General features: G+C 62.1%; 48 protein-coding genes and 1 tRNA gene. 13 read left to right on the top strand and 36 right to left on the bottom strand.

Annotated features, from left to right (window positions below):
* Positions 1-354: 354 nt before the first annotated feature.
* Positions 355-807, bottom strand: a complete 453-nt coding sequence (locus JJB74_RS29815) for a DUF411 domain-containing protein (RefSeq protein ID WP_200598197.1) — start codon at positions 805-807, stop codon at positions 355-357.
* Here JJB74_RS29815 and JJB74_RS29810 point away from each other — a divergent pair.
* The gene (locus JJB74_RS29810; protein WP_200598196.1) at positions 806-1234 is read left to right on the top strand and encodes a hypothetical protein; all 429 of its coding nucleotides are present in this window, start codon (positions 806-808) and stop codon (positions 1232-1234) included. The two genes, JJB74_RS29815 and JJB74_RS29810, sit on opposite strands and share 2 nt — an antisense overlap.
* A gap of 314 nt (positions 1235-1548) precedes the next feature.
* Here JJB74_RS29810 and JJB74_RS29805 read toward each other — a convergent pair whose 3' ends face one another.
* The 21 genes from JJB74_RS29805 to urtA form a co-directional block, all read right to left on the bottom strand.
* Complete coding sequence (locus JJB74_RS29805) at positions 1549-3939, bottom strand: heavy metal translocating P-type ATPase (RefSeq protein ID WP_200598195.1); 2391 nt, start codon at positions 3937-3939, stop codon at positions 1549-1551.
* 36 nt (positions 3940-3975) lie between these two features.
* Positions 3976-4710 carry a DUF4396 domain-containing protein gene (locus tag JJB74_RS29800; RefSeq protein ID WP_200598194.1) on the bottom strand — a complete coding sequence of 245 codons (735 nt, stop codon included), beginning with the start codon at positions 4708-4710 and terminating at the stop codon, positions 3976-3978.
* Between the two features lie 103 nt (positions 4711-4813).
* Entirely contained in the window at positions 4814-5143 is a 330-nt protein-coding gene (locus tag JJB74_RS29795; protein ID WP_200598193.1) for a four-helix bundle copper-binding protein, read from the bottom strand.
* 343 nt (positions 5144-5486) lie between these two features.
* On the bottom strand, positions 5487-5834 hold the full coding sequence (locus JJB74_RS29790) for a copper-binding protein (RefSeq protein WP_234484973.1): 348 nt from the start codon (positions 5832-5834) through the stop codon (positions 5487-5489).
* A 71-nt stretch (positions 5835-5905) separates the two neighbouring features.
* The gene (locus tag JJB74_RS29785) at positions 5906-7273 is read right to left on the bottom strand and encodes a multicopper oxidase family protein (protein ID WP_200598192.1); all 1368 of its coding nucleotides are present in this window, start codon (positions 7271-7273) and stop codon (positions 5906-5908) included.
* Between the two features lie 12 nt (positions 7274-7285).
* On the bottom strand, positions 7286-8701 hold the full coding sequence (locus JJB74_RS29780; RefSeq protein WP_234484972.1) for a TolC family protein: 1416 nt from the start codon (positions 8699-8701) through the stop codon (positions 7286-7288).
* Positions 8702-8709: 8 nt separating this feature from the next.
* The gene (locus tag JJB74_RS29775; RefSeq protein WP_200598191.1) at positions 8710-9039 is read right to left on the bottom strand and encodes a hypothetical protein; all 330 of its coding nucleotides are present in this window, start codon (positions 9037-9039) and stop codon (positions 8710-8712) included.
* Positions 9040-9146: 107 nt separating this feature from the next.
* The gene (locus JJB74_RS29770) at positions 9147-9563 is read right to left on the bottom strand and encodes a hypothetical protein (protein ID WP_200598190.1); all 417 of its coding nucleotides are present in this window, start codon (positions 9561-9563) and stop codon (positions 9147-9149) included.
* Between the two features lie 88 nt (positions 9564-9651).
* A complete protein-coding gene (locus JJB74_RS29765) occupies positions 9652-10281 on the bottom strand; it encodes a hypothetical protein (RefSeq protein ID WP_200598189.1) in 630 nt (209 codons plus the stop codon).
* A gap of 205 nt (positions 10282-10486) precedes the next feature.
* Positions 10487-10777, bottom strand: a complete 291-nt coding sequence (locus tag JJB74_RS29760) for a hypothetical protein (RefSeq protein ID WP_200598188.1) — start codon at positions 10775-10777, stop codon at positions 10487-10489.
* A 257-nt stretch (positions 10778-11034) separates the two neighbouring features.
* The gene (locus JJB74_RS29755) at positions 11035-11253 is read right to left on the bottom strand and encodes a hypothetical protein (RefSeq protein WP_200598187.1); all 219 of its coding nucleotides are present in this window, start codon (positions 11251-11253) and stop codon (positions 11035-11037) included.
* 296 nt (positions 11254-11549) lie between these two features.
* The gene (locus JJB74_RS29750; protein WP_200598186.1) at positions 11550-12191 is read right to left on the bottom strand and encodes an ANTAR domain-containing response regulator; all 642 of its coding nucleotides are present in this window, start codon (positions 12189-12191) and stop codon (positions 11550-11552) included.
* Positions 12188-13345 (bottom strand): transporter substrate-binding domain-containing protein, encoded by a 1158-nt coding sequence (locus JJB74_RS29745; protein WP_200598185.1) that lies wholly within the window; start codon positions 13343-13345, stop codon positions 12188-12190. The genes JJB74_RS29750 and JJB74_RS29745 overlap by 4 nt, the downstream gene beginning before the upstream one ends.
* 91 nt (positions 13346-13436) lie before the next feature.
* Positions 13437-15461, bottom strand: coding sequence for a nitric oxide reductase activation protein NorD (locus JJB74_RS29740; RefSeq protein WP_200598184.1), 2025 nt, complete (start codon positions 15459-15461; stop codon positions 13437-13439).
* A gap of 9 nt (positions 15462-15470) precedes the next feature.
* The gene (locus JJB74_RS29735; RefSeq protein ID WP_200598183.1) at positions 15471-16280 is read right to left on the bottom strand and encodes a CbbQ/NirQ/NorQ/GpvN family protein; all 810 of its coding nucleotides are present in this window, start codon (positions 16278-16280) and stop codon (positions 15471-15473) included.
* A 49-nt stretch (positions 16281-16329) separates the two neighbouring features.
* A complete protein-coding gene (locus JJB74_RS29730) occupies positions 16330-17367 on the bottom strand; it encodes an aliphatic amidase (RefSeq protein WP_200598182.1) in 1038 nt (345 codons plus the stop codon).
* Between the two features lie 32 nt (positions 17368-17399).
* Positions 17400-18089: an urea ABC transporter ATP-binding subunit UrtE gene (gene urtE, locus JJB74_RS29725; protein WP_200598181.1), complete on the bottom strand. Its 690-nt coding sequence runs from the start codon at positions 18087-18089 to the stop codon at positions 17400-17402.
* Between the two features lie 11 nt (positions 18090-18100).
* Positions 18101-18904, bottom strand: coding sequence for an urea ABC transporter ATP-binding protein UrtD (urtD, locus tag JJB74_RS29720; RefSeq protein WP_234484971.1), 804 nt, complete (start codon positions 18902-18904; stop codon positions 18101-18103).
* An 8-nt stretch (positions 18905-18912) separates the two neighbouring features.
* A complete protein-coding gene (gene urtC, locus JJB74_RS29715; protein ID WP_200598180.1) occupies positions 18913-19947 on the bottom strand; it encodes an urea ABC transporter permease subunit UrtC in 1035 nt (344 codons plus the stop codon).
* Between the two features lies 1 nt (position 19948).
* On the bottom strand, positions 19949-20851 hold the full coding sequence (urtB, locus tag JJB74_RS29710; protein WP_200598179.1) for an urea ABC transporter permease subunit UrtB: 903 nt from the start codon (positions 20849-20851) through the stop codon (positions 19949-19951).
* 71 nt (positions 20852-20922) lie between these two features.
* Positions 20923-22116, bottom strand: coding sequence for an urea ABC transporter substrate-binding protein (urtA, locus tag JJB74_RS29705; RefSeq protein ID WP_200598178.1), 1194 nt, complete (start codon positions 22114-22116; stop codon positions 20923-20925).
* Positions 22117-22905: 789 nt separating this feature from the next.
* On the opposite strand from urtA, the gene JJB74_RS29700 reads away from it, so the two are divergent.
* The 3 genes from JJB74_RS29700 to JJB74_RS29690 all read left to right on the top strand — a co-directional run bounded on the left by JJB74_RS29700 (position 22906) and on the right by JJB74_RS29690 (position 24592).
* A complete protein-coding gene (locus JJB74_RS29700; RefSeq protein WP_200598177.1) occupies positions 22906-23217 on the top strand; it encodes a hypothetical protein in 312 nt (103 codons plus the stop codon).
* A 459-nt stretch (positions 23218-23676) separates the two neighbouring features.
* A complete protein-coding gene (locus JJB74_RS29695; protein WP_200598176.1) occupies positions 23677-24144 on the top strand; it encodes an Lrp/AsnC family transcriptional regulator in 468 nt (155 codons plus the stop codon).
* A gap of 49 nt (positions 24145-24193) precedes the next feature.
* The gene (locus JJB74_RS29690) at positions 24194-24592 is read left to right on the top strand and encodes a RidA family protein (protein WP_200598175.1); all 399 of its coding nucleotides are present in this window, start codon (positions 24194-24196) and stop codon (positions 24590-24592) included.
* 48 nt (positions 24593-24640) lie between these two features.
* Here the strand turns inward: JJB74_RS29690 and JJB74_RS29685 are convergent, their stop codons facing one another.
* From JJB74_RS29685 to JJB74_RS29670, 4 genes are all read right to left on the bottom strand, one after another.
* The gene (locus JJB74_RS29685) at positions 24641-25459 is read right to left on the bottom strand and encodes an alpha/beta hydrolase (protein ID WP_200598174.1); all 819 of its coding nucleotides are present in this window, start codon (positions 25457-25459) and stop codon (positions 24641-24643) included.
* A gap of 187 nt (positions 25460-25646) precedes the next feature.
* Positions 25647-26744, bottom strand: coding sequence for a Vgb family protein (locus JJB74_RS29680; RefSeq protein ID WP_200598173.1), 1098 nt, complete (start codon positions 26742-26744; stop codon positions 25647-25649).
* Positions 26745-27068: 324 nt separating this feature from the next.
* Positions 27069-27674 (bottom strand): ASCH domain-containing protein, encoded by a 606-nt coding sequence (locus JJB74_RS29675; protein ID WP_200598172.1) that lies wholly within the window; start codon positions 27672-27674, stop codon positions 27069-27071.
* 363 nt (positions 27675-28037) lie between these two features.
* Positions 28038-28421 (bottom strand): hypothetical protein, encoded by a 384-nt coding sequence (locus tag JJB74_RS29670; RefSeq protein WP_200598171.1) that lies wholly within the window; start codon positions 28419-28421, stop codon positions 28038-28040.
* 539 nt (positions 28422-28960) lie between these two features.
* On the opposite strand from JJB74_RS29670, the gene JJB74_RS29665 reads away from it, so the two are divergent.
* Together JJB74_RS29665 and JJB74_RS29660 are read left to right on the top strand one after the other, a co-directional pair.
* Positions 28961-29602 (top strand): acetyltransferase, encoded by a 642-nt coding sequence (locus JJB74_RS29665; RefSeq protein ID WP_200598170.1) that lies wholly within the window; start codon positions 28961-28963, stop codon positions 29600-29602.
* Positions 29603-29728: 126 nt separating this feature from the next.
* Positions 29729-29807 (top strand) — tRNA-Val (locus JJB74_RS29660).
* 84 nt (positions 29808-29891) lie between these two features.
* On the opposite strand, the gene JJB74_RS29655 is transcribed toward JJB74_RS29660, so the two are convergent.
* The 4 genes from JJB74_RS29655 to JJB74_RS29640 form a co-directional block, all read right to left on the bottom strand.
* The gene (locus tag JJB74_RS29655; RefSeq protein WP_200598169.1) at positions 29892-32033 is read right to left on the bottom strand and encodes an alpha/beta hydrolase domain-containing protein; all 2142 of its coding nucleotides are present in this window, start codon (positions 32031-32033) and stop codon (positions 29892-29894) included.
* Between the two features lie 115 nt (positions 32034-32148).
* Entirely contained in the window at positions 32149-32463 is a 315-nt protein-coding gene (locus JJB74_RS29650) for an AtuA-related protein (protein WP_200598168.1), read from the bottom strand.
* Positions 32450-33808, bottom strand: a complete 1359-nt coding sequence (locus tag JJB74_RS29645) for an acyclic terpene utilization AtuA family protein (RefSeq protein WP_200598167.1) — start codon at positions 33806-33808, stop codon at positions 32450-32452. The genes JJB74_RS29650 and JJB74_RS29645 overlap by 14 nt, the downstream gene beginning before the upstream one ends.
* Positions 33809-33839: 31 nt before the next feature.
* The gene (locus JJB74_RS29640; RefSeq protein ID WP_200598166.1) at positions 33840-35141 is read right to left on the bottom strand and encodes a CitMHS family transporter; all 1302 of its coding nucleotides are present in this window, start codon (positions 35139-35141) and stop codon (positions 33840-33842) included.
* 135 nt (positions 35142-35276) lie between these two features.
* On the opposite strand from JJB74_RS29640, the gene JJB74_RS29635 reads away from it, so the two are divergent.
* From JJB74_RS29635 to JJB74_RS29620, 4 genes are all read left to right on the top strand, one after another.
* Positions 35277-36206 (top strand): LysR family transcriptional regulator, encoded by a 930-nt coding sequence (locus JJB74_RS29635; RefSeq protein ID WP_200598198.1) that lies wholly within the window; start codon positions 35277-35279, stop codon positions 36204-36206.
* Positions 36207-36478: 272 nt separating this feature from the next.
* Positions 36479-37414, top strand: coding sequence for a formyltransferase family protein (locus JJB74_RS29630; RefSeq protein WP_200598165.1), 936 nt, complete (start codon positions 36479-36481; stop codon positions 37412-37414).
* Between the two features lie 597 nt (positions 37415-38011).
* On the top strand, positions 38012-38314 hold the full coding sequence (locus tag JJB74_RS29625; RefSeq protein WP_200598164.1) for a DUF4148 domain-containing protein: 303 nt from the start codon (positions 38012-38014) through the stop codon (positions 38312-38314).
* Between the two features lie 102 nt (positions 38315-38416).
* Positions 38417-38665, top strand: a complete 249-nt coding sequence (locus tag JJB74_RS29620) for a hypothetical protein (RefSeq protein ID WP_200598163.1) — start codon at positions 38417-38419, stop codon at positions 38663-38665.
* Between the two features lie 68 nt (positions 38666-38733).
* Here the strand turns inward: JJB74_RS29620 and JJB74_RS29615 are convergent, their stop codons facing one another.
* Together JJB74_RS29615 and JJB74_RS29610 are read right to left on the bottom strand one after the other, a co-directional pair.
* Positions 38734-39678: a bile acid:sodium symporter family protein gene (locus tag JJB74_RS29615; RefSeq protein ID WP_200598162.1), complete on the bottom strand. Its 945-nt coding sequence runs from the start codon at positions 39676-39678 to the stop codon at positions 38734-38736.
* A gap of 206 nt (positions 39679-39884) precedes the next feature.
* A complete protein-coding gene (locus JJB74_RS29610; protein ID WP_325170198.1) occupies positions 39885-40853 on the bottom strand; it encodes a cation diffusion facilitator family transporter in 969 nt (322 codons plus the stop codon).
* 452 nt (positions 40854-41305) lie between these two features.
* On the opposite strand from JJB74_RS29610, the gene JJB74_RS29605 reads away from it, so the two are divergent.
* A complete protein-coding gene (locus JJB74_RS29605; protein ID WP_200598160.1) occupies positions 41306-41824 on the top strand; it encodes a hypothetical protein in 519 nt (172 codons plus the stop codon).
* Positions 41821-42321, top strand: coding sequence for a hypothetical protein (locus JJB74_RS29600; RefSeq protein ID WP_234484970.1), 501 nt, complete (start codon positions 41821-41823; stop codon positions 42319-42321). The genes JJB74_RS29605 and JJB74_RS29600 overlap by 4 nt, the downstream gene beginning before the upstream one ends.
* A gap of 55 nt (positions 42322-42376) precedes the next feature.
* Here JJB74_RS29600 and JJB74_RS29595 read toward each other — a convergent pair whose 3' ends face one another.
* On the bottom strand, positions 42377-42631 hold the full coding sequence (locus tag JJB74_RS29595; RefSeq protein WP_200598158.1) for a DUF6582 domain-containing protein: 255 nt from the start codon (positions 42629-42631) through the stop codon (positions 42377-42379).
* Between the two features lie 544 nt (positions 42632-43175).
* Here JJB74_RS29595 and JJB74_RS29590 point away from each other — a divergent pair.
* Positions 43176-45761, top strand: a complete 2586-nt coding sequence (locus JJB74_RS29590) for a bifunctional aconitate hydratase 2/2-methylisocitrate dehydratase (protein ID WP_200598157.1) — start codon at positions 43176-43178, stop codon at positions 45759-45761.
* Positions 45762-46144: 383 nt separating this feature from the next.
* Here JJB74_RS29590 and JJB74_RS29585 read toward each other — a convergent pair whose 3' ends face one another.
* The 3 genes from JJB74_RS29585 to JJB74_RS29575 form a co-directional block, all read right to left on the bottom strand.
* On the bottom strand, positions 46145-46633 hold the full coding sequence (locus JJB74_RS29585) for a hypothetical protein (protein WP_200598156.1): 489 nt from the start codon (positions 46631-46633) through the stop codon (positions 46145-46147).
* A 283-nt stretch (positions 46634-46916) separates the two neighbouring features.
* Entirely contained in the window at positions 46917-47702 is a 786-nt protein-coding gene (locus tag JJB74_RS29580; protein ID WP_200598155.1) for a 2-keto-4-pentenoate hydratase, read from the bottom strand.
* A gap of 269 nt (positions 47703-47971) precedes the next feature.
* Positions 47972-49042, bottom strand: a 1071-nt coding sequence (locus JJB74_RS29575; protein ID WP_234484969.1) for a hybrid sensor histidine kinase/response regulator, incomplete at its 5' end; no start/stop codon positions are given.

The following is a 49042-nucleotide window of genomic DNA, read 5'->3' as shown; positions in this document are numbered from 1 at the left end:
AAGCGGGGCGCGGCTAAACTCGCTACGCTGCGCTTCGCTCAGACAGACGCCGCACCTTATCCGCTTCAGGGCCCGGCGCCACGGCGCGATCAACGGGATTAAAAGCAACGGCAACGACAAAAGCCAACGGCAACGGCAACGGCAACGGCAACGGCAACGGCAACGGCAACGGCAACTGTAAAGGCAGACCTGAACGTCCCGTACCTTGGCCGCAGCCTCGCACCCCTGCAGCATAGTGCTATTGCAACCAATGCAGCAGTTACCGCGCGGCGACCTTGAAAAGGCTGGCGTGGCAGCCTAACCCACGAAAGCTTGGACCAAGGGCACACGTCCAAGGCCGAGCGCGGCGCCAGCTCAGCTCTGCGGATAGTGCCGGTACACCGATGTACTGCCATCGGCCTTAACCAAAAACACGTCGTACGGATCCTTGCGCGGTCCTTCCATACCGGGACTTCCCATCGGCATGGACGGCACCGCCAGTCCCCTGGCCTTGGGCTTTTCCGCCAGCAGGCGCTTGATGTCTGCCGCCGGCACATGGCCTTCGAGCGCATAACCCTGCACGAGTGCGGTATGACAGGAACCCAGCGCCTCCGGAATGCCGAACTTCTTGCGATAGGCGCCGGTATCGCCAACATCCTGCGCCTTGACCGTGAAGCCGCTGGTTTGCAGATGTTCGATCCATCCTTCACAGCAGCCGCAGCCGGCGCTCTTGTAGACATCGACCTGCGGCGCGGTGGCAGCGCGGGTCAGGGCAGGGACCGGCAAGGCGGTCAGCAGAAGGGCTTGCAGCAATGTGCGACGTTGCATGAGTGTTTTCGACATGGCGGTTGAGGAAGAGCGATTCTCTCTCAGATGTGACAAGCGTGGGAAAACCGTGCCAACTTTCATCATCGGAACGGTCTGCAGCTTGCGCCGCGACGCTCACGGTCGTGCAGCGCCATCTGCATTGCCGCTCCATCATCTCCAGATGTCGCTGCCGCATTTCCGGTGTCATGTTTCCCATGGCGCGATCCATCATTGCACTGCGCTCCTGCGGCGTTCCGGCATTGCGCATTCTCTGGTACAGCTCGCACATGGACTTCATGTCCATCATGCCTCCCTGGCCCATCATGTCTTGCCCGCCACCCATCATGCCCTGGCTGCCGCCCATCATGCCTCCCTGACCCATCATGCCCTGGCCACCACCCATCATCCCGCCTCGCACATCCGGCGCCGCCTGTGCCGCTGTGCCTGAAGGCGGTGCGGCATCTTGCGGGTGATGCGCCTGGTGTTCCTGCTGCGTGATGCCGCCTTGCGAGGCCGGCTCCCTGCCTTGTTGCTGTGTCGCTGCGCATCCAGCCAGGGACGCGGCCGCGACAAGGCCGACGAGCAGCGAACCGAGATTGCTGTGTAGAGGTTTCATTTGTGACTCCTTGCGAAGAAAGCGAATCCGGGACGAAGCACCTTGCAGGTGCGGACATGCATGCCAATTCATCGTATTGACCGGCTTGCCGAATTCGATTGACCTGCATCAAAAGCAACCGTGTCCACGAATGCTGCGACAAGCGGTCATGCGGCCTGTTCCTTGCTATTTCTAAGCCTCAGCGCATTGGTAATCACCGAAACCGAGCTCAGGCTCATGGCCAGCGCGGCAATCATCGGCGACAGCAAATGGCCCGTGATCGGGTAGAGCAGACCTGCGGCCAATGGAATGCCGAGCGCGTTGTACACGAAGGCAAAGCCGAGGTTCTGATACATATTGCGCACCGTTTCCTCGGACAAGCTGCGCGCGCGCGCAATCGCGCGCAGGTCGCCCTTCACCAGGGTCACATGGGCCGAATTGATCGCCACATCGGTGCCTGTTCCCATGGCCAGGCCGATGTCGGCCGCGGCCAGCGCCGGCGAATCGTTGATGCCGTCGCCAGCCATGGCCACCACCTTGCCCTGCCGCTGCAGTCCTCTCACCAGCTCCAGCTTGGTCTCCGGCCGGACCTCGCCATGCACTTCCTCGATGCCCAGCCGTTTGCCTACCGCCTTCGCGGTGGCAAGTCCATCCCCGGTTGCCATTACCACTTTCAGGCCCGCGCTACGCAATGCGCGCAGGGCTTCAGGAGTGCTGTCCTTCACCGGGTCGGATACGGCGATGAGGCCGACCAGGCGCATGCCCGATGCCAGGTACATGACACTGGCGCCTTCGCTGCGCAGTCCTTCCGCCTGCTGCGCCAGCGGATGCCAATCGATGTTCTCGGCATCCATGAGCGCGGTGTTGCCCAGGGCGATGGGCTGTCCCGCCAGCATGCCGCGCACGCCGATGCCGCTCGAAGATTCGAAGCTTTCCGGCTTGTCGAGCGATAGCCCGCGCCGGCGCGCCTCGGCAACGATCGCATGGGCAAGCGGATGCTCGCTGCCCTGGTCGATGCTGGCGGCAATGCGCAGTACATCCGCCTCGCTGAACCCTTCGGCGGCGACGACCCGGTCAAAGGCCGGCTTGCCTGCAGTGAGCGTGCCGGTCTTGTCGACGATCAGCGTATCGACCTTGCGCATGCTTTCGATCGCCGCGGCATCGCGGAACAGGATGCCCTGCGTGGCGGCGCGTCCGGTTGCGGCCATGATGGACATCGGCGTTGCCAGACCGAGCGCGCAGGGACAGGCGATGATCAGCACCGCAACGGCGTTGACGAAACCGTAGACCCAGCTCGGCTCCGGTCCGAACATGCCCCAGCCAAGCAGTGTCAGCGCGGCGATGCCGACGACCACGACCACGAAATAGCCGGCCACGACATCGGCCAGGCGCTGCATCGGCGCCCGCGAACGCTGGGCATTGGCCACCATCTGCACGATCTGCGAAAGCATGGTCTGCGAGCCGACCTTCTCCGCGCGCATGACCAGGCTGCCGCTGGTGTTCAGCGTCGCGCCGGCGAGCTTGTCGCCGGGACGTTTCGTCACCGGCACCGGCTCGCCGGTCAGCATGGATTCATCGACTGCGCTTTCGCCTTCCAGCACTGCGCCGTCGACCGGCACCTTTTCCCCGGGACGCACGCGCAGCGCATCGCCGACATGCACATGGGTCAGCGGCACATCTTCCTCGGCGCCGTCGGCCCGGATGCGCCGCGCCGTCTTCGGCGCCATGGCCAGCAGCGACTTGATTGCCGCCGATGTCTGCGAGCGTGCGCGCAGCTCGAGCATCTGGCCGAGCAGCGTCAGCGAAATGATCGCGGCCGCCGCTTCGAAATACACGCTTACCCGCCCATGCGCGGCAAAGCCGGCAGGGAAGATGCCGGGCGCCACGGTGGCGACGATGCTGTAGCAATATGCCGCGCCCACGCCGGTGCCGATCAGGGTCCACATGTTGGGACGGCGTTTGACGATGGATTGCCACCAGCGCGTAAAGAAGGGCCATCCCGCCCAGAGAACCACCGGTGTGCTGAGCGCGAATTCGATCCAGCTCTGGCCGCGCAAACCCTGCGGAAACAGCAGGTGTCCGAACATGGCCAGCGCGAATACCGCAAGCGACAGCGGCAAAGTCCACCAGAAGCGGCGCCGGAAGTCGACGAGCTCGGGATTCTCGCTGTCTTCCAGCGATGGCATTTCGGGCTCGAGCGCCATGCCGCAAATCGGGCAGGCGCCGGGCGTGCTCTGTCGCACTTCCGGATGCATGGGGCAGGTGTACATCGTGCCCGCCGGCGCCGCGCCGGCTTGCGCGTCGCCGGGACGGGTGTCGACATAGGCCTGCGGATCGGATTGGAACCGGTCCATGCAGCGCCTGCTGCAGAAGTGATAGGTCTGGCCTTTGAAAGCGATTTCCCTGTCGGGGTCCGGGCCGACCTTCATGCCGCACACGGGGTCGGTGTAAGGCGCGTCCGTGGCCGCCGTGCCGCTTTCACCGCGTTCGTCATACCCGTGGGCGCCTTCGATCACGGGCGCGCCATGTTCATGATGGTGATGCGATTCGTTCTTCACGCCCGGCCTCCATGTTTGCCTGCTGCATTCGGCACACTACATCTTTTCCTTGATGCCGCTCTTCAACAGCCACCAGTTCACCGGATAGCTGGTGATGAAGCCGCAGATCATCGCGATCTGCATCATGAACCAGAACTCCGGGCTGTTGACCTCAAGCCTTACGCCCAGCACCTTGCGAAACAACCAGAAATTGGCGACGGCCATGAAGCAGTACATGCCGACCTGCCATGCCGTCAGCGAAAGGGTATCGGCCTTGAGCGCCTGCCAGATGCCCTCGAGCTTGCCGAGGTGGCGCATCGGCACGATGGTGAAGTACTGGAACGCGACGCCGAGCACGAAGGCGAAGATGAAGTCCAGCACCCAGACCGCATACATCTTCTCGCTGAAGATGCTGTGCCAGCCGAACCAGACCGCAACACCCGGCGCCGCGAAGGCCAGCCATTCCGCGCAGATGTCGCCGATGCAGCAGCCGCTGCCGCAATGCGACGCGCCCTTGGCCACCATGGCGGGGAAAGGCGTGTCGGTCTTGTTGGGCGGCTCCTTGCCCGCCTTCTTTGCCCGCATCATGGCTTCGCTGCTTGCGAGGCGGCCATAGCGGAAGTATCCCCAGACGGTAATGAGCGTGCCGAACAAGGCAGTCACCGGCCATACGATGTTCATGATGCCCATGTGCTGCGGGTGACGAATGACATCGACGAGTACTATCGCCGCGCACAGCAAGCCCAGCGCAAGGATGAGTATCGACAGGATGTGCAGCCAGGACGGCACCATTGCGAACCTCAAAGTATGGCGGCAGGGAATATGCCGCGTTCAGAATTGCCCGGGATGCGCATGCCGCGCTATCGCATACCGGGCGCCATTTCTCCAACGGGTATCAGGCAGCCATGCGGCGGCATTCCTCTGCGCAGCGTTTGCAAGCCGCCGCGCATTCCTGGCAATGACTCATCTGATGCTTGCCACACTCATCGGCGCATGTCTGGCAGATATCCGCGCATAGCCGGCAGATCGCTTTCGCATGTTCGCTGCCGCGTGCCATATAACCGGCCGCAAGCCGGCAGATCTGCGCGCAATCCATGTCCAGCGCGATGCAGCGCGCCATCATCTTCACGTCCTGCTCCTGCAAGCAGGATGCCGCGCAGAAGTCGCAGGCGCTTGCGCAGGCGTTGCAGGCCTCGATACAGGATGCGTACTGTTGGTTTGCCATAAGGTCCTCCGTTTGACGTCGAGACAAGGTGCTTCACTTCAAAACAGCATTCCGGGGACTTCCTTTCCCGTCTGCCCCAAGCCTGTGTCCCCGGGAATCGTATGAGCACGATTTCCATTTGCAGGAACACACCATCTGCGTTTGAGAGAACGCGGGGATGACTTGGTTCAGCAATCCGTCTGCAAATTCTTTGTCGCTTGAGGGGCATCAACACGGATTGAATCGGGATGCGATAGTCAAAGACGAGCGCCGGCCTGGAAACGATTTCCATGCGGTTTGCTGCTCCAACATCGCGGCGTGAAACCGGACGGTCTCACGCCGTTCCTGCTTCTCGGTTCACATCTCAGTTCTGCTTCTCGATGCGCGTCACGGTCAGTTGTCCATTCGGCTGCTCCGCGACGAAGCGGATGCGGTCGCCGACCTGCACCGCATCGAGCATGGCCGGATCCTGCACGCGGAAAGCCATGGTCATGCCGCCCATGCCGAGATTGCGCAGCGGGCCGTGCTTGATGGTTAGCTTGCCGGCACTGCGATCGATCTTGCGAACTTCGCCGGAGGACATGGCCTCATCAGCGCTCGCGCTGGTCTGCGTGGCTTGCGCATGGCTGCTTGCAGCGAATGAGACGGCGAGCCAGGCGGCGAGCAGGGTCCTTGCCAGGAAGGTCATGGTGGTCGTCTTTCCGAGTTTCATGGTGCGTCAGTGATATCGAAGCGGGTTGTCTGTGGTTCGAAGGCGTTGCAGATGCATCGCCATCGAAACGCTTAATGCCGGTGTCCCTGCGGCTTGCGCACATGCAGTTCAGCGCCCGAAGGGGAAGCGTCCGCCTGCGGCGCGCTGCTTGCCGCAGGCATGTCTCCGGCCCATTCGTAAGCGACCGTGCCTTTCGGATGCCGGTACCAGCCGGGGTCCGAGTAATCGCCGGGCTTCTGGTCGCGTCGCACCTTCACCGTGGTGAACATGCCGCCCATCTCGATGTTGCCGAAGGGGCCTGCGCCGGTCATCATCGGCAGCGTGTTGTCCGGCAGTGGCATTTCCATGCCGTCCATCGCGCCGCCGCGCTCGCCCATGGCCATGTAGTCCGGCACCAGGCGGTTGATGCGCTGTGCAATGTCGCGCTGATCGACGCCTATCATCGTCGGCACCTGGTGTCCCATTGCATTCATCGTGTGATGCGACTTGTGGCAATGGAAGGGCCAGTCGCCGGGCGCGTCGGCGATGAATTCGAGCGCGCGCATCTGGCCTACGCCGATATCCATGGTCACTTCGGGAAAGCGCGCTTCCGGCCGTATCCAGCCGCCGTCGGTGCCGGTGATGAAGAACTCGTGGCCATGCAGATGGAACGGATGATTCGTCATCGTCAGGTTGCCCATGCGGATGCGCACGCGGTCGCCCTGGCGCACGTTCATCGAGTCGATTCCTGGGAACACACGGCTGTTGATGGTCCAGAGATTGAAGTCGAGCATGGTGTTGACCTTGGGCGTGTAGCTGCCCGGCTCGATGTCGTAATTCCCGAGCAGGAACACGAAGTCGCGGTCCACGCGCATGAAGTCCAGGTTCTTCGGGTGCGTGACCCAGAAGCCCATCAGGCCCATCGCCATCTGCACCATCTCGTCCGAATGCGGGTGATACATGAAGGTGCCCGGACGCGCCGCAACGAATTCATACACAAAGGTCTTGCCCGGCGGGATGCCGGGCTGCGTCAGGCCCATCACGCCATCCATGCCGTTGGGCAGGCGCTGCCCATGCCAGTGGATGCTGTGCGCCTCGGGCAGTTTGTTGGTGACGAAGATGCGCACCCGGTCGCCTTCGACCACCTCGATCGTCGGGCCGGGCGACTGGCCGTTGTAACCCCACAGATTGGCTTTCATGCCCGGCGCGATCTCGCGCACCACAGGCTCGGCCACCAGATGGAATTCCTTGACGCCATTGTTCATCCGCCACGGCAGCGACCAGCCGTTCAGGGTGACGACGGGGTGGTACGGCCGTCCATTGGATGGAGAGAGCGGAGCCTGCGTCGCTGCGTTGTCCATCATGACCGCGTCGGGCAGGGACGCCGCGCCGACCCGGCTGACTACGCCAGCGCCCACCATGGTCGCTGCGCCGGTCAGGAAATTTCTGCGTGTAAGCATTGCCTATCCCTTTCAGTCTTGTGCTTGTCCTGGTGCCGGGCTGCCCATCAGGGTCGAGCCGCCGGCGCCGCTGCCATTGATTGCCGCTTCCAGCCTGGTCTGTGCTATCCAGAAGTCGCGCTGTGCCCCGATGGCGGCATTGACGCCGCCGACCTGGGCGCGCGCGTCGGCGAGCAGCTCGAAGACGCTCGCCAGCATGCCGTTGTAGCGCAGCAGAACTTCATCGGAAATCCGCTTGCGCAGCGGGACAACCTCGTCGCGATAGTGCCGGGCGATGTCGTAGCTGGTCCGGTACGCGGAATAGGCTTCCCGGACTTCCGAGCGGGCGCGGATGGCGGTATCCGCCGTTCTCTGGACCGCCTGCATGTAGGTCGCCTCGGCGCGGGCAGTCCGGGCGCTGCCCCAGTCGAAAATCGGCAGTTCCAGTGAAACCTCGTAACCGTTCTCGCGCGGCGCGCCGGTCTGGCTCTTGTTGATGTAGCCGGCGTCGAAGACATTGATGAAGCGCGTTGCCCGGGTCAGCCCGAGCGCATTCGCAGTGGCTTCGGTGCTGCGCTTGACCGCCTGCACATCAAGGCGCTGTTGCATCGCAAGCGTCTCGATATCGGCCGCTTCCTGCGGCGCCTTGGGCAAATCCGGCAAGCGCTCGGGGATCCTGTACTCGGCGGCAGCCGTGCCCCATAAGCCAAGCAGGCGGGTGAGCGCCTCGCGCTCGGCTGTGGCGTTGTGGCGTGCGCGGGCCAGCTGCGTCGTCGCATCCGCGTAAAAGGATTGTTCGCGCGCGCCGTCGAGCTTGCTCCAGTTGCCCACGCGGCGCATGCGCTCGGCGAGTTCGGCGCTGGCCCGGGCCGCATCGAGAACCTGCTCGGCATACCGTACCGACTGTTGCGCCGCTACTGCATTGAAATAGGCGCGCCGGGTGTCGGCGGCAAGCTGCACGGCCTGGGCTGCGGCAAAAAGCTTTGCCTGCTCGAAGCGCCGGCTCTCGATGCCGATGCGCGCCGGCAGGGTCAGGAGGCCAATGAAGTCGAACATGACGCTGCGGTCGATTTCGACATCGTCACCACCGCGCAGGCGGGAAAATGTGAACCCCGGATTTCTGAGCCGGCCCGCCTGGACCAGATTCGCTTCAGCAATGCCCAGCTCGGCAAGTGAGGCCTGCAGCCCCTTGTTATTGATCAGGGCGACTCGGACTGCGGAGTCCGGCGTGAGCGGCTCCTGCAGAAGCTGGTTCACCGCTTGACGGACTTCGGCAGCGTCGTCGGCTGCGCTTGCGCGCTGTACGGCTTGTCCGGTGCGCGTCTTCGTCATGGCGGAGACCGTATCCAGTCCGCCATCCTCGGAAAACGTTGCGCAGCCCGTCAGGATCAAGGCTGACAATGCCATGGCCAGCGGCTTTGCCGCGACCGCCTTTGGTGTGATGTGCATGCTGTTTCCTAATGATGGTGGCTGCCATGATCGGCATGCGGGGCGGGACGGTTATTGCCCGAAGCGGCCGCAGGAGCATGCGACTCCGGGCCGGGCATGGTCATGGCTCCATGTCCGGCGTGCTCGGTCTGCTGGACGAGTTGCTCATTGGCCTGGCGCCAGACGGCATCCGGAGCCGCGCTGCTATCGGCAGCGGCCCGGTAATCGCTGAAGGCGGAAACATACGCGGGTGCCGCTGTCGCGGCGTTCGGGTCGGTCGGGTCCGGCAACGCCTGCTGCGCGATGGCGGCCGCTGGCAGCAGCGCAGCCGCCGCGAGTAAATGGGTAAGCGACATCATGTCCTCGAAATCGATAGTTCAGGCGCGCGGGCGCACGCCAACCATGCCGCGAGACGGGAACGCGGGATGCGCCTAAGCATCCTCCGGGTTCCGGCCGCGGTACGCGATCAGGCGGCAAGACGTTTGGGCGGACGTTCCAGAGCGGAAGGAATGAAGCTGGTGAGGAGCGGGGAAGGATATGCCGGCAGTGCGAAAGCCGCGGCGCGCTGTGGCATGGAGATGGGCGCCAGGCTCAACGCAAGGGCGCCGGGACAGCAATTGGCGCAGGTGCCGCAGACGCTGGCCCCGTGCTTGACGTGATGCGCCTTGTGCATGGCTGGGTCCGACACGGTGTGATCATGAGGCATGCCCTGATTCGACATCGCCATGGACGCTTCATGCTGATGATGCTCAACGGACAGCGCCGTTTCCGCGCCTCCGTGCCCGGTGGAACCGCAAGCCGCCATGGCCGCGGCTGCCATGCCCTGGACGGGCAGGGCGGCGAGCAACAGCCAGAGCAGCAATGTCTTGAGGAAGCGGTTCATGCGTTAGAGGCAGCGATTGACGGCGCGTGGCGAGAGTGCTTATCCAAAGGCAACGCCCGGGATTCTAAAGCCTCCCACCACGGCAAGGTCAAGCGGATTCGCTTGGTTCCTGGCTCTGAATCTTCGCGCCGCGCCGACGCAGCAGGGCGAGCGCGCCGCTCAGCAACAGTGCCGCACTGCCCGGCTCGGGCAAGGGCTGTAACGGGGATGGGGATACGGCCGCCGGTGTCACATCGACGATGCTGATGTCATCGAGATCGAAAGCCGTCGGCGCGTTGTAACCCGTGAAGCTCAGCAGCGATTGCGGCGAAGCCGCGACCACGGTCTGCGAAAACTGGCGGTAGTCAAAGCCCGCATCGTTGGACAGCGTCAGCAGCGTAGCGCCGGCAAATTGCGCGGAAAAGGCATTGTCCGGCGCGCTTGCGGCCTCGCTCTGCAGGAAGAAACTGACCAGGTAGCTGTTGCCTGGCACGGTGGCGATGGTCTGCGTGATCGTATCGGGCGCATTGGGATCGACGCCGGCAAAGAAGGCGCCGTAGGTCCCGGTGTGCGGGCTTTCGGCATCGACACCGACGAAACCGCCGCCGGCCGCGGAAATCGCAAACCCGGACAAATTGCCGGTCTCAAAGTCGCCATTGGCAACGAGCGCCGCATGGGCGGAACCGAACGTCGCCAGGCACAGGCATCCGCATGCCGCCACAGCCCGAATGAATCGCATCTGACGCACCTCCACGAAAGAAAAAATGGGCAAAGGCCGCTGCCGGAGTGAGCGGTATCCGGCGCGGCGCGCCGCGGTTCGACTTTCACTGGCGGTGCAGGTTCCGGCTTGCCCGATTAAAACGCGTGCCGCAGGCAATGGAACCGCGGCACGCGTCGCCCGCCAGGGCGGCGGATTGAGTAAGGGGCAAGCTATCGTGGACGACTTAACTGGCGCTCTCGGACACGCATTTCTTCATGAACGACGCCTTGGCCGCGCCAGCGAGCGGCTTGCCGTTCTTGTCGACCGCCTTGGGCTGGCAGCTCGCTTCGGCTGCCTTCGCGCCATCCGCTTCACACTTCTTCATGAACGAGGACTTGGCGGCGCCCGCCAGGGGTTTGCCATTCTTGTCAACGGCTTTGGTCGCGCAGGCGGCATTGGCGGCAAACGAAATTTGCGGCAGTGCCGCAGCGATCAGCGACAGCGAGCATGCTGCGCACAGCAGAATTTTTTTCATGAATGTCCCCAGTTGTTGTCAAGGCGAAATGCCTTGGCCTATAAACGCACGAATATACGTTTAGTTGACAAAATTGTTAGCGAGATTACGCTGGCGCAAAGCTGCTGGTGTTAATGGATGGGCCGCTCGATCTGATAACCAGATCGTAGGACCAGATCGTAGGTGGGCGCAGCCCCCGCGAGCGTTTGGTCAACGCGTGGGCTGCGCCCACCCTACGGACCAATTCTTCGCACCGCAACGCACTGCACACGCATCCATCACGCCCACGCCCCCACCATCCTCCGCAATCCGCGCAGCCCATACAGCAATCGCAGCACCAGCCGCACCAGCCGCACCAGCCGCACCAGCCGCACCAGCCGCGGCAGCGGGTAGGGCGTTTCCGGCGCCAGCGCAATGCCGAAGGCGCGCACCATGCCCGCGAGCACTTCCATGTGCCGGCTTTCTTCCCACGCACGCAAAACCAACGCAGCGCGCATGTCCGCATCGGCGTGTGCCTGCCCCGCGCTACGCGAGGCCTGCTGGCCGGCATCGATGCGCCGCTGCTGTTGTCGCTCGCGTCGCGTCCGGGGCAGTTGCCGGCGTTGCTGCGGCTGGGCTTGGACGCGCGGGCAGCGTCGAGCGACTTGTGCTCAGTGGCGCACGTCCGGATCGGGGAATGGCAATGCCGGCGCGCGAGCAGGCAGGGTACCGCTGATCTTCCCGAAGCTTGACGCGCGTGCCCGGTCATGCGCTCATGCAGGCGAGCGGTTCATCGCCAGAATTCTGTAGAGCATCAGGACTTGAATGAGAGGACGTCATTGGCCTGGATGATCGCTGCCGCAATGGATTCGGCAGTCACCCGCTTGCTCATCGCCTGATCGCGGATCACGCGGTACGCCTCGTCCTTGGAGATGCCACGCTGCCGGCACAGGATTTCCTGCGCCTCGTTGAGAACGCGCATGCCGCCGATCTTTTCCTCGAGGCGGTTCACCCGGCGGCGCAGCTTCCTGATGTCGTTGGCGACTTCCCGTACCAATACCAGGGCGCTCAGAATGCCGAAGGAACGGATCGGGGAAGCGATGACGCCTTTCGCGCCCATGCGCAACACCGCCTCGATGATCGTCGGATTCTCGTAAGTCACCACCGCGATCACCGCCGGCGCTTCATCTCCCCGGGACCACTCGAAATTATGGTTGATCATGTCGGGGTTCACGGCCATGAATACCAGGTCTGTCCCGGGCGGCAGTTCACATGGCGGCGGCCAGAAGGCGTGGACCTTGCAACCGATGCGCTCTATCTGTTTCGTGAGACTTTCGCCATCTTCGTCGCGAGGATGAAAGATGCACACTTGCAGCGTGCGCAGATCCTTCATGATCTGCGGGATGGCGCGATAGGGCGGATTGACGAGCTTGGCCTGGAATCGATCCCGGTTCATTCCGCCTCCAGCGTACTCAGCGCAACAGTCCAGTCACCCAGCGAGTGGGAAACGAGATAAGGGTCGGGCACCACCGGGCGTTGAGATTCCCGCACGATCGTGAACTGCCCCTGCAGATTTGCCCGGCCGATCCGTGGGTAAAGCATGGTGTGGTGATTCGAAGGCTCTATCCTGACCAGGCCCTGCGGCGCCTGAAACTCGGCGCCGAGCAGGCGCGGCATCAGCGCATCGAGATCATCGGTTTCGGCTTGCCGCATCGCGTCGGCGAACAGATGCACCTGGAAATAAGCGGCTTCCCAGCATGCGTTCGGCATGGCCTCGCCATTGAAGCGGCGCTGGAATTTTTCCACGCAAGCCCGGTTGACCGCGGAATCGATGGATTGGAAGTACGGCGACGAGGTGTAGTGCCCGTTGGCGATATCGGCTCCCATCTGCGCGACCTCGACTTCGCAGGTCGTCAGGCTGCCGATCGGAAGCTTGCCCGGATCGAGTCCGGCTTCCGCATAGGCGCGGTAGAAATGCTTGGTCGCGTTGCCGACCACGGTCGAGAAGATGAAATCCGGTTGCTTGACCCGGATGTCCTCGACGATGCGCGCGAAGTCCTTCTCACCGGCGTTGAGCGGCACATAGCTCTTCCCGAGTATCTCGCCCCCTTCATGCTGCATCACCAGGTCGGTCATGATCCGATTGGATTCATAGGGATAGATGTAGTCGGACCCGACCAGATACACGCGTGGACCGAAAGTCGATGTCATGAATTCGGCCAGCTGCACGCTGTTCTGATTGGGAGCGGCGCCGGTGTAGATCAGATTGTTCGAGTACTCGAAACCTTCATACAGCGTCGCGTAGAACAATAGACAGTTGCGCTTCTCGACCACCGGTATGACCGCCTTGCGCGTGCTCGACATGTAGCAGCCGAAGATGACCTTGACGCCGTCGATGGAGACAAGACGTTCCGCGAGTTCGCGGTACTTGGGTGGACTGGACTGCGGATCGTACATGACCGGAACGATCTCCCTGCCATTGATGCCGCCCGCGCCGTTGATCTCCTCGATCGCCAGGAGCGTGCCGAGACGCTGCGAGGATTCGATCTGCGAAGTGACGCCGGTCCATGAATACAGGATTCCTACCTTGATGGGATCACGCTTTTGCATTCTGGCATTCCTTTTCCACCGCTACGCAATGAGCCGGTAGGAGCAGCTGTTGCGGAACCTGACCGGATTGTATGGTTTTCATCGCAAGCGCTCAACGGCCGATGATGCGTTCGACCGAGCGCGCAAGCTGATGCGGCAGCGACACGGCATTGTCGATGATCAGGAAGTTCCAGTCACCGAATATTCTCCGCACATAGCGGTCCGCGCGCCGATCCAGCGTGAGACAGAATGCATCGATGCCTCTGAGCGACAACGCGTCTATGGCATGCCTCGCATCCTCGATCAGGTACTCCCGGTCGACGACATCGATATCCGAGGGCTCGCCGTCGGTCAGCACCATCAGCACCTTCTTTTCAGCGGTTTCGCGCGCCAGGCAGGCCTGCGCATGACGAAGCGCGGCGCCCATCCGGGTCGACAGGCTGCCCTGCTGCCGTGCCAGATAGCGCGACTGCGCGTCGCCGAACGGCACGTCGAATTCCTTGATGTGGGTGTACCTCACTTCATTGCGGCCGTTGGATGCGAAGCCATGGATGGCAATGCGCGCGGCATGCGGATCAGCCGATTCGGCAAGCAGCCGCGCCGCCTGCTTCTCCAGATCCAGCACCGAGGTGAAGCTGCCGGCGATACGGTCATTGGTCGATTCCGACAGGTCGAGCAGGAGCAGGATCGCGAGGGTTCTGCGCCGCTTTCCGGGCCGCTGGAATATGCGCGGATCCGGCGTCATCCGGCCGCGCATGCTGACACGGCTTTCGATCGCGGCATCGAGATCGAGCTCCTCGCCCTCATGCTGGCGCCGCATGCGCAGCGCCCGGTCCAGCAGGCGCGCCCGCGGCGTGACTGCGCGCCGTGGCAGGCCGGGCGGGGCGGCGGGTCGCTGGTCCATGTTGCCGGGCCAGGAGGGCGCCGGCGCATCAATGATCGTGGCCCAGTCAGGGCGCAGTTGCGAGATCCGGCAATCCCATTCGGGATAGCGCAGCACTTCGCGCTCGGTCGAGAGCACCGGCGATATCTTCGGGACATCGGCAGCCTCCTGCTCGCGCGGTATCCATTGCACCGACTCGCGCGCCAATGCCTCGTCCGGCGGCGTCTGCTGGCTGTCCGTATCAAATTCCCACAACAGCGTGTTGTCGTCGCGGTACGCCGGGGTTGTCCGGTACTGCTCCGGCACGAAGCGCACCCGCATCTGCCCGAGGTCATTGGCCAGGATGCTCGCGACCTCGTTGAACGCATCGAGCCGTTCCAGGTCCGATGCGCATTGCTCGAAGAGGTCCCGGCCCTTGTTGACCCAGTGGTTCGGATCGCTGTAGGAAGCGTCGTGTATCGCGCGTGCCAGGCGAGCGGTGAGGGAAGCGATATCGAGCTCGTTGCGCTCGCCGGAAGCGGTATGGAAATTGCCCCAGAGCGCATGCAGGCCCGGATAGTCCCGGCACATCAGGCGTTCGACCCGGGCATCTTCTATCAGTCCAAGTATGGCCAGGTGCATGGGCTTGCGCCGGCCGGCAGGCTGGTGGCGCGGCGAGAAGCGCAGATGCGCCAGCGCGTGGGTCACCGCCGCCAGGTAAATGTCGCCACAGGCCGCGCCATCGATCGCCAGGTAATGCTCGGGAAGCAGCAGCACGCCATCACTGATCGCGCTGCGCCGCGCAAGCGCGTTCAGCGCATCCTGCCTGCATGGCTTGATGTCGAGATTCGGCATGCCAAAGCCGGCAAGCACGTATTGCAGCGCATTGCGCCGGCGCGCCAGCGATACCCCTTCGGCTTCGAGCTCGAGGCTGCGCGCTGCCGCCGGGTCGGACAGATCCCAGTACCGGCTCAGCAGCGCCGGATGATTCGGATACAGGCGCAATCCTGTAAGCACCCAGCGGTGCAGCGCCGGCGTATCCAGGCGGTCGAGCAGGTATTCCAGGCGCGGCGCAAGCGCGGCGAGCTGACCGCCGTCCTGCGCGACGATGTCCGCGCAGAGCGCAAGCACCGGCTCGAGCATGACGGCGCCGCCGGCGGCGCGCGCAATGCCGGGAAGCGCCGCAGTCAGCGCCTCGTACGCCGTGGCATCCCGCGCCCTGATTGCCTCGAGGCGATCGTCCATTCTTTCGCGCACGGCCGAATTGGCATCCATGGCCGCTTCCTAGGGTCCGAAATAGGCTTCGATGAACCCGTTCAGCGCCTGTGTCATGTCTTCGTCATCCGTGATCGGCTTTGCCATGGCAAGCGCGCAGGCTTCACGCGGTTTTATCCCGTCGGCGATCAGCAGCCCGGCATGGATCAGCATGCGGGTGGAGATGCCTTCCTCCAGCCCACGGCCGCGCAGCCCGCGCGACCGGTGCGCGATACCAACGAGCTTGGCGGCAATGTCGTCACCGACGCCGCTTTCATGCGCGACGATCGCGGTTTCCTCTGCCTGCTTGGGGTAATGGAATTCGATGGCGCCGAAACGCTGCTTGGTCGATTGCTTCAGGTCCTTGGTCGCGCTCTGGTATCCCGGATTGTAGGAAACCACGAGCTGGAAATCGGGATGGGCATGGACCAGCTCGCCGCGCTTGTCGAGCGGAAGAATGCGACGGTCATCAGTGAGCGGATGGATGATGACGGTGGTGTCCTGGCGGGCTTCCACGACTTCATCGAGATAGCAGATGCCGCCATGGCGCGCCGCCACGGTGAGCGGGCCATCGTGCCAGCGGGTGCCGTCGGCGTCGAGCAGATAGCGTCCCACCAGGTCGGACGCAGTCATGTCTTCGTTGCAGGCCAGCGTGATCAGCGGCTTGTTCAGGCTCCACGCCATGAATTCCATGAAGCGCGTCTTGCCGCATCCCGTGGGCCCCTTCAGGATCATCGGCATGCGCCGGCCATAGGCGGCGCGGAACAGCTCGACTTCGTTTGCCACCGGCTTGTAATAGGGCTTCGCTTCGACGAGATAGCCCCGGATCTGTTCGTTCATTCGCGGCTCCATGTTCCGGGAGCTGCATCACGCAGCCCCCGTATTGCGATCAGCGATGCGCGGACGACTCGTTGGGAATGCCCTCGATCGGCGCTTCCTCGGTGCCCGGCGTGGAGCGTGTCATCGCCTCGACCATCTTGCGCGTGCCTTCAGGATCGCTGATCCACTTGCCATAGAACTGGTATGGGCAGGTGGACACACCGTTCGGATCCTCGCCGGAATTGATCTTCCCGGTATAGCCGCGATGCAGCAGCTTGTACAAGTGATTCTGCGACTGCATGTTCTTGCGCGCATCGCGAATCATCGATGTCGACAGCTCGGCATACTGGATGCCCATTTCCTCTTCGCCGCATTCGCCCAGCGTGCGCCCGTCGAAGCCGATGATGGCCGAATGGCCGAAGTAGGAATACACGCCGTCGAAGCCGGCCGCGTTGGCCACTGCCACATAGACGTTGTTCATCCATGCCATGGCCTTGGAGACGAGGATCGTCTGCTCCTTGCCGGGGTACATGTAGCCCTGGCAGCGGATGACCAGCTCGGCGCCGCGCATGGCGCAGTCGCGCCAGATTTCCGGATAGTTGCCGTCATCGCAGATGATCAGGCTCATCTTCATGCCCTTCGGGCCTTCGGAAACATAGGTGCAGTCGCCCGGATACCAGCCCTCGATCGGCACCCAGGGCATGATCTTGCGGTACTTCTGCACGATCTCGCCCTTGTTGTTCATCAGGATCAGGGTGTTGTACGGCGCCTTCTTCGGATGCTCTTCGTGGCGCTCGCCGGTCAGCGAGAACACGCCCCAGACGTTGGCCTTGCGGCAGGCCTCGGCAAAGATCTCGGTTTCCTCTCCGGGAATCGCGGCGGCGGTGTCGTACATCTCCTTGGAGTCGTACATGATGCCGTGCGTCGAATACTCGGGAAAGATCACCAGGTCCATGCCCGGCAGGCCGCGCTTCATGCCGACCACCATGTTGGCGATGTTGCGCGCATTGGCAAGGACTTCCGCTTTGGTGTGCAGGCTCGGCATCTTGTAGTTCACCACCGCCACGCCCACGCAATCCTTGCTGCTCGAGATGTCTCCATGTCTCATTGCTTTCTCCTCAGGTAAAAGATGGCCTTTGCTCACACCGTGAGATAAGACCGAACTGCTTCCAGGTCCAGACTGCCCTTGTCGTCACAACGCACAATCCGGCCGCGATCGATGACTGCGACGCGGTCGGCGACTTCCAGCGCGAAGCTGAGCACCTGCTCCGAGACCAGGATGGCGATTCCCAGCTCGGCGCGCAGTGCATTCAGCGAGCGCGCGATTTCCTTGATGATGGAAGGCTGTATCCCCTCCGTGGGTTCGTCGAGGATCAGCACCTTGGGCTTGGATACGAGCGCCCGTGCAATGGCCAGCTGCTGCTGCTGGCCGCCCGACAGGTTGCCGCCCTTTCTGCTCTTCATTTCCCGCAGCACCGGGAAGAAGTGGTAGATGAAATCCGGGATGCCGGGGTAGCGACCGGTTTCCAGCCCGGTGAGGATGTTTTCCTCCACCGTCAGCTGCGAAAAGATCATGCGGCCCTGCGGCACGAAGGCCAGCCCCGCCTGCACCCGCTTGTAGCTTGGCAGTCCCGCGATGTTGCGGCCGTCCAGGCTGATGTGGCCGGCACGGGTCGGCACCATGCCGATGAGGGATTTCAGAAGGGTGCTTTTGCCCATGCCGTTGCGGCCGACGACGGCGGTCGCCGAGCCGTCGGGCAGGTCGAGGGAAACATGATGGATGACCTGGCTCTCGCCATAGCAGACATCGATATCGGAAATGCTCAGCAAGGCAGTTCTCCTCAATGACCGAGATACACTTCGATGACGCGTGGATCGGCCTGCACTTCATCGATGGTTCCTTCCGAGAGCAGCTTCCCCTGGTGCAGGACCGTGACGCGATTGGCGATCCACTTGACGAAGTCCATGTCGTGCTCGATCACGACGAGCGACTTGCCGAGCGCGATCGACTTCAGCAGCTCGGCCGTCTGCTCGCGCTCGCGCGGCGACATGCCGGCCACCGGTTCATCGAGAAGCAGCAGTTCCGGCTCCTGCACCAGCAGCATGCCGATCTCGAGCCATTGCTTCTGACCATGCGATAGCGTGCCGGCCTTGGTCTTCAGATGCGCGGCGAGCATGATCTGCTCGGCTACGCTGCAGATGCGTTCCTTCACCTGCGCCGTGCGCTTGAAGAAGACCGAGGCCCAGATGCCATGCGCCTGCGGTATCGAAATCTCGAGGTTTTCCGCCACCGTCAGGTCTTCGTAGATCGACGGGTTCTGGAATTTTCGGCCCACGCCGCGGCGCACGATCTGGAATTCAGGCAGGCCGGTGAGTTCGATATCGCGGAAGCGGATGCTGCCGGAGGTCGGCCTGGTCTTGCCGCAGATCATGTCGAGCAGCGTGGTCTTGCCCGCGCCATTCGGCCCGATGACGACGCGCAGTTCCTTTTCCGCGATCTGCATGCTCAGGTCATCGACCGCCTTGAAACCGTCGAAGGAAACGGTCAGGTTTTCAACGGCGAGCACCTGCGTTGCGGTATCCGCAAGAACGTCAAGCGCTCCATTGGCGGCGCTGCCGGCCGGAACAGTGGTCATGGTGGGCATGCTCATCCTCATAAGGCCTTCACTCGCAACAGCCGCTGCAACGCGCCTGCCAATCCATTCGGCATCACAGCGACGACGATGATGAACATCGCTCCCAGGAAGAACAGCCAGCTTTCCGGAAACTGCTCCGAAAGATAGGACTTCAGGAAGCCGACGACGAGCGCGCCCATCACAGCGCCCGGCACCGAGAGCCGGCCGCCCAGCGCGGCATAGATCACCATTTCTACCGAAGCCACCGAGCCGACCAGCGTCGGCGTGATCAAGCCGACCTGCAAGGTGAACAGCGCGCCGCCGACGGAAGAGAGAATCGCGGCAATCGTGAAGACGAATGCCTTGATCATGGCGGTGTCATATCCGGAGAAGCGAACACGATCTTCCCGATCGCGCACCGCGATCATGATCTTCCCGAAGCGGGTATGCAAAAGCGCGGCGCTGAGCGCCATGGCCACGATCAGCAAGGCGACTTCAACGAAGTACACATAGCGTTTGCTGGCCTCGCTGGTGATCTCCATGCCGAGCAGGGTGCTGAAATCGGTAATGCCGTTCGCGCCGCCGGTCTCGCCCTGCTGGCCGACGATCATCACCGTCATCGCCAGGGCCAGCGAGATCGTCACGATGGCGAAGTACACGCCGCTGACACGTTTCTTGAAGACGAGATAGGCGAACGGAAAGGCAACCAGCGCAGGAACCACGAGAATCGCAGCCACCGTGAAGCTGAAGTGGTGGAACGGCTCCCACCATGCGGGCAGCTTTTCCACGCTGCTCCAGCTCATGAAGTCCGGCAGCTCCGTTCCCGAGGCTTCGAGCTTCAGGAACATTGCCATCATGTAGCCGCCCAGTCCGAAGAAGATGCCCTGGCCCAGGCTCAGAATGCCGCAGTATCCCCATGCCAGCACGATGCCGATCGCCACGAAGGCGAAGGAGAGGTACTTGCCCACGGCCGAGAGCCAGAAGGGATTGAGCGTGGCCGGCAGCACCAGCAGCAACAGCGCCGCGATGCTCAGGTGCGCGATGGGCTCGGCCCTTTTTTCCAGGGTGCGCATGTCAGCTCCTGACTTTCGACGAAAAGAGCCCGTTGGGCCGGAAATACAGCACCGCGATGACGAACAGCAGGATGCATACCTTGGCCATGGAGCCGCTCATCAAATACTCGAGCGTGCTTTGCGACTGCGCGATGAGGAAGCTCGAGGAAACCGTGCCGAACAGGCTGGCGACGCCGCCGAACACGACGACGATGAAGGAATCGACGATATAGGCCTGGCCGGTGCCGGGATTGGTCGAGCCGATCATCGTGAAGACTGCGCCGGCAATGCCGGCAAGGCCCGAACCGAGCGCGAAGGTCAGCGCGTCGACCCGGTTCGTGTCGATGCCGACCGCCGAACTCATGGCGCGGTTCTGCGTGACGGCGCGGGCGCGCAGGCCGAGCCGTGTCTTGTACAGCACCAGGTAGACGCCGAAAGCGACGACGATCGTCAGCCCGATGATGAAGAGGCGATTCAGCGGCAGTTCAATGTCCGGCGTAATTGCCCAGGCGCCGCTCAACCAGGATGTCAGCGGCACCGAGACTTCCTGGGCGCCGAAAATCGAGCGATAGGTTTGCTGAAGGATGAGGCTCAGGCCCCAGGTGGCGAGGAGCGTGTCGAGCGGGCGGTTGTAAAACCAGCGGATAAAGCCGCGCTCCAGCAGGTAGCCGAAAGCGAATGTCACCGCAAAGGCGAGAAAAATGCCGACGAACAGATAGATCCCCATCAGCGATGGCAGATAGCGCGAGAAGAACTGCGCGGTGAGATAGGTGATATAGGCGCCGAGCGCCATTAATTCGCCGTGCGCCATATTAATGACGCCCATCAAGCCAAACACGATGGCCAGGCCGAGCGCCATGAGCAGCAGCACGGTAAACAGGCTGAGCCCGTTGAATAACTGAATCAATATCGTGGAAAAGGACATAGGGGCCCCTGCCATGAAATGGAAGTCGGATCGGGGCCTGAATGCGGCCCCGGCCTGCGATCACGCCCGTCTTAAAGCTTCGGGAATGGATTCGGCTGCATGACAGGAGATTCGTAGACGATGTCGAACTGGCCATCGCTGCGTGCGCGGCCGACACGCACCTTCTTCGCGACATGATGATTCTGTTCGAGCTGGATCGTCCCCTCGGGCGCATCGAAACTGATGCCCGGGGATGCCGCGATGACCTTGTCCACGTCAAAGGATTTCGCCTTTTCGACGGCAAGCTTCCAGAGGTAGACCGAATTGTAGGCGCACTCCATGGGATCGCCGACGACGCGGTTCTGCCCGTATTTCGCCTTCAGTGCTTTTACGAATTTCTCGTTTTGCGGGTTTTTCAGGCTTTCGAAATACCCCATGCAGGCGTAATAGCCGACGGCATTATCCTTGCCAATACCATCGATCTCATTTTCGGAAACGACAGTCGACAAAAGATTCTGTTTATCGCCGCCGAGTCCGGCTGCCTTTAATTGCTTGTAAAAAGCGACGTTGCTGCCGCCGACGACCGTGGAATAAACCCAGTCCGGTTTGGCGGCCCTGATCTTGTTGATAATCGAAGAAAATTCGGTATGGCCCAGCGGCGCGTATTCCTCGCCGACCAGTTTTCCGCCAAGGCGGGCTATGGTGGGCTTGGCAATCTTGTTGCAGGTGCGCGGATAAATATAATCGGATCCGACAAGATAAAACGTTTTGCCGTTCTGTTTTGCCATCCATTCAATGGCGGCAATTACCGATTGTGTCGCTTCCTGCGAAGTGTAAATAACGGATTTATCCTGTTCCAGGCCTTCGTAATAAGTCGGGTAATACAGCAGCCCATGCCCCTGGTGCAGCACCGGCAGAATCGCCTTGCGGGAAGCCGAGGTATAGCAGCCGATGATCGCGGCAACTTTGTCCCTTTCCAGCAATTTCTTGGTTTTTTCTGCGAAAGTCGGCCAATCGCTGGCGCCATCTTCAATGATGGGCTCGATTTTTTTACCCATTACGCCGCCGGCGGCATTGATTTCATCGATGGCGAGCTTCTCGGCATCGACGAGTGAAGCCTCGGCAAGCGCGATCGTTCCGGTCAGCGAATGCAGCAAACCGAGCTTGACGGTATCGCCTTCCGCAGCGAAAGCGGATTTGGGCGAGAGAGCAAATCCGGGAATAGCGCCGGCGGCAAGAATTGTGGCGCTGGATTGAAGAAATTTGCGGCGATTAATCTTATTCATTGGATGTCTCCTCATTGTTCGAGTAATCAACACGGCAATTGGGATGGAACACAATCATGCTTCTTTAACGCTCCCCAAAAGCGCTAAATTTGCGGACAAAAAAAGCCCCGAAAAGACGCAATAACGTCTGTTCAGGGCTTTTTTGCCTTGTATCCCGGCCGACTTTGTTGGCGGCTGATACGAGTGTATTAATCCAATGAATCGAGAGTATCCATTTTTCCCCAAGCATGTCAAGCGATGGATTTAAAATTTTTCACGTATAGATAATTGCCTGGCGGATCGCTTATTCAGTGGCTCGTTTCTTCGGGTAATCAATTGAGATACAAAAACATTTCATATCAATGCGAGTGGCTTTTGCGCGGTGTTTCGGATAATGCCTTCGATATTAAAGACGGGTTGAGGGTCTGGTGTTTTTTCGCCCTACTGCAGTTGCGGTCCTCCTGCGATTCACGGCAGGTACATCGATTCTCAATGGAGCGCATGTTTCCATGTCTGGCTGGAATTTCCCCTGGTCGGGAACAGCCTGGTTGTCTGCCACCGGAACCTCGAAGCGAAAGTGCTACCAATTGATACCCAGGAGGCGGCCGGTCGGCATGTCTGGCGCGCAGGGCCGGCGCGCGGATTTGCGTGTTTGTCGGCAGCCCTTCGAGCCGATACGCTCGTGTCCGCTGTATGCGGCGCTGATGCATCGCGTTACGGACCATTACAATTCGTTGCTCATCCACCTCATCGCCTTGGGCACTATGCATGGGCAGGCACAACTGCTAAACCACTTGAGATGAGGACCTTATGAACAAACTGATCGCTGCTTTGATTGCCACCGTGTTTGCAGGCGCCGCCTTTGCTCAAGCGCCGGCCACCACCACGACCACTGCGCCGGCCACGAAGGCTGAAGTGAAGGCTGATGCGAAGGCTGACAAGGCGGACGCCAAGGCCGACGAGAAGGTCGTCAAGGCAAAGGCGGAAGAGACGGCTACCGATGCCAAGGCGGATGCAAAGGCCCAGAAGACCCATGCAAAGGCACATGCCAAGGCCGAGAAGAAGATTGCTTCGGCCGAGAAGGACATGAAGAAGGCGGATGCCGACGCCGCACAGAAGTAAATCCTCCGCTTCATGAACAGAAAGGCCCACGCATGTGGGCCTTTTTTCGTGCCCGCCTTGCCAGCTCGCCTGGCGCAAAAGCGTTCTCAATAATGACCGGACGCGTCTCCCATCTGCGCGCGCAATTCCCGCTGCCTCTTCAGGCATGCACACAGAAACGGGCGAGGTTGTGAGCTGCAGGATGATTCACCGCTTTTCCGCACGATGCTCCATCCTGCCGCTGCATGAATAAGCCTGCCGAGGTCTGCAGGTCCGTGCATCTCCACTGATCCCGGGTAGGAAAGAGCGGTCCGATGCACGCCTGTTCGTGCCTTGTGAGCACGGGAGAATCTTACTGTGCTCTAGCCGAAATATGCTTCTCTTTATCGGAATTTTTCCGCGTTTTACGGAATATCCATCTAGAATCCAGTTGGTTTGCAGATATTTGTTCTGCATGCAATCTTGGGGGGCAAGCTTGCCATGAAAGGAAACGAACTGGACGACATCGACCGCAAGATCCTGCGGACCCTGAGCCGCGACGGTCGCATCAGCAACCAGAAACTGGCCGAGACGGTGAATCTGTCGGCGACGCCTTGCTGGCATCGGGTGAAAGCACTGGAAGACGCCGGTTTCATCACCCAGTACGCGGCCCTGCTCGACCAGCGCGCGCTGGGACTGCCGGAAACCGTCATCATCGAAGTCACTTTGGAGCGGCATGACGACGAAATCTTCCAGCGCTTCGGCGATGCGCTGGCGGAATTGCCGGAAGTGATGGAAGCGTATCTGCTCACCGGCGAATACGACTATCTGATCAAGGTCGCCGTGTCGGGAACCGACGGCTATGAGCGCTTCCTGCGGCAGAAGCTGTACAAGATCCCGGGCATACGCCACAGCCGCTCGACCTTCACCCTGCGCTGCCTGAAGCGGGTGCATTCAGTCACGCCTTAGCGACGCGCCGCTATACTCGCTTACCCCTTATCGCTTGCCAGGAGCAGTCATGCCGCACCAGCGCCTGAATCCGGACACCTTGTATCGCGCCGCCGGAGATGTCTACAGCCAGATCGTCCGCTCGGAAGCCGGCACGCAATGGCATATCGCCGGCATGGTGCCACTGGACCGCAATCGCCAGCTCGTCGGCGAGGACGACATGGCGGCGCAGGTAAGGCAGGTGATGCACAACGTGCGCCTGGCGCTGGACGCGGTGGGAGCAGGCCCGGAGCATATTGTCCGCATCCATATCTACACGACCGACATGGACCGCTTCATGACGCAAGGACGCGAACTCCTGTACGGCTTCTTCGGCGATGCGCCGCCGGCGTCGACGCTGCTGGGCGTGGCGCGCCTGGCCGACGCGCGTTATCTGGTGGAAGTCGAGGTGACCGCGGTCAGCGGCTGAACGGCGCCTGCCGTACGCAGGCATCCATGCCCAGATCCCGCATGCGCATCATCCTTGCAGCAGCCAGCGCAACGCGTTCGTGAGCTGCCCATCCGCGCGTGCCAGTTCTTCCAGGATGGTGAAGTGATTGGCTCCCGCGATCGGCGCGATCCGGCCGGGCAGGCCGGCGCGCAGCGCCGCATAGTCCTCGGATTGCCGCTGCAACTCCGGCAGCTCGTCCAGGCCGTAGGCCAGCACCATCGGATGCGCGCTCGGTGCCAGCCGCATCGGGCTCAATGCCGCCGCGTCCGCATCCGACAGGCCTAGCTTGTCATTGATGTAGGACAGCCGTATCGGCTCGAGATCGAATACGCCGCTGATGGACAGGCCGCCGACGATGCCGGGCTCATCCATGCTCATCGCGGTCAGATGCCCGCCGGCCGACCAGCCTGATACCACCATGCGTTGCGCATCGCCGCCCAGTGCCGGAGCCTGATCCCGGATACAGGCGATCGCGGCGCGGACCTCGTCCACGATCTGCGCCAGCGTCGCGTCGGGCGCGAGCGTATAGCCCGGCATCGCGACATGGATGCCGTGGGCCAGCGGCCCTGCGGCCAGGAAGCTGAACACTTCCTTCGCCTGCATCTGCCAGTAGCCGCCATGAATGAAGATCAGCACCGGCCCGGGCCGCGAGGCCGCGAAGTAATCGATGCGATTGCGCGGCCCCGGGCCATAGGCCAGATCGAGGTGCGCGGGAAAGGCTGCGCGCAGCGCATCGCTGCGCTGTCGGAAGTCGGCGAGGATGGCTGGGGTATCGGCGACCGCGCGGCCGTTGTTGTATGCGGCATCGAGCGATGCCTGGTCCATGTCGCGATAGATGGGGTTCATGTTTGCCCGGGCTCGTGTAGGCCGCCTGCATGCGGCGGCGGAAGGTCAGCCAAGGCTTATCGCCGGAATCCGGTGATGCTGTCAAGTCGCGGCGGCGCGCAAGCCGAAGCACGGCACCGGCTTGCGCGCCATCCCCGTGGGCCGGGCGTCTTGCCCTTTCCCGGCGCGCTTCTCCCCGATCGCCGCTTCAGAACGGCAGCCGCATCAGGCCGCCATGCTTGCCGCCCGGCGCGTCGTCATCCGCGTCATCGGCGTCATCCGCATTCCCGACCGGCGGGCAATGTCTGGCGCCGTGGACATAGCCATTACCCTGGCCGTATCCACGTCCATGGCCTCGTCCATGTCCATGACCGCGTCCGTGATGATCAAACCGGGGGCAGGTGAAAGTCATGCTCTGCGCGCGGTTCAAGCCGCCGCTGCCGGCGCTGACGAAGTCGCCGAGCGCAGCGCCGGTGGCGCCGTCGTAGCGCAGTACCGCGGCGCGCGCATACACCGCTACATACAGGTCGCCATCCGGCCCGAAGCGCATGTCGCTGACATTGGTCAGATTCGGATCCGGAACGCCGAGCAGCTCGCCAGTTTGCGCATCGTAGAAGCGCAGCCCATTCGTTGCGCCCTGGGTGACGGCCAGGATGCCCCTTGACGACACATCGAGTTCGACGTTGTAGGGCCCGAACACGCCCGGCACGAAGATCGCGCCGCTGTGGCCCGCAGACGGGTACGGCTGCCCGGTGTCGCCATGAAAGCGCAGTACGTCCGTGGTCCAGGCATTGCCCACGTACAGGTCGCCGTTCGGACCGAAGGCGATGCGGTTGGGCTGCTGCAAGCCGTTGCCGGAAGCGAACACGTCAATGAAGGCGCCGGTTGCGCCATCGAATCGGACGATGCGGTTCTTGTCCCAGTCCGCGACATAGACATTGCCGTCCGGGCCGAACTTCACATCGTCCGGCCTGCTGATGCTGCCGACTCCACTGTTGTTGGCGGCGATGAATACCGAGGTCGTGCTGCCGTCGAAGCGCAGCACCTGAAGGGTATTGAAGCTGGTCATGTACAGCAGATGGTCCGGGCCGACCGTCATGCCCTGCAAGTCGTTGAGGCCGCCGCTTCCGTTGGGCACGAGGATGCCGAGAAACGCGCCGGTGCGATCGTCATAGCGATAGACGGTTTCGCCATTGCCGCCGACCAGCAGATCGGCAAGAGCGGGGGAGATGCCGGCGGCGCCAAGCGCGACCAGCAGGAGCGCGCCGCGCAGGAGCCGGCGCAGCGCAGGGTTCAGGCTATGCATGATCTTCCTCCATGATCGCCAGCGCCGCATGCAGGCAAGCGATGCCGGCATGCCGGAAGCTGTGGCGAAATCAACCAGGGAATTTCATTGAATGCCAATCGGCGCGATGCGGTTTGCGCTACTTCAGTCCGCACTCAAAACGCGCATGCAACGAACAGCACTGCGAAGTGCCGCGCGTTCGACGGTGTGCGTTCCCTGCTGCGTGTGGCGGCGGACTACCGGCTCTGCGCAGTCATTGACTGGTTTCATCCGCAAGGCTACCTGCGCTGAAGCAAGCCTCAGGAGCTGATAAGTCGGGCATGGCCAGCCGGCGGCAATGCGCGTTCAACGAGGCACGATGCGAAAACTGACTACCCACACCCAGGGATTCGTCGCCCAACTGCCGGTGCCGTTGATCCGTTCCCACAGCGAGCGGTAGGCAGCCAGTGGCGATGCGAACGGCGGCAAGTCCGGCGCGCCGCGAAATCCGTCCGCTGTGCGCAGCAGCCCTTCGGCCATCGCATCCGAGGGGCTGCAATCCTGCAGCCGTTCGCTGCGCACATCGATGACCTGCAGCAGGATGCGGCTGGCCCGGCGCGGCATGAACAGCGGCGAGCGCGGCCGCGTCCATGCGCCGGACGGCGGCTTGCCGTCGGCCCAGTACCAGATCGGATCCTCCGGTTGCCAAAGGCGCGGCGGCAGGGTTTCGCGGATGTTCGGGCCGCTGAAGCTTTCCTTGGCCCAGAGTCGGTCATTGGCAAGACCGTAGGGCGACTTGCCTGCCGGAAGAGCCGCGATCGGCGTGGCCGGGTTGGCGCCGCGGATCGTGGTTTGCAACGATGCCCCGGGGCGATCGGGCTGCGGCTTGATGATGCGGCGGGTCTGCGTCTTGGTTCCGGCCAGCAGCGCGCGGATCATGGGGGCGCTGAAGAGTATTGATTTTTCATTCATGGGATGGTTTTCGTGGCAGGCGGCGGCCGCTATGGTCATTCAGGAGCGGCGAACACTGATTCTTGCCGCGTTAGAAGATTTTCGGTGGATTTCATGCGAGCTGCGTTCACCGTTTGTTGCACGCCTAGGGTTTTCTTGCAGTCGCCGCACGGCGCATTTAATTTGAGCGATGCCAAACAACGCAATGATAAAAGCATCGAGCGGTTGTACGGTCGGCCATTTCTGCTTTATAGAAGGAGTGAACGAGCCTCCCTAAGCCATTCATGTATCCGGTAAAAGGCAGATTCCAAAGGATTGGAAGCCTTGAATTCGTTTTTCAGCAGAGGCGGGATCGTGGTGCCTGACAAGCTTGAATCGCATGCGTCATGCAAAATACAGACCGATTCTCAAATCTTTGATCCATTCGATCCGATTGCCGTATTCAAGCGCGCGTTGGATCTGCATTATCGGTGCAAGGATGAAGTTGATGAAACGTCCTCCCGCATGCTTTTCCGGGATTTGGTCAATCTGACGATTGGATTCGAGGAATTGGGTCGACGCTCCGGTATCAGCAGCAAGAGCCTGCACCGCATGCTGAGCAAACGGGGTAATCCAACCAGCAGAAACATGTCGACAATTATCTGCTGCCTTCGCAATGTGTTGGATGTCGAAATTCTGGTGCAGGTGAAATCGAATTCGCGCACGTAGTGTTTCGCTTGCGTTCTCGGAATCGGATGCATACGAACCATCGCTTTTTGCGTTCTTCACTGAAAAGTTTCAGAAAAATGGTGTTTCGAAGCTGGTGCGGCATTTGGCCTGGATGTATCGATATTCTTTTCGTTTTCAAAACGCGTAACACCGAAAGTGCGGAGGTTTCATGCATTGAGACTGAGCACGCTACGGTTGATCTACATGGAAACTTACCCCTAAATTTTTTGGCGCATCACTGTGTGAGTAACGTTTATGTCGGAGGGATTGATGCAGGCCAAACCGTATTGCAATGTCGATTCACTGAACTTCTCTGTTTAAATAAATTAGCTAGCAAAGAAACAGCTTTTTCATACTCGCGATGGACATCCTCATCGTCCCTGCGTTGCGGTTGGCATGCGTTCATTAGCGAGATCGAATGCCCATATTCGAGGAAAAACGCATTTCGATATGGATGCTTCACTCCGCTAATGCCCGCCCAGCGAATTCAACACGACATGGGATTCAAAACGGACAACGTCGGGCACAAAAGACAGAAATATCTTTCGAAATGCTGATTTCAGTGGACGTCTTCTCGAACGCGGAACGGAGAAAACCAGATGAGCAAGCGGAATATTGCAATTATTGGAGCAGGCGGACATGGAGAAGTCGTGGCAAGCGTAATCCTTGCCGCGGGCGATTCGGTTGCGGGTTTTTATGCCGACGTTCCATCGATTTGGGGCAGCGTTGTCGCGGGCATTCCCGTCATTGGACCAATCAGCGAAATATCGTCCTCACGTTGCTCGCACGCCATCATCGGCATCGGCGCCAATGATGCACGGAAGAGAATCGCCCAGGAACTGGATATCGAATGGGCAACCGTCATGCATCCGTTTTCCTGGGTACATCCCGAAACGGAGATTGGCCCCGGAACGCTAATATGCGCCGGCGTCATCGTTCAGCCCGGAGCCCGTATCGGTTCGCATGTAATCCTGAACACCAAGGCGAGTGTCGATCATCACTGTCGCGTAGGCGATTACGCGCACATTGCCGTGGCACATCTCGCAGGCGGGGCGTCGATTGCGGAAGGCGTGTTCATGGCCTTGAGCAGCACGGTGCTGCCCAAGGTCCATGTCGGCGCGTGGGCCACGGTGGGGGCCGGCGCGGTCGTGAAAAAGAATGTCGAACCGCATAGCACCGTGGTCGGGAATCCTGCGCAATCGCTCTCGGAATTACGTGCGCGGCACAAGGTGGCGCATTGAGGGCGGGCTGAATGCGCGGTCCGCCTGGAAGAGCGGAAGCAAGCGCTGCTTCCTGCGGCAAGGGAGCAGGCATCGACATGCGGGCTGCATCGGAGAGCGCAAATGGCTAATGAGCCAGGGAGTGATGGGGGGGTGGCCAAGCGGTAAAGGCACCTGGGCGTTACAGGTCCGGGGTTATTCGTTGGTTCGAATCCAACTCCCCCCATTCAGTCTTGCGGGATAGGGCCGCATGAGGTTCCCCGACCGGCAAGGCGCGCTGCCGCGACGCCTCGCCGGTCGGTGCTCTGGCTCAGGGCAGAACCGCCGCCGCCGATGCCTGCTGAATCAGACGGTCCGCATCCCGCTGCAACAGGAAACGCTGCGCCACCAGGCCATTCGCCGCCTTCGTCACCGCGGTGACATAGCCGGCCTGGGTACCGTACATCGATTCCAGCGATGGCCGGGCGTCGCCGGCGGCCAGGCGCGCTGCTTCGGTGCGGTGGAAGGGGATGTAGGAGCCGGTCAGGTTGGAGGTGTCGATGATGCCGGGCGTGGCCACATAGTTGAACTCGATGCTGGTGCCCAGCGGCGCCTGCACTTCCACGGCATGGATGCCCGCCATCGGCAGGCCGGTCGCGGCATCAACCTTCGGCACCATGATCGCGTAGGTCTTGCCGGTGTTGGCCGGCGGCAGTTGCGTCGCGATGCCGGATTCATCCTGCGGAATGTACTGCGGGCCGAAGTCGAGCAGCGGGAAGTTGTTGTAGCGGGCCAGGTAAGTGAAGTCCGGAATCGCGGTCTGCGTGCCGTTGACTGCCCAGGTCAGGCCGCGCATTGCCGGAAACTTCAGGTCTTCCGGACGCACCAGCGTGCCATTGGCAATGCTCGGCACCTGGCTCGCGGGCGGGGCGATGTTCTTCGTCACCCAATCTTCCAAGTCGATGAACAGCGCGCGGAAGGTGTCGGTGTGATGTGCGACCGTGCCGCGCGGATAGACATCAGTGCTCGGGCTGTAGACGATCGAGGACACGCCGCCGTTGCCGCCGTGCTGGGTGCCGGCGTAGTAGTAGATGCGCACGTTGTCGGGCTGCGCCAGGTCGCGCAGGCCATAGGCATCGGTCAGCGCGGGCGAACCCTGCAATTGCCAGAACTCGGTGCCGGACAGGCCGAGGAAGAACTTTGGACAGGTATTGCTGGCGGCGCAGCGGGTCATCACCCCGCCCTTACGGCCGGTAAGGTCGTCGACATAGTCCTTGTCCAGTCCGCGCGGCGCGGTCTGGCCGAAGGCGGTGTGGTCGGTGCGCAGTCCGCCGCCGCCGCCCGGCACCGCAAAGCGGGTATTTACATTGGTCTGGCGCGCGGCCACATGCGCATAGATCCCGTCGAAGACCTTGCCGCCGTCCAGCGCCTGATTGAAGCCGAGATGCAGGAAGGTCTTCATCGCATTGCCCGATTGCGACGTGCCCTGGCCGATGGTGTTGACGATGCCGCCGGCCACGGGATTCGGCGTTCCCTGCGCATCGGCCGCCTTGTTGCGGAAAAAGCTCACCGTGTCGCGCAGCGCGGCCAGGCCCACGCCCATCACCAGCGGGTCCTTGGCGACATACACCAGCTCGTACAGATATTTCGGATCGAAGCCGCCTTTCAGACAGACCTTCGCCGGGTCGGGCGTGCCCGGAAAGGCATTGGACGCGGTGTCGCAGTTGGCGAACTTCCAGTCGGTGGCGGGGATGGTCTCGCGCGGATCGGTTTCATTGACCCGGCGCGTGAGCGCATAGCCGGGCTGGGTGTTGTCCAGGCTTACCGGCGCATACGGCATCATCGTGCCGTTGAATACGCCGCCCGGTAGCGTCATCACCGGTGTCGCAGTGCTCGGCACCAGTTCCGCGCGATACGGACCCGTGATCGATGAACCATCGCGGTTCTTGGCCATCGGCACCGATACCGTGAGCCGCTGCGCGCTGCTCTTGGGCACATCGCCCTGCCAGGCCGAGTACAGCAGCACATAGCCGCGCTCCAGGTACACCGCGTCGCTCGGCGTCGTGGTCGGGTTGACCATGGTCAGGATGTTGCCGCGGTTGGGCGCGTCGTAGCGCAGTACGCCGCCGGCTTTGCTCATGTCCTTGGGCTTGAGCATGACGAAGTCGGCCTTGTACTCGACCATGCCGCGCGCATTGACCGGCGCCAGCGCCACGTCCTGGATGATGGCGTTCTTCGGATCCTTGGGATCGACTTCGCCGCTGATGGTGCCGGTGAGTTGTTCATAGGCGCCCGCCGCGCCATAGCTGGTGCCGGGCGTGAAGTCGGTGCGTGCCGTGATGGCAAGCGTCTGACGCGGCGCCGAAGTTGATGCATCGTTGCCCGATGCGGTGGCTTGGTCGTCGCCGGAGTTGCAGGCGGCAAGCGCTGCGGCGGCCAGCAGCGCGGACAGGGTGGTGGTACGGATGGTCATGGTCTCCTCCTTGCAGGTGGTCTCTTTGTTGAGGCAAAAACTTCCCCGCGGCGCGCGCGGCGCCGTGCCTTCGGGCTTGCGGTTTGTCAGGTGCCGTTGCCGGCAGACGCGCGTTTCAGTCCGGCGTATCCGGTATCTCCATGGCCAGCAGCAGGGCGCTGAAGCATTTGCCATGCGCATCCAGCGCCAGCGAGCGTGTGACGCCGCCGCCCAGCGCCTGGCGCATCACGAAGTTCAGCGCGCCCAGCTGTGGCAGCGCATGACGCGTGACTTCGCCGTGCACGATGCCGGCGAAATGCGCGCGCACCCGCTCGGCGGTGACATGGCGCTCCAGCAGCGCATAGTGCCGGCGGTCATAGGCGATCAGGGACAGGTTCGAGATGTCGCCCTTGTCGCCGGCGCGGGAATGGGCAATCTCATGCAGCTTCATCTTGCGACTCCTCGAAATGGATCTGCGGCTGCGCCAGTTCGCGCGGCAGCAGTGCCGACAGCACCGCCACCACCTGGCGCGCCGATTTGGTTGCGCCGCCACCGCCGGCCGGGCCGCAGGTGTACAGCGCCTCGACCTCGTTGCCGATCACGGCCGCGTCCTGCAAGGTCTCGGTGCGGGCGGCGATGCGCACCCGCACCTCGCCTGGTTCGCATGCGGCATTGCTCGTTGCCATGCCGCCGGCGATCGCGTTCATGCCGATCAGGTCGCAGCGCAGTTCGCTGTACCGCGCGCCGATGATGCGCAGGCGTTCTTCGACGATGTCGATGGCGAGTTGTCCGCGTGCGGCCGCGCCGGGACCGGCATAGGAAATCTGGCCTTCGCCGATATGGCTGTCGATGTAGCCGATCGACACCTTCAGCGTCGGCGGCCTTTGCCTGCCACGCGCGCCCGAGATGCGTACCCGGTCCGGGCTTTCCTCGACAATCTGCACGCCGGAGAAGTCGGCCACCACGTCCGGCGTGACGTAGCAAGCCGGATCATGGATCTCGTACAGCAGCTGTTCGGTGCAGGTCGCAGCGGTCACCATGCCGCCGGAACCGGCGACCTTGGTGATGACGGCGCTGCCATCGGCCGACACTTCAGCGATCGGGAAACCCAGGCGCGCCAGGCCCGGCACATCCTTGCGGCCCGGATCGGCGTAGTAGCCGCCGGTGATCTGTCCGGCGCATTCCAGCAGATGGCCGACCACGGTGCCCTGGCCGAGCCGGTCCCAGTCATCAAGGGCCCAGCCGAATTCATGCAGCAGCGGCGCCAGCACCAGCGCCGGGTCCGCCACCCTGCCGGTGATGACCACATCCGCGCCCGCGGCAAGCGCCTGCGCCAGCGGCTCGGCGCCGAGATAGGCATTGGCGGAGACGATGCGTTCGCCGAGCGACGCCACCGGCGCGCCATTGTCTTCGATGCGGTAGTCGCCGGCGACGAGCATCTCCAGCACATCGTCGCCGCTGATGGCGGCAATCTTCAGCGCTGGCAGGCCGAGTTCACGGGCGATATCGCGCGTGGTCCTTGCCGCGGCCAGCGGATTGGCCGCGCCCATGTTGGTCAGGATGCGGATGCGGTTCTTCGCGCACAGCGGCAGCACCGCCCGCATCCGTGCGGCGAGCAGCGGATCGAAGCCGGCCGAAGGATCGCGCATTCGGGCCTGCTGTGCGATTGCGATGGTGCGTTCGGCCAGGCATTCGAAAACGAGGTAATCGATGTCGCCGCGTTCGGCCAGCTCGACGGCGGGCTCGATGCGGTCGCCGGAATAACCGGCGCCGCCGCCGATGCGTATGGTTTTCATGGGTATTCCCTTTCGGTCGGGCGCATGCGCATCACAGCGGGAAGATGCCGAGCAGCACGCAGGCTATCGTCATCACGATCGATGCGCCGAACAGATACTTGAAGGTGTATTTCTGGTGGTCCGCCAGTTCGATGCCGGCCAGGCCGGCAACCAGGAAGGTGGCCGGGGTCAGCGGGCTGATCGGAAAGCCGGTCGTCATCTGGCCCAGCAATGCCGCCTGCGCCACCTGTATCGGCGCCACGCCGAGCATCTTGCTCACTTCGGCCACCACCGGCAGCACGCCGAAGTAGAACGAATCCGGATCGAACAGCAGCGACAGCGGCATCGACAGCACGCCCAGCACCACCGGGATGTGCGACGCCATCTCGGGCGGCACATGCGCGACCGCCGCGCTCGCCATCGCCTTGAGCATGCCGGACTTGGACATGATGCCGGTGAACACGCCGGCGGCGAACAGGATGCCGGCCATCAGCAGCGCCGCCTTCGCATGCGCATCCACACGGGCGCGCTGCATGTCGACGTTCGGATAGTTGATCATCAGCGCCAGCACCACGCCGATCATGAACATCACCACCGGGTCGACCTTGCCGCTGATCATGGTGCCGAGCACGAACACGGTCAGCACGATGTTGATCCAGAAGTTCTTCGGCCGGCGGATCTCGAGCTGTTCCTTGGTCAGCTCATGGAGGTGGACCACCGCGGCTGCATCGGCGCCGGCAGTCAGACCCAGGCGCCGTTCTTCCTTGCGGCCGAGCATCCACGAGACGATGAACACGAAGGCAAGGCCCACCAATTGCACCGGAATCAGCGGCGTGAAGATGGCCGACACCGGCAGATGCAGCGAAGCCGCGGCGCGGATCATCGGCCCGGTCCACGGCAGGAAGTTCACGCCCGCGGCCAGCGAAGCGACGCAGGCCAGGATGCGCTTGTCGATGCCCAGGCGGTTATACAGCGGCAGCATCGCCGGGATCGTGACCAGGAAGGTCACCGCGCCGGAGCCGTCGAGATGAATCAGCAGCGCCAGGAGCGCCGTGCCCGGCACGATGCGGCTCGGCCGGCTGCCGACGATCTTCAGAATGCCGGAGATCACCGGGTCCAGCATGCCGGCGTCGGTGACGATGCCGAAGAACAGGATCGCGAACACGAACATGCCCGCCACCGGCGCGATGCTGGTGATGCCGGCGAGGATGAACTTCGAGGTTTCGAAGCCGAAGCCGCCGATCAGGGCAGCGATGATGGGAATCGCGATCAATGCCACCAGCGGCGACATGCGCTTGGTCAGGATGACGGCAAGCAGAACGAGAATGGTGATGAAGCCAAGCAGGGCCAGCATGGAAGTCTCCTGTGTTTTTCTCTTGATCCCGGCTTGTCGGTCGGCCAGGTATGCAGAGGATTGTCGGAGACGATACTTATGGAGTAAAACGCTTTGTTTCGATAAATCGATCGATTTTCTGGATCAATCTTGGCCATGCACAATATCTCGACCAAGCAGCTGCATGCCTTCATCGCGCTCAGTGAACTGAAGCATTTCACTCGCGCGGCGGAGCGCTGCCATCTGTCGCAGTCCGCATTCAGCAGCGTCATCAGCAAGCTCGAGGACAGCGTCGGCACACGCTTGTTCGAAAGGGATACGCGCAATGTGAAGCTCACGCCGGAAGGCGAATTGTTTGCCGAGGTCGCGCGTTCGCTTTACGAGGAAATCCATGTGGCCTTCGACAACATGTCGGACTATGTGGCCCGGCGTCGCGGCCGGGTAGCGATCGCGGCGCTGCCCTCGCTGGCAGCGAACGGCCTGCCAGCGATCATCGCGGAATACCGCAAGCGCTTTCCCGGCATCGCGGTAAGGCTGCACGACTCGCTGTCGGACCAATGCCTGACCATGCTGCGCGAAGGCACGGTCGACTTCGCGCTCACTGCGCCGGGACCCAACCTGGCCGAGTTCGAGACGCGCACGCTGTGCAGCGATCCGTTTTACCTGGTCTGCCGCCGCGACCATCACCTGGCATCCAGGGAGCGCGTTGGATTGGCCGAGCTCGCGGGTTGCGAGATGGTGCACCTGGCGAAGTCCACCAGCGTGCGACAGCATGTCGAGCTGCTGCTGCGCGATGTGCCTACGCTGCATTCCGGCCTGGAGGTCGAGCACCTCGCCACCGTGGCCGGGCTGGTGCAACATGGCCTGGGCGTGTCGCTGGTGCCGGAACTTACGCTGTTCCAGTTTCGCCTGCTCGACCTGGTGGCGATACCGGTGGATGCGCCCGATATCGTTCGTCCGATCTACATCGTCAAGCAGAAGGACCGCAGCCTTTCCATCGCGGCGCAGGGCATGCTGGAAATGCTCGAGACCAGTCTTCGTGTCGTTGGCACTGCGCGCGCGGGCATTCCCGACAATCCAATGTAAGGATCGCTACGACGGTGCATCAGGGCCGATGGTTTCCTGCAGGCCATCGCGGTGAAAGATTCGAAGCCTCTGCGACATAGTCGTTGAAGCGCGCTGGCATGCATGAGGCTTTTTCTTGAGGAATCGCAGGCGCATTTGCGCGCTTGTGCCGCACATTCATTTCATCGTTACGTGCAACCGGGAGGCGTGGACGAGTCTATCGGTGAATGAGGCCTGACAGCCTTTCACTAGCCATTCCGTGAATTCCAGTGCATCACATGAGGCGAAGATGCGTGTTCTCGGATTCTCGATTTGCCCTGCTGCACCGCATGGATTTCAAAGCGACTCGGAGAATGAACATGTCAAGGCGGATAAGAACGCTATTCATCGGTAACCGGCCAGCCATATTCCATTCCCTGATCCGAAATGAAAACATCGAACTCGTGGAGGTCCTGGCAACAGACAGATCGCTGCTGGATATCGATGATTATGCGGGCAGCATTTCGCTGCTTGCGGCTTCGGGAGAAAAGCAGAAAGTCGTCAACGCCATGATGAACTGCGACTATGAATTGCTCGTCTCCGCGGGGTGTCCGTACGTTCTTCCGGTAGAAAAATGTTCGGAAGAAAAAATATGCATCAACTCGCATCCTTCGGTGCTGCCGCTCGGAAGGGGAAAGCACCCGATCAATGAATGCCTGTTGTCGGGACATAAGGTGGCGGGCTCAACGCTGCATTATCTGAGCCGCGAACTCGATGAAGGAGACATCATTCACCAGAAGTCCTTCGAACTCAGCGAAGACATCGACCTGGATATCCTTTATTCCTTCATCTTCGATTTCGAATGCGAAGTCTTCGAGGAGGGCTTGCAAAAGCTGATCGATACGAATTTCGATTTTCGCGGCAGGCCGCAGACTGGTGTCTCCAGCTATTACTCCAGGCAGGATGCCGACATGGTTTTCGATGTGAGAACCGGCGATATTGATGATCTGCTCCGCAAGACCCGGGCGTTTTCATCCCGCAACCTTGGAATAAGGGTGAGCCTTGGTGACACCCGCATCAGAGTCCATAAGGCATCGCGCATACACAACCGCTTTCTGCAGGAAAGATACCGGCATTGCGAGCCGGGCTCGGTGGCAATCAACAGGGAGAGCGTGCTCATCGTGAGGATGCAGGATGGCCTGGTTCGTTTCGATGCCTGGTGGCGCGACACGGACATCGATTCCCTCTGAACCCGGCTCAACGGCGTTCTGTCCGCAATCTCAGAGTGGTCTGCGCTACCGGTATGGAAAGCGCCGCTTGCGTTGTCTCGCTACGCCAACCGGCTGTATTGGCGTAGCGATGCGCCGTAGCAGGTCCTCAGGTTTGCCTGCGGATTCTTCAGAACCTGCCCACATGTTCGGCTTGCCTTTCTGCCTCGTGCCATGCCGCGACGGAATAAGCGCCCCGATCCGCAAGCCCTCGCGCTCATACACCCGTGAACGCGCAGCATTGCCCTCATGGCGAAGCGACAGCCAACACCGTGAACCGAGTCGCACAACGCTGCTTTTGTCCTGATACACAGTCAGGCGCCAGCCAACACCCTGCATAAAAAGTGTTGGCCGAAGTTGGGTAAATCCCGTCGGCCGACCTCCCCGCGAATCGCGCGCTCATGCGCTGCGGTCGCAGAGAAAACGCATTGAATTCATCGGCTTACCTGCATTCCAGAGCAGCGGCACGGCAGCTGGCACACGCATTGCGCTATGGCTTGCGCCCGGCAGACAGCGGCAACGTATCGATGCAGCGCCCGCCGGGCCATCCACCACTATTAAGCTGATCAGGAGATTCCCATGAACATCAAAGCCCTTGCCGCCGCTGTTTCCCTCCTTGCCGCCTTCGGTTACGCGCATGCGCAGCAGACCGAGTTCGCCGCTCCCGATGCCGGATTCCGCTCAAGCCTTACCCGCGCTGAAGTACGCCAGGAATTGATGCGCTCGCATGGCCAGGGCCTGGCCGTCCAGGGTCAGCACGAATGGCAGGACCCGGTTTATGCGGGCAGTGGAAAAACCCGTGGCGAGGTGAAGGCGGAACTGGAGTCCGCTTCGAGGCAGCAGGAACACAAGTCGCTCGTCGACACGCTGTACTTCGGCTGATCGTCATCACGCTGCACATGTGGACCCGGCATGGCGCGCCGGGCCGGGTTCGCGCTTGCAGCATCACCTTCGAACGCAACAGCACATGACGGGCGGAATGCCATGAACACGAAACACGCATTGGACGCGGTATGGGCAACGACGGTGCGCGCCGCGCAGCGTCTGGCCGATCGCCTGTGGGAAGCTGCCTTGCCGATACTGGCGAAAGCCTGCGTGTCCGCGGTCGGACATCCGTCTCCGACGACCGGCTTCATGCTCGCGGTCGCATTGGAACTGAGCGTACGGCTGGTTCGCCATCCGCTGGTTCGCGCCATTTCCCACGCCGGTGCGCGAGTATGGGGACTGCATTGAAGCAGGCAGGCTTGGCATCGGGCCAGTGAAAGCGGTGCTACAGCCCACTGCACCCTTTCGACCGCGATTCAGCGCTGGCCGGTCTTCGCTTCCGCTCTTGCCGCGAACCAGGTGGCCAGCATCGAGCCGGACAGGTTGTGCCATACGCTGAACAGCGCGCTCGGCACCGCCGCCAGCGGGCTGAAATGCGCCGCGGCCAGCGCCGCGCCGAGACCGGAATTCTGCATGCCGGTTTCCAGCGTCACTGCCTTGCACTTGGCGAGATTCATGCCGAAGGCGCGCGCAAACAGGTAGCCAAGGGCAAAGCCGAGCAGGTTGTGCAGGATCACCGCCGTCAAGATCAGCAATCCATTCGCAAGCAGTTTCGGCTGGTTCAGGCCGACGACGATGGCCACGATCATCACGATCGCGACCGTCGACACCAGCGGCAATGCCTTGACGCTGGCCTCCGCCTGTTTGCGGAAAAGCGCCTTCACGACGATGCCCAGCAGGATAGGCACGAGCACGACCTGCACGATGTCCATGAACAGCGAACCCGTATTGATGCTCATCCATTTGCCGGCCAGCAGGGACACCAGTGCCGGCGTGGCCAGCGGCGCAATCAGGGTGGAGACTGAAGCGATCGACACGCCGAGCGCGATATCGCCCTTGGCCAGAAAGGTCATCACATTGGATGCGGTGCCGCTCGGGCAGCAGCCAACCAGGATGACGCCGACCGCAACCTCGGGCGGAAGGCGCAGCGCAATCGCAAGCACATACGCGATGCCCGGCATGATCAGATAGTGGCCGACGACGCCGATCGCCACATCTCTGGGCCGGCGCAAGACCTCGCGAAAATCGGCCGCGGAAAGCGTGAGGCCCATGCCGAACATGACGATGCCCAGCAGCGGCGTGATCCAGGTCTTGTAGCCGATGAAGGCTTGCGGCGCGAAGAATCCGAAACAGGCAAACAGGATGACCCAGAGGGAAAAGGTCTTGCCTACGAAATTGCTGAGTTTTTCTATCGTGTTCATTCCACTACTCTGATCTGTGTATGCGATTGCTGCGGGCGCTACGGTTGCTAAGGTCGATGCGGTATCGGCTGTTGCCTTTTCGAAAAAAGGCGGCGCATTGTAGTCGATCAGGCGCAATGACGCCTGCGCAGTGGCGCACTGCAGCCGGATGCCGCAATGATCCCGACCCATGGCTATGGGCCGGATGCGGACAGCGTTCGCAAGCATCAGGCCAGATCGGACTCCTCGGGCGCGGACAGGCTCAGCGTGGCGCGGCCGACATTGGGATGTTCCATGATGCGCGCCTCCAGCCTGCGCAGCAGGCGCGCAAGCTCCGCCTGATCATGTTCGCCGGCGAGTTCCACGCGGGCCGATATCAGGATCTTCTCCGGGCCGATGTATTCGGCGAAGAAGGCGGTGACGCGGCGGATCTCCGGTGTTTGCCTGAAGCTGGCAATGACCCTGGCGCGCAGATCCGGCGGCAGCGGCACGCCTGCCAGAAAGCGCCTGTTCATGTCGATCAGGTACAGGCCGACGATGCCCATGAGCGTGCCGATCACGATCGATCCGGCGCCATCGAATTCGGCGCGCCCGGTCAGCTGATGCAGTGCCATGGACGCCGCGGCAATGCCCAGGCCGAAGAGGGCAAGCAGGTCCTCGGTCACCACCGCGCGCAGCAGCGTGTCGGAAGTGCTGAGCAGATGGCCGACGATGCCCAGGCCGCGCGTGCTGGCCTTCTTGCGCACGAATCGCAGGGCTTGAATCAGCGAAACAAGTTGCGCGATGAAGGCGCTGCCCAGCACCAGGTAGCCGAAGAAGAATCCCAGCACCGGTTCGCGCGTGTGCAGCTGTTCGATGCCGCGCCAGATGGCGATCTGCGCGCCGAACACGAAGGTGCCGGCCGAGCCGAACAGGGCCCAGACATAGGATTCCCTGCCGTAACCGAGCGGATGCGCGGCATCGGCGGGCCGCAGGGCGACCAGGTAGGCATTGGCGCGGAAGCAGTCGGCAACGAGGCTGACCCAGGAATGCACGGCTTCGGCCAGCATGGCGCTCGAGCCAGTGACCGCCGCCGCAAGCGACTTCAGCAGCGCGAACATGACCTCGCCCCCAAACGCCTTGACGACGGCGCGACGCGGGTCGGCGACGCGCGTGCCTATGCCTAGTCGTCGGTGAAAACGGTTGAAGGCGCGCACGGAAACGGTATCGGGCTGAGTTCAGCGCAGGATTGCGCGTGGTGGCGCCGCCATGGTCGGAGTGCCGATGCTCCGCGGCTTTTCCCGCTGGCCGATGCTTACCCTGCGGCAGGAACGGGCAGGGACCGCGTATTTGCGGCTGCTGCGGCTGTGCGACGCGCAGACAGGAAAAGAGCACAACGCCATTGCTGCGACCGAGAAAGACATGTGGAGCTCCGGGGCGGGCTCTCCAGTTTGCAGGATGTCCTGCGCGCAAGATTGACAGCTATCAAACGCGATGCCGATGGCGCATGGCGCAGGAATGCGCTTGCCGGATGTGCTGCGGCCACATACTCCTTGCGCGCTCGCTGCCGGGTTTAAGCCAATCGACATGGGTTGCCTTCGGGCGGCATTCCAGCGATGTCGGCTACCTATAATTTCCGGCCCAACAATAGCTACGCAGATACGGCCCCATGAAATTGAACAGAACTTCCGGCCCCATGCTGGCCATGCTCGCCGTCAGCCTGTGCGGCTGCAGTTCCTTCCTGCAGCAGGGCACCGGCGCGGCGGCCGGCGTCAGCGGCGCGGCGATCGCGGCCAGCGTCACTTCGGATGCGGCCGTGGCCACCGGCATCGGCGTTGGCGTGCAGTCCCTGGCGCAGGCTGGCGTGCAGCAGGCCCAGCGCGTGGTGCATACCGAAGAGCAGAACCAGATCGCCGCGATCGCCGGCAAGCTCGCGCCGGGACAAGTGGCGGCTTGGCAGGTCAGTCATACCGTGCCGATCGAACCGTCCAGCCGCGGCCAGGTCGCAGTCAGCCGCGTGGTCGGCGCGCAATCGCTGGATTGCCGTGAGATCGTGTTCTCGGTGGACCCGGCGCCGAAGTCCAAGCAGGACAAGGGCTTTTTTGTTGCCATGATCTGCCGCGATGGCGAACGCTGGAAATGGGCCTCGGCCGAGCCGGCAACGGAACGATGGGGAGCATTGCAATGAAGCGCCTGCTGTGGTGCGCTTGCATGCTGCCCGTGCTCGGCGGCTGCGGCGCGCTGGGCGGCATCGCGGGCGCGGCGGCTGGCATCGCTTCCGGCACCTTCACCAGCAATCCGGCGGTGGGCGTGGCGGTATCGGTGAGCGTGAAGGCCGCAACCGACGCCGGCATCAAGGGTCTGCTGCGCTCCCTGCATCAGGATGAGCAGGATGCGATCGCCAGGCTGGCCGGCGACATGGAGCCCGGCGAGATCCGGCCGTGGCGCATCCGGCATGCGATTCCCTATGCCAATAACCAGGGCAGTATGCAGATCACCCGCGTGATCGATACGCCGCTGGCGCAGTGCAAGGAAGTGATGTTCACCGTGGATGAGCGCGATGCGGCTGCGCCTGCGCAAGCGACGGCACATGCCTGGTTTACCGCGCAGGTATGCCGCCATGAACAGCGCTGGAAGTGGGCAGTGGCCGAGCCGGCGGTGGAACGCTGGGGTTCGCTGCAGTGAGAGGTCGATGCCGCGAGCGCAACGGCCGGATCCTTCGGGCTGGAACGTATTCGCCCTAGTGTCCTTTCCCGCCCCCCTTGATCTCGCGCCAGTCCCCCTCGCTCATCTCCACGTCGAATTTGCGCGCCGCTGCGCGGATGCGCGCCCACGCCTCGTCGCGCTCGCTGTCGGTCACACCCTGCACCTGGTTGAAGCGGGCGATGGCGTTGCGCACATGGCTGGCATCTTCGAGCGGCTCCTTCTGCTGTTTGGGGAAGGCGAACTCCCGTTTCGGCAGGTCCTTGCGTTCTTCGGTATCGAGTTTGCTCATGGGATTCTCCTTGCGACGTGTTGGTCGTTAGACCCACGTGCAAGGGCAGGTTCCCCGCGATATCACGGCCGCGGAACAGCGCCGGGACCACGATATGCCGGATTCCCGGCAAAGCGTTTTCGCCTTTCGATGCGCGCCCGGCAAATGTGCTCGGTCCATTGCCGGAAACCAAAGCGGCGACAGGCGGGCGTCATCTGAAACGGTGGTTTTCCGCGCGGCAGACCGCGCGGACGAAGCGTTGACGCCTGCCTGAAACGGATTTCAGAATTCTTCCCAAGCGCCTTCCGCCCTGATTTCCAGCACCAGGTCCTTCACCCTGCGCACCGAGTCGTCGATCAGCGCCTCGGTTTCCGTGGCCGGCGACGCCGAACGCTGCGCCAGGCTTTATGAAGAGATGCACGAGCCTGCCGCTGTTCATTCGCATAAAAACCGAGCTTTTCGTGTGGTCTTATGTCTTATATAAGACTTGTTGTAGTACAATACCGGCTTCGCAACATCCGGGACCCGCGCCCGGCCTTTTCCAACCTTCAACAAAGAGCCCTCCATGCTTGCTGCGTACCGCAACCACGTCGCTGAACGCGCGTCCCTCGGCATTCCCCCGCTGCCGCTTTCCGCGGCCCAGACCAAGGATCTGGTTGAACTCCTGAAGAATCCCCCGGCCGGCGAAGAGCAATTCCTCGTCGACCTGATCACCAACCGTGTGCCCGCCGGCGTGGACGACGCCGCCAAGGTCAAGGCCGCCTTCCTGGAGAAGGTCGCCAAGGGCACCGATTCCAGCCCGCTGATTTCGCGCGAACTGGCGACCAAATTGCTGGGCACCATGCTCGGCGGCTTCAACATCAAGCCCATGATCGATCTGCTGGACGACGAAACCGTCGGCGCGGTCGCAGCCGAAGGCCTGAAGAAGACGCTGTTAATGTTCGACTACTTCCACGATGTGAAGGACAGGGCGGATAAAGGCAGCGCGAATGCGAAATCGGTGCTGCAATCCTGGGCCGATGCCGAATGGTTCACCTCGCGCCCGGCCGTGCCGGAAAGCCTGACCCTGACCGTGTTCAAGGTCTCGGGCGAAACCAATACCGACGACCTGTCGCCGGCGCCGGACGCCACCACCCGCCCGGACATCCCGATGCATGCGCTGGCGATGCTGAAGAACGCGCGCCCGGGCATCAATCCGGACGAGCCGGGCAAGATCGGCCCGATCCGTCAGATCGAAGCGCTGAAGGCCAAGGGCAACCTGGTCGCCTACGTCGGCGACGTGGTCGGCACCGGTTCCTCGCGCAAGTCCGCCACCAACTCGGTGCTGTGGTTCACCGGCGAAGACATCCCGTTCATCCCGAACAAGCGCTTCGGCGGCGTGTGCCTGGGCACCAAGATCGCTCCGATCTTCTACAACACCATGGAAGATGCCGGCGCGCTGCCGATCGAGCTCGACGTGTCGAAGATGGATATGGGCGACGTGATCGAACTGCGTCCGTATGAAGGCCGTGCGCTGAAGAACGGCGAGACGATCGCCGAATTCAAGGTCAAGTCCGATGTGCTGTTCGACGAAGTGCGCGCCGGCGGCCGCATTCCGCTGATCATTGGCCGCGGTCTGACCGCGAAGGCGCGTGAAGCGCTGGGCCTGGCCCCGTCGACGCTGTTCCGCCTGCCGCAGAACCCGGTCGATTCCGGCCGCGGCTTTTCGCTGGCGCAGAAGATGGTCGGCCGCGCCTGCGGTCTGCCGGAAGGCCATGGCATCCGCCCCGGTACCTATTGCGAACCGAAGATGACCACCGTCGGCTCGCAGGACACCACCGGCCCGATGACCCGCGATGAGTTGAAGGACCTGGCCTGCCTCGGCTTCTCGGCCGACCTGGTGATGCAATCCTTCTGCCACACCGCGGCGTACCCGAAGGTCGTGGACGTGAAGATGCACCACGAGCTGCCGAACTTCATCGAGAACCGCGGCGGCGTCGCGCTGCGTCCGGGCGACGGCGTGATCCACTCGTGGCTGAACCGCCTGCTGCTGCCGGATACCGTCGGCACCGGCGGCGACTCGCATACCCGCTTCCCGATCGGCATTTCCTTCCCGGCCGGCTCGGGCCTGGTGGCCTTTGCCGCCGCCACCGGCGTGATGCCGCTGGACATGCCGGAATCGGTGCTGGTGCGCTTCAAGGGCGAGATGCAGCCCGGCGTGACGCTGCGCGACCTGGTCAATGCAATTCCGCTATATGCGATCCGCCAGGGTCTGCTGACCGTGGAGAAGAAGGGCAAGAAGAACATCTTCTCCGGCCGCATCCTGGAAATCGAAGGTCTGCCGAAGCTGAAGGTCGAGCAGGCATTCGAGCTGTCCGACGCCTCGGCCGAGCGCTCGGCCGCCGGCTGCACGGTGCATCTGGACAAGGAGCCGATCGCCGAATACATGACCTCGAACATCACGCTGATGAAGTGGATGATCGCCAACAACTACCAGGACAAGCGCACGCTGGAGCGCCGCATCCGGGCAATGGAAGCCTGGCTGGCCAAGCCGGAACTGCTGTCACCGGACGCGGATGCCGACTACGCCGCCGTCATCGAAATCGACCTGGCCGACATCCATGAGCCCATCGTGGCCTGCCCGAACGACCCGGACGATGTGAAGACCTTGTCCGAAGTCGCCGGCGACAAGATCGATGAAGTGTTCGTCGGTTCCTGCATGACCAACATCGGTCACTTCCGCGCCGCATCCAAGCTGCTCGAAGGCAAGACCGATATCCCGGTGCGCCTGTGGGTGGCGCCGCCGACCAAGATGGACCAGCAGGTGCTGACCGCCGAAGGCCATTACGGCACGCTGGGGCGTACCGGCGCGCGCATGGAAATGCCGGGCTGCTCGCTGTGCATGGGCAACCAGGCGCAGGTGCGCAAGGGCGCCACCGTGATGTCGACCTCGACGCGCAACTTCCCGAACCGTCTGGGTCTGGAGACCCGCGTCTACCTCGGATCGGCCGAACTGGCAGCGGTGTGCTCGACGCTGGGCCGCATCCCGACGAAGGAAGAGTACATGGCCAACATCGGCGTGATCGACAAGAACGCCGACAAGATCTACCGCTACATGAACTTCGACCAGATCGAGGAATTCCGCGAAGTGGCGGATAGCGTGCAGGTCTGATGCGGCAGGATGGGACGGCGGAAGTGTATTCCGCGGTTCCGTTTCCCGGCCGGGAATGCAGGGCGCGGCGCTTCGAGTAGACTTTGTCCCCGACCTGCGTCTTCGCAACGCCAATCCCGATCAGCGACGGCTCAAGCCCGCTCCGATGCATACGGAGCGGGCTTTTTCATGGGCGACGGCAGGCGTGGAAGAGGGCGCCCGGCGGCTGCGGGCGTAACGCGAAACGGCCAGTTTTTCAATGCGTACACGGGGCGCTGCGACGGGAACGGACGTGGGCTCCGACCTGTTTGAATTCGGACAGGCGGAGTCGAGCTCCCGCGCAGTCGTATACCGGGGTCAGGCGCTTGTTCGCACCCGCTTGAGCAAGCCGTGTGGCGCGCGCATCAAAGCGCGCCGGCGAAGCCATGTGTCTTTCTCGTCCCCATCGCTACGATCGCAGCGCCCGCTGCCACGATCAGCGCGTCTTCAATGAGTCCGCTGCGGGTCTGACCCATGCGCGCCATGGCTCGCTTGCGTACGGCAAGCGTCGAATAGGCAAGCGGCACCGCAGTCGCAGCCGCAAGCGCTGCGCCCGCTTTCTCTTCGCCACGTGGCGCCAGGGCTGCGCCGGCGATCCCGGCGCTCATTACCCGTGCCAGCAGTCCGGGGAAGACAGTCCGGTCGGGCGCGGTTTTCATCTTGTCGCCGAACAGCTCACCCACTCCCATGGCCAGCGCGGCGAACTTGAGCAGAGGGCGATCCAGGAGAAACAGTGTTCCTGTCGTGCGACGGCCTACGAGTCGTGCTGCCGCAAGGCTGGCCATGGGCGTCATTGAGCGCGCGCTTGCGACGGCGCCAATTAGGGCGGAAGAGAGCAGGCTGTGCATTTTCATTTTTACCGAGTCTCATACAGGGTGAGGGGTGATGAGCCGCCGACGCAGCTCGAACCTCGCAAACGAGGTTTCACCGGAGGGCCGTGCGTGATCACGGGCTGGGGCAGGCATATTTTGGGTTTCGATTGTATCCAGCGTCCCCAGCAGCACTGGCGCCGCCGCTTTCGGAATATCGAAAGACGCAAAACGCGCTGCAGCAACGCATCCGGGTACGAACGCCCGCTGGCTTGTCTGCACGCGAACCGGCCTGCACCGGTCGGCTGTCCGATGTTTGCGGGACGTCTCAGCCTATCCGCACTGTTGCGGTACCGAGCGGGCCGAAGTCCGCCGTGACGAGATCGCCCGAGCTTATCGGCATCGGCGTCACGCAGGTCCCGGTAGTCACCATCTGCCCTTTGCGCAAGGTGATGCCCAGATTGGAAAGTTCATTAGCCAGCCAGGTGAGCGCGATACGCGGATCGTCAAGAACATTTGCCCCGGATCCTTCCCGTTCCAGCTTGCCCTCGATCCGGCCGACGACACGATGCGTGACCAGGTCGATCGCTCGCCAGTCCGCCGTGCTTGCTTCGGCGGCCACGAAGTAATGCGCGCAAGCGTTATCAGCGATTAATTGCGGCGCGCCGACCTGCGCGAAGTCTTCATAGCGGGAGTCTGGTATCTCGATGGCGACATGCAGCGTGTCGACGGCGGCAAGGACCTCTTCAACCGAGAAGGCTTGCGGTCGCGGTTCAAGGTCACGACCCATGCGGAATGCGAATTCGACTTCCGCCACAGCCATATGGTTAGGTCCCGCCGGGACCACGCCTGCGCATGGGACAACCCGTTCCGCAAGAATGCGGCCGGCTATAGGACCGTCCACGTTGATATGCGCTTGCCCGGCGGCGCTGGTGGCGGCGATCTTCCATCCATAGATCGGACTGCGTGATAGCGCCTCCAGGCGCGCCTGGATGGCGTAGCCGTCTTCGCGTGTCGTGGGCCTGATATCAACGGGCAGTGCGGGGATAAGCGCGCCGCGAATCCAGTGTTCATGGAGGAGATTCGCTGCAGCTTGTAGTGAGGCTTCGTTCATGGCGTCGTAGTCAGTCAGGATGGAGTTGCCGAGGGTATTGAAGGCGCGAAGGTCGCTGTGTCCCGGAAGCGGTGCGATGCTGGCTTGAAGCGCTGCAACGCAGTGCGATCTGATGACCTCCTTTGCATCCGGATGGAGTGGGCAGCCGTGACGATGATGCCAGTGGCGCTATGGGACGGCAAGGTATGCGCCGGGGTACGTAAATGCCGTTCCTGGCTTGAATTGGTGATATGGAGATAGCGATTTCGACCCAAAGCAAACCCTTGGCTTCAGAGCTGGCTGATTTTAGAAAGGATGGATGACAACGTTGTGAGATCGATTGGTTTGACAAGATGATGATCAAACCCCGCAGTCAAGCTGCGCTCCCGGTCGCTCTCGTGCCCGTATCCAGTCACAGCAATCAGGATCGCCTTCATTGCCTCAGGATGCATCCTGAGGCGACGCGACAGTTCATTGCCATCGATGTCGGGCAAGCCGATATCCAGTAGAAACACATCCGGGGTTTCAATTGCAACGCGTTCAAGGGCTCTAAGTGCATGGTGTTCGACAACTACCTGATGACCTAATGCTTCGATGAGCAACGCAAGCATCTTCGCCGCGTCAACATTGTCATCCACCACCATCACTCTTAGCGCCTTGCTCGGATGAGCCGGATTGCGGGCCTCCAGCTCATGGTTCGCAGAAAACTCTTTCTCAGCTATGTGGGGCAGGCACACCACGAACTGGCATCCCTTCCCAACCCCGTCGCTGTGCACCGTGACGCCTCCCCCATGCAGCTCCATCAAGCTTTTTACTAGTGCCAGCCCAATGCCCAGGCCACCTTGCGACCGGTCGGACGTCCGGGCTGCCTGGGCAAATAGCTCAAATGCCCTCGCCTGGAATTCCGGCGTCATGCCGACGCCGTTGTCGGAGACAGCAATCCTGATGTGGCCGCGATCCACTTCCATGCTCAGGACGATTTCTCCGCCTTCCGGCGTGAATTTCGCTGCATTGGTCAGCAGATTGGTAACTACCTGGACAAGACGCTTGATATCCCCGAGCACGAACGCCGAATCGGGCGGCGTATGCACTATGAGTCGATGACGGCGCGCTTCAATCAGCGGTCGCACTTGCTCGACTGCATCAGGAAAGATTCGTTTTGCATCCAGCTTTGTCTTCTCAAGCGTGACCAAGCCACGGGTAACACGAGAGACGTCCAGCAGATCATCTACTAAGAGCCTATTCCAGTAGGGATAAGAATTGAAGTAATGCTTGTCCAAGCCAGTGTTTTTGATGGAGGACATCATGGGCATGGTCAAGCAGGACGACGGATGGCGCTTGCCGGATGAATTATGGGAACA

This window comes from Noviherbaspirillum pedocola, assembly GCF_016632335.1.
GTDB lineage: Bacteria > Pseudomonadota > Gammaproteobacteria > Burkholderiales > Burkholderiaceae_D > Noviherbaspirillum_A > Noviherbaspirillum_A pedocola.
This window is presented reverse-complemented; position numbering and strand designations above follow the sequence as displayed.

Bases quoted from the DNA above. Each gene is read 5' to 3' on its own strand.
- JJB74_RS29650 (WP_200598168.1), bottom strand. From the start codon at position 32,463: ATGAAGCTGCATGAGATTGCCCATTCCCGCGCCGGCGACAAGGGCGAC.
- JJB74_RS29780 (WP_234484972.1), bottom strand. From the start codon at position 8,701: ATGCACATCACACCAAAGGCGGTCGCGGCAAAGCCGCTGGCCATGGCA.
- JJB74_RS29590 (WP_200598157.1), top strand. From the start codon at position 43,176: ATGCTTGCTGCGTACCGCAACCACGTCGCTGAACGCGCGTCCCTCGGC.
- JJB74_RS29685 (WP_200598174.1), bottom strand. From the start codon at position 25,459: ATGAACCCCATCTATCGCGACATGGACCAGGCATCGCTCGATGCCGCA.
- JJB74_RS29785 (WP_200598192.1), bottom strand. From the start codon at position 7,273: ATGCTTACACGCAGAAATTTCCTGACCGGCGCAGCGACCATGGTGGGC.
- urtC (WP_200598180.1), bottom strand. From the start codon at position 19,947: ATGCGCACCCTGGAAAAAAGGGCCGAGCCCATCGCGCACCTGAGCATC.
- JJB74_RS29585 (WP_200598156.1), bottom strand. From the start codon at position 46,633: ATGAAAATGCACAGCCTGCTCTCTTCCGCCCTAATTGGCGCCGTCGCA.
- JJB74_RS29605 (WP_200598160.1), top strand. From the start codon at position 41,306: ATGAAATTGAACAGAACTTCCGGCCCCATGCTGGCCATGCTCGCCGTC.
- urtA (WP_200598178.1), bottom strand. From the start codon at position 22,116: ATGAATAAGATTAATCGCCGCAAATTTCTTCAATCCAGCGCCACAATT.
- JJB74_RS29800 (WP_200598194.1), bottom strand. From the start codon at position 4,710: ATGGTGCCGTCCTGGCTGCACATCCTGTCGATACTCATCCTTGCGCTG.
- JJB74_RS29740 (WP_200598184.1), bottom strand. From the start codon at position 15,461: ATGGATGCCAATTCGGCCGTGCGCGAAAGAATGGACGATCGCCTCGAG.
- JJB74_RS29790 (WP_234484973.1), bottom strand. From the start codon at position 5,834: ATGAAACTCGGAAAGACGACCACCATGACCTTCCTGGCAAGGACCCTG.
- JJB74_RS29680 (WP_200598173.1), bottom strand. From the start codon at position 26,744: ATGCATAGCCTGAACCCTGCGCTGCGCCGGCTCCTGCGCGGCGCGCTC.
- JJB74_RS29625 (WP_200598164.1), top strand. From the start codon at position 38,012: ATGAACATCAAAGCCCTTGCCGCCGCTGTTTCCCTCCTTGCCGCCTTC.
- JJB74_RS29760 (WP_200598188.1), bottom strand. From the start codon at position 10,777: ATGAAAAAAATTCTGCTGTGCGCAGCATGCTCGCTGTCGCTGATCGCT.
- JJB74_RS29775 (WP_200598191.1), bottom strand. From the start codon at position 9,039: ATGATGTCGCTTACCCATTTACTCGCGGCGGCTGCGCTGCTGCCAGCG.
- JJB74_RS29675 (WP_200598172.1), bottom strand. From the start codon at position 27,674: ATGAATGAAAAATCAATACTCTTCAGCGCCCCCATGATCCGCGCGCTG.
- JJB74_RS29640 (WP_200598166.1), bottom strand. From the start codon at position 35,141: ATGCTGGCCCTGCTTGGCTTCATCACCATTCTCGTTCTGCTTGCCGTC.
- JJB74_RS29750 (WP_200598186.1), bottom strand. From the start codon at position 12,191: ATGAACCGGGATCGATTCCAGGCCAAGCTCGTCAATCCGCCCTATCGC.
- JJB74_RS29745 (WP_200598185.1), bottom strand. From the start codon at position 13,345: ATGCAAAAGCGTGATCCCATCAAGGTAGGAATCCTGTATTCATGGACC.
- JJB74_RS29595 (WP_200598158.1), bottom strand. From the start codon at position 42,631: ATGAGCAAACTCGATACCGAAGAACGCAAGGACCTGCCGAAACGGGAG.
- JJB74_RS29810 (WP_200598196.1), top strand. From the start codon at position 806: ATGAGTGTTTTCGACATGGCGGTTGAGGAAGAGCGATTCTCTCTCAGA.
- JJB74_RS29735 (WP_200598183.1), bottom strand. From the start codon at position 16,280: ATGAACGAACAGATCCGGGGCTATCTCGTCGAAGCGAAGCCCTATTAC.
- JJB74_RS29690 (WP_200598175.1), top strand. From the start codon at position 24,194: ATGCCGCACCAGCGCCTGAATCCGGACACCTTGTATCGCGCCGCCGGA.
- JJB74_RS29665 (WP_200598170.1), top strand. From the start codon at position 28,961: ATGAGCAAGCGGAATATTGCAATTATTGGAGCAGGCGGACATGGAGAA.
- JJB74_RS29795 (WP_200598193.1), bottom strand. From the start codon at position 5,143: ATGGCAAACCAACAGTACGCATCCTGTATCGAGGCCTGCAACGCCTGC.
- JJB74_RS29755 (WP_200598187.1), bottom strand. From the start codon at position 11,253: ATGCGCGCTGCGTTGGTTTTGCGTGCGTGGGAAGAAAGCCGGCACATG.
- JJB74_RS29620 (WP_200598163.1), top strand. From the start codon at position 38,417: ATGAACACGAAACACGCATTGGACGCGGTATGGGCAACGACGGTGCGC.
- urtB (WP_200598179.1), bottom strand. From the start codon at position 20,851: ATGTCCTTTTCCACGATATTGATTCAGTTATTCAACGGGCTCAGCCTG.
- JJB74_RS29765 (WP_200598189.1), bottom strand. From the start codon at position 10,281: ATGCGATTCATTCGGGCTGTGGCGGCATGCGGATGCCTGTGCCTGGCG.
- urtD (WP_234484971.1), bottom strand. From the start codon at position 18,904: ATGCCCACCATGACCACTGTTCCGGCCGGCAGCGCCGCCAATGGAGCG.
- JJB74_RS29770 (WP_200598190.1), bottom strand. From the start codon at position 9,563: ATGAACCGCTTCCTCAAGACATTGCTGCTCTGGCTGTTGCTCGCCGCC.
- JJB74_RS29695 (WP_200598176.1), top strand. From the start codon at position 23,677: ATGAAAGGAAACGAACTGGACGACATCGACCGCAAGATCCTGCGGACC.
- JJB74_RS29645 (WP_200598167.1), bottom strand. From the start codon at position 33,808: ATGAAAACCATACGCATCGGCGGCGGCGCCGGTTATTCCGGCGACCGC.
- JJB74_RS29700 (WP_200598177.1), top strand. From the start codon at position 22,906: ATGAACAAACTGATCGCTGCTTTGATTGCCACCGTGTTTGCAGGCGCC.
- JJB74_RS29815 (WP_200598197.1), bottom strand. From the start codon at position 807: ATGCAACGTCGCACATTGCTGCAAGCCCTTCTGCTGACCGCCTTGCCG.
- JJB74_RS29730 (WP_200598182.1), bottom strand. From the start codon at position 17,367: ATGAGACATGGAGACATCTCGAGCAGCAAGGATTGCGTGGGCGTGGCG.
- JJB74_RS29600 (WP_234484970.1), top strand. From the start codon at position 41,821: ATGAAGCGCCTGCTGTGGTGCGCTTGCATGCTGCCCGTGCTCGGCGGC.
- JJB74_RS29580 (WP_200598155.1), bottom strand. From the start codon at position 47,702: ATGAACGAAGCCTCACTACAAGCTGCAGCGAATCTCCTCCATGAACAC.
- JJB74_RS29655 (WP_200598169.1), bottom strand. From the start codon at position 32,033: ATGACCATCCGTACCACCACCCTGTCCGCGCTGCTGGCCGCCGCAGCG.
- JJB74_RS29635 (WP_200598198.1), top strand. From the start codon at position 35,277: ATGCACAATATCTCGACCAAGCAGCTGCATGCCTTCATCGCGCTCAGT.
- JJB74_RS29615 (WP_200598162.1), bottom strand. From the start codon at position 39,678: ATGAACACGATAGAAAAACTCAGCAATTTCGTAGGCAAGACCTTTTCC.